We start from the raw sequence: 55,087 nt of genomic DNA on the forward strand, positions 1-55,087 counted from the left end.
CCGCGGCCGCCGACGAGGCGGCGCGGGCGACCCCCGCTGCCGCCCCGGCCACCCCGGTGCGCGCGGTCGATCCCGGCGCCATCCCCGCCGGCACCGCGCTGGTTCAGATCGGCGCTTTCGACACGCAGGCCGATGCGGAATCCGAATGGGCCCGTCTTACCGGCAGGTTCGGGTCGCTGTTCGATGGCAAGGGCCGGGTGATCCAGACCGCCGAAAGCAACGGCCGCACCTTCGTGCGCCTGCGCGTCGCCGGCTTTGAAAGCAAGGACGAGGCGCGCCGGTTCTGCGCCGCATTGGTCGCCAAGAACGCCGCCTGCATTGCCGCGACGGCGAAATGACCGAACCGACGACGGGCAGGGTCGCCGCCGGCAGGACCGGGGCGGCGATCTTCGGGCTGGAAGGCGTCGATCTGACCCCGGCCGAACGGGATTTCTTTCGCGACGCCGATCCCTTGGGCTTCATCCTGTTCGCCCGCAACGTTCAGGACCCCGCTCAACTGACCCGGCTGACCGGCAAGCTGCGCGATGCGGTCGGCCGTGACGCGATGATCCTGGTCGATCAGGAAGGCGGCCGGGTGCAACGCCTGCGCGCGCCCCATTGGACCGAATGGATGCCGCCCCTTGATCAGGCGCCCTTGGGCGCGCGCGCGATGCGGCTGCGCTATCGCCTGATCGGGGCCGAACTGCGCGAGGTCGGCATCGACGCCGATTGCGCCCCGACGCTGGACATCGCCCAGCCCGAAACTCATCCCTTCCTGCGCAACCGCTGTCTGGGCGAGGATGTGGAAACCGTGATCGAGCTTGGCCGCGCCGCCGCCGACGGGCTTCTGGAGGCGGGCGTTCTGCCGGTCATCAAGCACATGCCGGGCCATGGCCGCGCGGTTGCCGACAGCCATCACGATCTGCCCGCCGTCCCGGACGGGCTGGCCGAGCTTGAGGCGCGGGATTTCGCGCCGTTCCGCGCGCTGGCCGATCTGCCCATGGCGATGACCGGCCATATCCTGTTCACCGCGCTGGACACCCGGCCGGCGACGATTTCGCCGACGCTGATCGGGATCATCCGCGAGGCCATCGGCTTTGACGGCCTGCTGATGACCGACGACATTTCGATGAAGGCGCTCAGCGGGACCGAGGCCGAGCGATCGGCCGCCGCCATCGCCGCCGGTTGCGACGTGGTGCTGAGCTGCCACGGCGTCATGACCGACATGACCGCCGTCGCCGCCGCCTCGGGCACGCTGACCGAGGCCGCTGCCCGGCGGGCGAACCGCGCGCTGGCCCTGCGCGGCGCAGCGGTGCCGGATGGGGCCGAGATCGCCCGGATTCGGGCCGAGTTCGCGGGGCTGGTCGGCGCCGCCTGACCGTTCCGGCGACAGGTCCGGCGACTGGGCTGTTGACTCGTGCCGTGGCAGGGTGACACTGGTCCCGCCACGCTTCTTTCTCAGGATCCCGGACGTGACCGACAGGCCGCAAAAACCGACCTCCGCCCCGCCCAGGCTGCGCCTTGTGGGCGAGGCTGAGAACGCCGGGCAGCAGCTTGATCTGCCGATCGCAGAGGCGCCCGGCGCCGATGTCGCCGAGCGCGTCGCCTCGGAGGCGCTGATCGTCGATGTCGAGGGGTTCGAGGGGCCGCTTGATCTTTTGCTGACGCTGTCGCGGACCCAGAAAGTCGATCTGATGAAGGTCTCGGTCCTGCAACTGGCCGAACAATATCTGGCCTTCGTCGAAACCGCGCGGCGCCTGCGGATCGAGCTTGCGGCCGATTATCTGGTCATGGCGGCGTGGCTCGCGTTCCTGAAATCGCGCCTGCTGCTGCCGCCCGACCCCGAGGCCGAGGGTCCTTCGGCCGAGGATCTGGCCGCGCATCTGGCCTTTCAGCTTGAACGGCTGAACGCCATGCGCGAAGCGGGCGCCCGGCTGATGGCGCGCGACCGGCTGGGGCGCGACCGGTTTCAGCGCGGCATGCCCGAACAGCTCGTCACGCATCGAAAGATCCGCTGGCAGGCCGGTCTGATCGACCTGATGCGGGCCTATGCGCGGCTGCGCACGAAGGATGAGTTCCGCCCCTATGCCTTTGACCGCCATGACGTTTTCACCATGGAGCAGGCGCTTGACCGGCTGCGCCGCCTGATCGGTTTTGCCCCCGACTGGACCGATCTGGCCGAGTTCCTGCCCGAGGGCTGGGACGGCCGGCCGGAACGCCGCCGCTCGGCCACCGCCGCCACATTCGCCGCGACGCTGGAGCTTGCGCGTCAGGGGCAGGTGGAGCTGCGCCAGTCCGAAACCTTCGCCCCGATCTCGATCCGCCGCAGGACCCCGTGAGCACCGACAGCACATTGCCCGAACAGGATCCGCCGGAAACCGGCGCGGCCGATGCCACGACCGAAACCGGCGCGACCGGAAGCGGCGCGGATGATGCCGCCGATCCGATGCGCTTTCCGCCGCCGCCGATCGAGGAACAGGAACGTATGGTCGAGGCGGTCCTGTTCGCCTCGGCCCGGCCGCTGTCGCTGCGCGATCTGGCCGAACGGCTGCCCCGGGGCTGTGACCCGGCCGAGGCCGTGGCCAGCCTGCGCCGCCGCTATGAGGGGCGGGGCGTTCAGCTTATGCGGGTTGGCGAGGCCTGGGCGATCCGCACCGCGCCGGATCTGGGTTTTCTGATGCAGAACGAGACGCTGGAAGAACGCCGCCTGTCCCGCGCCGCCATCGAGACCCTGGCCATCATCGCCTATCATCAGCCCGTCACCCGCGCTGAGATCGAGGAAATTCGCGGCGTCGCGGTCAGCCGGGGCACGCTCGACCAGCTTCTGGAAATGGAATGGGTCCGTCCCGGCCGCCGCAGGATGACGCCGGGGCGCCCGGTGACGTTCGTCGTGACCGAGGGGTTTCTGGACCATTTCGGTCTGGAAAGCGCCCGCGATCTGCCCGGGCTTTCCGATCTGCGCGCGGCGGGGCTGCTGGAATCGCGGCCGCCCGGTCAGGACGGCATGCCGGACCTTGTTGCGCGCGGCGGCAATGAGCATATGGATGACGATGACGAACCGGCAGGCAGAATCGACGATTTCGATGACGACCTGTTCGAAGATGACCCGCAGGGCCAGCCCGGTTCGGATTGAGGTGACGGGATGAATTTCAATCAGCTTATAAACATGTTCTTCCGGCAGTTGGCGAACCGTCTGATGCGGCGCGGCATCGACAGCGGTATCAACATGATGGCCGGCGGCAAATCGAAACAGCAGCGCACGCCGGGGCAGGCGCAGCGCCGCATGACGCCCGAAGAGGCCAAGCAGGCCCGCGATATACGCGCCGCCACCAAACGCGCCCGTCAGGCCGCCCGGATCACCCGGCGCATCGGCCGCTGACGATCGGGGGCCACTGACGATCGGGGGCCGCTGATGATCAGGGCCGATGAAGATCAGGGCCGGGGCGCGCAGCCGCGTCAGTCGTTGAAATGCTTGGACAGTTTCAACCCCTGTCCCTGATAATTCGATTTCAGATCGGCGCCATACAGCCGGTCGGGGCGCGCCGCCATCCGCTCATACACCAGACGCCCGACGCTTTGGCCATGCTCCAGCGCAAAGGGCGCCTCGTGGCAGCGCACCTCCAGCACCCCGCGTGAGCCGGTGCCATTGGCCGCGCCATGACCGAACCCGGGGTCGAAAAATCCCGCGTAATGCACCCGGAACTCACCCACCATCGCCAGATAGGGCGACATCTCGGCGGCGTAATCGGGGGGGATGATGACCGCCTCGCGGCTGACGAGGATGTAGAAGGCGCCGGGGTCAAGGATCAGCCGGCGGTCCGGCGCGGAAAGCCGGTCCCAGAACTCGGCCGCCGGATAGCTGCCGATCCGGTCAAGGTCGATCACGCCGGTATGTTTCTTGGCGCGATAGCCGACCAGGCCGCCTGCCGATTGATCGCCCCCCGACCGATCGGCCGCCGACCGATCGCCCGCCGACCCGCCGCGGGCCGACAGATCGACCGAGAAACCAAGCCCGCCGTCGATCAACGCCGGCCCATCGACCAGCGGATCCTTGCCGTGCAACGCCGAAAGCGCCGCATCGTCCAGAACCGCCTGCCCCTGTCGCAGCCGCAACTGGTTAAGCCGCATGCCCGGCCGCACGAGGACCGAGAAGGAACGCGGGCAGATCTCGGCATAAAGCGGGCCTTCATAGCCGTCGGGAAGGCGGTCGAACTCGGTCCCGTCATCGGCGATCAGCCGGGTCAGCAGGTCCAGCCGCCCGGTCGAGCTTTTGGCGTTCGCGGCCGCCACCACCCCCTTGGGCAGGCGCAACCGCTCCATCAGTGGGACCAGATAGACGCAGCCCTTTTCCAGCACCGCCCCGTCGCGCAGATCCATGCTGTGCATGGCGAAATCGTCCAGACGATCCGCGACCCGCTTGCCCTGTCCCGACAGGAACGAGGCGCGCAGCCGCACCGCCTTTGTCCCCAGCCGCAGATCGAGGCTTGCGGGTTGAACCTGCCCGGCGCCGATCGGGGTGTCGGCGGCAATCGCGCCGTCGGCGATCAGGCGGTTGATCTGATGGTCGGGCAGGACACCATTCATTGCGGGACCTTCGTCAGCCGGGGGGAGGGACGGGATGGCGGAAAATGCGAACGCCCATCCCGGCCAGCGGAATGGGCGTTTCGTAAATGGTCGGGCTGGTGAGATTCGAACTCACGACCTTCCGCCCCCCAGACGGACGCGCTAACCAGACTGCGCCACAGCCCGACGCGGGCCATATAGGGCGAAGTCACCGGCCGGGGCAAGGGGGCGCGACGAAGAATTTGCCGCCGGGCGCAAGGGTTACTCGGCGCGCCGGAATGCTGCGTCCGGGGCAGGCGATCAGCCCGCAATCGTGACAAGCCGGTCGTGCAAAGCGCGCGCCTGATCGGGGACGGGCCGGGTCGGCGGCCAGTGGCGCAGCGCGTCGGAAAGATCGCCAAGCCGGATGATCCATGCGGTTTCCACAGGCGCCGTGGCCGGGCGCGGCTCGGGGGGCACGCCCGTGTCCGGTTCGGCCGCCTGTGCCGCAAGTTCGGGGAAAAGCGGCAGCGATGGCGGCGCGGCCGGGGCGGGGCGGGTCCGGCTGCGCGCACGGCGTGCGGCGACGCTTGCCTTGGGCGACGCGCTGTCCCCGGGTTCGGCGGCGGTGTCGGTGACGGCCGCAGCGGCAGGCGGCGAGCGGGCAGGCGGCGGGGGGGCAGGCGGCGGGGCGGCGGCGGTCGTCGTCCCGGCGCGATCGGGTGCGGGCGCGGCTGCGGGGGGCGCTTCGGCCGCATCGGCGTCAAGCCCAAGATGGGCGGCGCCCTTGATGCGCAACCCGGCGCCGCGATCCAGTTTCAACTGCCGCTTGACGCCGCGAATGGCCATGCCCTCGATCCGCATGGCCACGAACAATCCAGCGATCAGGGTCACGTCCTCGGGGCGGTAATAGCGCCGTCCGTCGCCACGCTTTACCGGCGACAGGTTGGGGAATTGCCGTTCCCAATAGCGCAGCACATGCGGCGCCACACCGATGATTTCGGATACTTCGCCGATCGACCGGAATGCGCCCGGGGCCTTGCCCTGCGATTGCTGATCGGTCCCGGCCATCCGCCCCTCAGCCTTCGTTGCCGGCCGCGACGCGGTCGCGCATCAGATGCGAGGGCCGGAAGGACAGGACCCGCCGCGGCGTGATCGGCACTTCCTCGCCGGTTTTCGGATTGCGGCCGATGCGTTCGCTTTTGTTGCGGACCGAAAACGTGCCGAAGGACGAAATCTTGACGGTTTCACCGGCAACCAGAGCGTCCGAAATGTGACTGAGCACCGATTCGACCAATTGCGCGGATTCGTGTCGGGACAGACCCACCTCACGGAAGACGGCCTCGGCCAGATCCATGCGGGTCAGGGTTCGATCGCTCATGCGGGTACCTCTCGACTGCGCGCAAGATTGCGGCAATTCCAACGGTGAGTCAACGATCCGGCGCCCGGAATTGTTCCCGGTTCTTGTGGATATCTGTTCAAAAATCGTGGGTTAAGCGATGGGCCCTTTAGCTGCCCGGGCGATTTGAAATGCCGCCCTTGGATGCCTAAATCTTACGGTGAACAGATGGGAATGGACGCGGCATGGCAGGCGGTTGGGCGCAGGACGGCGCGGTGAACGAGCAGATCGAGGCATCGGTCAATGATGAACTGGCCCGGCTGCGGCAAAGCAGGCCGCGCGGCGAAAGCCTGGCCGAATGCGAGGAATGCGGCGAGCCGATCCCCCAGGGCCGGCGCGAGGCGGTGCCCGGCGTGCGGCTGTGCGTTGCCTGCCAGCAGGGCAACGAGGCCACCTTCCGCGCAAGGGGCGGGATAAACCGGCGCGGCAGCAAGGACAGCCAGCTTAAATAACCGCCGGCGCGATCCGTGGCCCGGGTGGGAATGCGAAAAGGTGCCTTACCAGCGCAGGACGACGCTGCCCCATGACAGACCGCCGCCGATCGCCTCGGTCACGATCACATCGCCTTCGGTCAGCCTGCCTTCGGCTGCCGCGGTCGATAGCGCCAGCGGGATCGAGGCGGCTGAGGTATTGCCGTGATCGGCGACGGTCAGCACGACCTTCTCCATCGGCAGGCCCATCTTCTGGGCGGTGGCGCTGATGATGCGCAGATTGGCCTGATGCGGCACCAGCCAGTCGACCTGATCGGCGGTCAGGCCGGCGCGCTCCAGCGCGCGATGCGCGGTTTCGGCCAGTTTTTCGACGGCGTGACGAAACACCAGATTGCCCTGCATGCGCAGATATCCGGCGGTCCCCGTGGTTGACACGCCGCCGTCCACATACAGCAGATCGCGATAGGTGCCGTCGCTGTTCAGATCCGAGGACAGGATGCCGCGATCCGCAGAACTGCCCTGACCCTCGGCCGCCTCAAGCACCAGCGCGCCCGCGCCGTCGCCGAACAGCACGCAGGTTCCCCGGTCGGTCCAATCCATGATCCGGCTGAACGTCTCGGCCCCGATGACCAGCACACGCTTGGCCTGACCGGCACGGATCATCGCGTCGGCATTGGCCAGCGCGTAGACAAAACCGGCGCAGACCGCCTGCACGTCAAAGGCAAAGCCGTGTTTCATGCCCAGCCCGGCCTGCACCATGGTGGCGACGGCGGGAAAGGTCAGGTCGGGGGTCGAGGTGGCGACGATGATCGTGTCGATCTGATCGGCCGCGATGCCGGCGTTCTCCAGCGCGGCGCGGGCCGCGCGAATCGCCAGATCCGAAGTGGTCTGGCCCTCGGCGGCGAAATGGCGCCGTTCGATCCCGGTCCGGGTGCGGATCCATTCGTCGGTGGTGTCCACCTTGGATTCGAACCAACTGTTCGGAATGACGCGCTCGGGCAGATAATGTCCGGTGCCGCGGACCACCGCCCGGGTTGTGGGTCGGTCGGTCATCGTGACGGCTCTGCGGGGTTTGCGCCGTCGGAATCGGCGTCTTTGGACTCGGTGCCTGACGTATCGGCGCCGGGCGTATCGCTGCCGGCCGTGTCGGCGCCCGTCGTGTTGGTGTCGGCCGTGTCGCTACCCGCCGTGTCGGGGCCCTCCGTGCCGGTATCGGCGGGCGCGCCCTCGGTCCCGGTGTCGTCATCGCCGGGCGGGATGCTTTGGGCGACGCGCTGCGCCAGCCGCGCGTTGAAGCCCGAGCGCGCCAGTTGATAGGCAAGCTCGATCGCGGCGGCGATGCCGGTCGCATCGGCGGCGCCATGCGATTTCACGACCGTCCCGTTCAGCCCCAGAAACACACCGCCATTCACCCGGCGCGGGTCGATGCGTTGTTGCAGCCGTTTCAGCGAGGTCAGCGCCAGCAGGCTGGCGACGCGCGACAGGATCGAATTGGCAAAGGCGTCCTTCAGGAAATCGCCGATCAGCTTCGCCGTGCCTTCCCCGGTCTTGAGCGCGACGTTCCCGGTAAAGCCGTCGGTCACAATCACGTCCACGCGGTTCGAGGGCAGGTCGCCGCCTTCGACGAAACCGACATAGGTGAATCCGCCGGGGCCGGCGGCCGCGGGGATCAGCTCGTTGGCCTGTTTGAGCTCGGTTCGGCCCTTATGCTCCTCGGTCCCGACGTTCAGCAGCCCGACGCGCGGCGTCTTTACGCCCAGCCCGTTGCGGGCATAGCTCGCGCCCATCAGCGCATATTGGACCAGATCGACGGCATCGGCGCGCACATCCGCGCCCACGTCCAGCATCAGGTTGAAGCCCTGCGCATTGCGCGACGGCCACAGGCAGGCGATGGCCGGCCGGTTCACGCCGGGCAGCTTGCGCAGCCGGATCATCGACAGCGCCATCAGCGCGCCGGTATTGCCGCAGGATACCGCCACCGTCGCCTCGCCCTCGCGGACGGATTCGATCGCCGACCACATCGAGGTGCCGGCGCCGTGGCGCACCACCTGGCTGGGCTTGTCCTCCATCGTGACGACGCCATCGGCATTGCGGATGTCGCAACGCCCGGCAAGGCCACGCCGGCGCGAGATCAGCTTGGAAAGCTGGGCTTCGGGTCCGTGGACGATGAAACGCGCATCGGGCAGACGGCCGGCGGCCTCGGCAAGGCCCGCGACAACGGCCACGGGCCCGCGATCACCGCCCATGGCATCGACCGAAATGACCACCGGACCCGATTGGGTGCCGTGGCCTTGATCGTCGCTATGGGTGGCGGCGGGCATCTGACGGGACGGGCGTCGGGCGATTACGCCGCGTCGTCGTCCAGATCGACTTCGTTGGTCTGGGCCACGACTTCACGGTCGGCATAGTGACCGCAGGACGGGCAGACGTGATGCGGGCGCTTGAGTTCGCCGCAGTTGGGGCATTCGTTCGGATTGCCGGCAACCAGCGCATCATGCGCGCGGCGCATGTTACGGCGGGACCGGGTAACGCGATTCTGGGGGACGGCCATGTCACAACCTCAAATCAAATGGCGGGCGTGATCTGCCCGGGAGTTCATATTCATAGAACGGTCGCAATACGGTACATCGGTGATGCCCGCAAGCCTTGCAGTGCCGACCGTTCGGAAGAAGGCGGGAAAATATCCATAAACGCGGACCGTGCAAGCGGAAACTGCCGGGGACCGTGATGACTTTGCGGCAATCATGACGCTTGCGCCACGGATCACCGCCAAAACCCCGGGATTTGACCGTTTGTGACGGCTGCGGGACATGGACAGCGCGGCGTCCGGCCCGTTAGCTGAACCCGCCCGTACAGCAACCGAATCAGCGCGCCATGACCGACAGCCCCCCGGACGCCGAGCTTCTGTCCATCAGCTACGAGATGTTTCTGGCCTTCATCGGCTTTGGGGTGCTGGCCGCGACCATCGCGCCCCGGGTCTCGGCATGGCTGCCGGTCCGGGTGCCGTTGTCGCTGCCCATCGCCTGCCTGTTCGGCGGCATGCTGATCGGATCGGCCTTTCCGGGCCTGCCGCAGATCGACCCGATCGCGAACGGCGGTCTGGTCCAGCGCGTCACCGAAATGGCGGTGATCCTGTCGCTGACCGGCTGCGCGCTGAAGCTTGACCGCGTGGTCGGCTGGCACGAATGGCGCTCGACCTGGCGGCTGCTCGGGATCGCGATGCCGCTTTGCATCGCGGTGCTGGCGATCACGGCGCAGGCGGTTCTGGGCCTGTCGGCGGCGGCGGCGCTGTTGCTGGCGGCGGCGCTGGCGCCGACCGATCCGGTTCTGGCGGGCAGCGTGCAGGTCGGTCCGCCGGGCGAAGAGACCGAGTCCGAGGCCCGGTTCGCCCTGACCTCCGAGGCCGGGCTGAACGACGGTCTGGCCTTTCCCTTCGTGTTTCTGGCGATGATGACGGTCGAGACCCCATTCGGTGGGGTTGCGGGTTGGTACTGGCTATGGGTCGATGTGATCTGGAAGATCGGTGCCGGCCTCGGCACGGGCTGGCTGATCGGCTGGGTGCTGGCCCGGCTGGTGTTCCGCACCGCCAAACATCGCGGCGCCGATGCGTTTCTGGCGGTCGGGATGACGCTGTTCACCTATGGCGTGGCGGAAACCATCTATGCCTATGGCTTCATCGCGGTCTTCGTCGCCGGTCTGGTCTTTCGCCGCTATGAACGCAATCACAGCGTCCACCGCGAGTTGCATCATTTCGTCGAACAGGTCGAGTTGCTGTTTCTGGTGGCGGTGATCTTCGTGCTCGGCATTGCGCTGGCCCAGGGGCTGCTGGCGCCGGCCGGTTGGGTCGGGCTGGGGGTGGCGCTCATGTTCCTGTTCGTGATCCGCCCGGTCGCGGGCTGGATTGCGCTGACCGGCGCCGGTCTGGCGACCCGCGACCGCGCCGCCATCGCGGTTCTGGGCATACGCGGGGTCGGCACCTTCTTCTATCTGTCCTATGCGATGTCTCACGCGCCTTTCCCGATGGCCGAGGGGCGCGAGGTCTGGGCGGTGGCAGCGCTGGCGGTCACGCTTTCGGTGGTTCTGCACGGGCTGACCGCACCGGGGATCATGCGCCGGGCAAACGATACCTGACCGGGCCGGTTACACGCCCCCCGCACACCGAATCCGCCAACCGCCGCCGCCCGCGACGACCGCACCGCATGCGCCCCGGACCGTTCCCGCAAGAGGCGGGCGGGGCCGGGCGGGATATCAGTGCGGTTTGCGGGCCAGCAGGTCGGCCAGCCCGGCGAAAGGCTTCTGGCGTTCCTCGTCCCCGGCGCCGGGATCGTCGCCCAAGGCCGCTTCGGCCGCATCGGCACCCGCCGCGCGCGGCCACGGCGGCAGCGCCAATGCCAGCGCCTCGACCATGACCTCGCCCACGTCGATGAACTGGCCCAACGGCTCGATCTCGTCATCGGGCATCTCGACCTCATCGCCCTCGGGCTGGACGGCGTGGGGGGAATAGACCCGGCGCAGATCTTCGCTCAGATCGGTCGTCACCGGGTCGAGCGTGACCACGCAGGGCTGGACCACCCGCGCCTTAAGCCGTCCGGTCAGCGCCCATGCCTGCCCGCCCTCGGCGGTGATCCTGCCGGTGAAACGCAGCTCTGGCAGATCCAACAGGTCCAGATCCGCCGCGATCGCCCGCCGCGCGGCCGCGTCGGGTTTCAGGTCGATCTCGGTCGGCGCGCGGGGGTTCAGATGCGCGACGCGCAGGCGATGGGAATAGCGGGGGGCGGCTGTCATGGGTTACGGCCTTTCGCAAAGCTGTTGGGGCGGTTCATTCCGGCAATGTAGGCATAATTTCCGCCAAACCTATTCTTTGGCACGCAAAAACTTGAGTGATGCGCCCGAGTTTGCTAAGCGGTGTTGGCTGCGTCAACTCGGCCGACCCATGGACGCGCGGCAACCCCGATATTCTTGGGGCAGGGCGGCATGCAGGGGACTGATCATCAATGAAGACCGCGACCCGGCTGTTGCTGTGTTTGGTTATGGGCCTGGCGCTGATCGCCTGTGCGCCGACCTATCAAAACCATGGCTATATTCCGCCCGACATGGATCTGGCGCAGGTGACGGTCGGTCGGACCAACCAATACGAACTGGACAGCCTGATCGGGCGGCCTTCCTCGCAGGGGGTGCTGACCGGCTCGGCATGGTATTATGTCGGCAGCCGCTGGCGCTTCTATGGGCCCTATCACCCCGAGGAGATCAACCGTCAGGTCGTCGCGATCAGCTTTGATCCGAATGGCGTCGTGTCGAATGTCGAACGCTTCGGGCTGGAACGCGGCCGGGTGGTGGTTCTGTCGCGCCGGGTCACCGACGGCGGCGTCCAGCAGCTTAGCCTGATTCGCCAGCTTCTGGGTAATATCGGCCGCGTCAGGGCCGGCGATCTGATCGAGTGATCGCGAATCACGCCCGTTTTCGCGGGGCGCGCGCGCGTCGTTAGCGGGATCGGCGGCCGGTGCGGTTGTCCCGGGATGGGCGCGGCTTTTCATAGGTTGAGGCGGCCGCGCCGGCCCGAACCGGCCGGGATATGCGGGACGCGCTTGACTGGTCTGATCGCTGCGGTGGGCGCCGCTGTCGTCGCGGATCCGGTCATGTGAACGGCGCGGGCTTCGTCTATCCTGCTGACGGCGTGCAAAAAACCGCATGCCGCATTGGCTTTCGCCAAGACCTGCCCGGACCCGGCGCCGCGATGGAAAGGTTCCGTTACCCGCGCGGGCAGGTCGCGCCGAGCAGGTCGGCCCGGTCGTTCGGGATTGCCGGATAGCGGTCGCGGGGCAGGGGACGCGCGGTTTTATCCGGCCGCGCCGTCATCAACTCGTCGATAATATGTAGTGTCACTGTCACAAGATCGGATCAATATAGCGGCTGGAAAGCCAGTGCCGTCGGGCCGGCAAAGCTGATAGAGTGAACAGGATCGGGGCGCGCCATGGTTTCACTTTCCAAAGGCCACTACACCGCCCGCTTTGCCGACGGGCCGCATGATATACGCCGCGCGCAGGCGCTGCGCTGGTTGTGCTTTTACGGCAATCGCGGTCTGGACAGCGACGCCGACCCGGCCGCAGAACCCGATGCCGAAACCGGGCAGAAGTTGGATCAGGACCGGTTCGACGCGATCTGCACCCATGTGCTGGTCGAGGATCAGCGCGACGGCGAACTGGTCTGCTGTTTCCGGTTTCTGTCGCTCAGCGGCGGCCACGATATCGGGCGGACCTATTCGGCGCAGTATTACAACCTGAAACGGCTTGAGGGGTTCAAGGGCCCGATGGTCGAGATGGGGCGGTTCTGCATCCACCCCGACCGGCAGGATCCGAACATCCTGCGGCTGGCATGGGCGGCGCTGACCCGGCTGGTCGATGAAACCCAGGTCCGGCTGCTCATCGGATGCTCGAGCTTCATGGGGGCCGAGCCCGCGACCCATGCCGCCGCACTCGCCATGCTGCGCGACCGTCACCTTGCGCCGAAGCGTTGGCTGCCGCGGGTGAAGGCGCCGAAAGTGTTCCGTTTCGCGCGCATGTTGCGCCGCGACCTCTCGGACCCCCGGCGCGGCATGCGCGAGATGCCGCCCCTTCTGCGCAGCTATCTGCTGATGGGCGGCTGGGTCAGCGATCATGCCGTGGTCGACGACCGGCTGAACACCATGCATGTCTTTACCGCCGTCGAGATCGGGGCCATTCCGCAGGGTCGGGTGCGGGTGTTGCGCGCGGTTGCCGGGTAACACCCCCGCGGTTCCGCCGCGCGATGGCTTGACGCGCGGGGGCCGGGCCGGGCAATCAGGGCGGATGATCGACCTGCGCCCCGTGGTTAACGTTATCGGAAAACTGACCATCGCGATGGGCGCGACGATGGTCATTCCGATGGCGGTCGATTTCACGTCGGGCGATCCGCATTGGACGGTGTTTCTGGAATGCGCCATGCTGACCGTGGTGATCGGCGCGCTGGTGACCGTCGCCACCCGCTGCCCGAACCCGTCGCTGGACATTCGCCAGACATTTCTGCTGACCAGCGGGGTCTGGCTGGTCCTGCCGGTGATCGGGGCGCTGCCGCTGATGTGGGGGGCGCCGGGGGCGAATTTCACCGATGCCTATTTCGAGGCGATGTCGGGCCTGACCACCACCGGCACCACCGCCTTGCCCAATCTTGATGCCTTGCCCGCCGGCGCCAACCTGTGGCGGACGCTGCTGCAATGGCAGGGGGGCCTGGGGATCGTCGTGGTCGCCATGGTCTTTCTGCCGGTCATGCGGGTCGGCGGGATGCAGTTCTTCCGCTCCGAGGGGTTCGACACGCAGGGCAAGGTGCTGCCGCGCGCGCTGGACATCGCCGCCGAAATGACCTGGTTCTATGTCGGGATGACGGCTGCCTGCACCTTCGCGCTGATGTTCGTCGGCATGTCGCCCTATGAGGCGCTGGCGCATGCGCTTTCCGCCTGCTCGACCGGCGGGTTTTCCACCCGCGATGCCAGCTACGGCGCGTTTCTGGGCGCGCCCGAATGGATCACCACCTTCTTCAGCATCATGGCCGCGCTGCCGTTCATCCGGTTCATCCAGCTTGTCCGGGGCGACTATACGCCGCTGTGGCGCGACCGGCAGGTCTGGGCGTTTCTGCGCTGGATGAGCTATGCGGCCGGCATGATCATCATCTACCGGCTGTTCTCGAACGAAAATGTCGGGCTGTATGACATGATCCGCGAGACCGTGTTCAATGTCGTGACGATCTTCACCGGCACCGGATTCGCCAGCGCCGACGTGACCACCTGGGGGCAGTTCCCGATGGCGGTCCTGTTCGTGGCGGGGCTGATCGGCGGCTGCACGGGGTCGACGGCCTGCTCGGTCAAGATCTTCCGCTATCTGGTGCTGTTCGAGGCCGTGCGCACCCAGATCCGCCGCATGCACAGCCCGCACCGGGTCTATCCGCTGCAATTCGACGGCCGCGCGATCAGCGATGACGTGACCCGCTCGGTCATGGCGTTCTTCACGCTGTTCATGCTGACCTTCGGGCTGCTGATCGTGGCGCTGTCGCTGACCGGGCTGCACCCGCGCACGGCGCTGACCGGGGCTTGGACGGCGATCGCCAATATCGGGCCGGTCTGGGGCCCCGAGATCACCGCGAACGGCAGCATCGCCGAGTTCCCGGTGACCGCCAAATGGCTGATGACGCTTGGCATGTATCTGGGCCGGCTGGAGCTGATCTCGGTCTTCGTGCTGCTGATCCCGCGTTTCTGGCGCAGTTGAGACGGCGGCGAAGCGCCACTCAATGCGAGCGGGGAGCGCCCGGGGGTCCGGCTTATTGCGGCGGGACCGGGGTGGTGATTGCCAAGTGGCTGATGACGCTTGGCATGTATCCGGGCCGGTTGGAGCTGATCTCGGTCTTCGTGCTGCTGATCCCGCGTTTCTGGCGCAGTTGAGACGGCGGCGAAGCGCCCCCGCGTCCATGCGAGCGGGGGTGCCCGGGGGTCCGGCTTATTGTGGCGGGGCCGGGGTGGTGGCCGCCGGGGCCGGGGCCGCTGGGACCGGGGCCGCTGGAGCCGGGGTTGCGGCCGGTGCGGTGTTTGCGGCGTCGGGGGAGGGCGCGCCGATGGCGGCGGCTTCGGCCGTTGGCGCGCGGGGCGGGGCGACCCGTTCCAGACTGGCCGCGATTTCCTGCCACAGCTTGCGGTGCCGGTCGGCCTGATCGGCCGGCGAGATCAACACGAAGCCTTGGATCACCTGACCGGTCAGCCGCGCCTCGGCATGGCTGGTCTGGCGGTCGTTCGCGCCGTCCAGCGTGAAATTGCTGCGGTTGATATCGCGCGGGCCGTCTCCGGCGACGAAGCCATAGGCGTGGATCAACCCGGCAAGCCGCCGCAGATCGTCCGCGCCGCCGGTCTGGGACAGCAGGATCAGCGCGGTGCCCGAGCCATCGCGCGGCTCATATATCACCATCGGGCCGTCGGCGCCCCTGCGCGACACCAGCCCGGCCGGCAGATCGAAGCTGAGCCCGGCATCGGCGTCGGTGGTGGGGGTAAGCTGCATCTCCTTCCGCCACGCCTGCCAGCGGTCGACGAGATCCCGCATCGCGGCGTTCTGGTCGGCCTTGTCGCGGCCCTCGGCCTTCAATTCCGCCTCGATCGCCTTGCGCGTGCCGGGGCCGGCATCACCGTCCAAAGGTCCGGTATAGCTGCCGGACCAGCGCAGCGCGCGTTGCAGAAGCAGCGTTTCCGGCATTTCGGCGGGGGCTTCCGGGGCAAGCGAGGCTGCCGCATTCTCTGAGGTCAGCGGCTCCAGCGTCGGCAAGGCGGGAACGGCCGAGGTCGGCGCAGCGCCGGCGGTCGTGCCGGACGCAGGCTGTCCGGTCGCCGGCGCGTTGACGGTCGGCGTCGCCGCTGCACTGGTGGGTGGCGTTGTATCAGGCGCACCCGCCGAGGGTTCCGTCGCCGCCGGCGATGCTCCGGGTTCGGTCACGGGCGGTGTGGGTCCCGGTTCCGTTCCCGCCGTTGCCGACCCTTCCGGCATGTCCGGTGCGTTGGTGGGGAGCGTCGCACCGGACGAACCCGCCGAGGGTTCTGCCGTTGATGGCGCTGCGGGTTCGGTCACGGGCGGTGTGGGTCCCGCTTCCGTTCCCGCCGTTGCCGACCCTTCCGGTATGTCCGGTGCGTTGGTCGCGGGCGTCGCACCGGACGAACCCGCCGAGGGTTCCGCCGCCGATGGTGCAGCGGGTTCGGTCGCAGGCGTTGAGGGCGTCGGTTCCGTTCCCGCCGTGGCCGGTGTCCCGGTCACCAGCGGCTCAAGCGTCGGCAGCGGTGGCGGAACCACGGCGGCCGTGTCGCCCTGCGGCGCGGGAGTCGCCGGCTGTGCGTCGGCGGTCGCGGTCGGCCCGGCACCGGCCGCCGTATCGGGTATTGACGAAGGCGCCGGCGATCCGGCACCGGGTGTCGCGGGTGTCGGTGCGGGGCTCAACGGCGCTTCGGGCGTCGCCGGCGCGGGTGTCGCATCGGTGCCGGAAGCCGCCGGGGTGTTCGGCGCCGGCGTGTCTCCCGCCGCGTCCCCGCCCGGCGGGGCTGTCGTCTCGCCCGCGACGGGTTGCGGGTTGCGGACGCGGCTGTCGGTCCCGGCGCCGGCCAGAAAACTGTCGGCGGGGATGCTGCCCGCCGCGCGCAGTTGATCCAGCCGCGCCTGCGCCGTCGCCGGGTCAAGCGGGCCAAGCGCGATCCCGACCCAGCCCTGCGGCAGCGGATAAGTCACCACATCGGGGAACCTCGCCTTCCAGTCGGCGGCCGAGGCGTCGGCCTGAGCCTGACCGCGCTTGGCCTCGATCCGGATATAGGTGCCCCCGGGCGCGGCCTCTTGCGCCGACAGGTGCCCCGCCGGGACCCAAGCGCCCATGACCCCCACCAGCATCCATGTCCTGATCTTGCCCGCCATAACCCGCTCCCCGCTTTTGCCGCGGCCGTCATCGCCGCGATCGTTGCCTGCCCGCCGTTCAATCGCCGTCCTATCGCCGTCCCGCCACCCCGCGCCCGATGTTGCGCGCCAATTGACCACCGTCCGGCATCTGCCTAGAAGGCGGCACGGGTCGACTGGCCGGCCTGCCAGACTTTCATAATCCAAAGGACGCCCGAATGAACAGCCCGACGACGCGCCCGCGCTGCTTTCAAGAGGTTATCCTGCGCCTGCAGGATTACTGGGCGGCGCAGGGCTGCGCGATCCTGCAACCCTATGACATGGAGGTCGGCGCCGGCACCTTTCACCCGGCCACGACCCTGCGTGCACTGGGCGCGCGGCCATGGACGGCGGCCTATGTCCAGCCCTCGCGCCGGCCGACGGACGGGCGTTATGGCGAGAACCCCAACCGCCTTCAGCACTATTATCAATATCAGGTCATCATCAAACCCAGCCCGCCCAACCTGCAAGAGCTGTATCTGGGCAGCCTGAAGGCGATCGGCCTTGACCCGATGGTCCACGATGTCCGCTTTGTCGAGGATGACTGGGAATCCCCCACCCTTGGCGCATGGGGTCTGGGCTGGGAGGTCTGGTGCGACGGGATGGAGGTCAGCCAGTTCACCTATTTCCAGCAGGTCGGCGGCCATGACTGCCGCCCCGTCTCGGGCGAGCTGACCTATGGGCTGGAACGGCTGGCCATGTATGTGCTGGGGGTCGAGCACGTGATGGACATGCCGTTCAACGATCCCGACGCGCCGATCCCGCTGAGCTACGGCGACATCTTCCGCCAGACCGAACGCGAATATTCGCGCTGGAACTTTGAACAGGCGGATACCGCGACGCTGTTCCAGCACTTCAAGGACGCCGAGGACGAATGCGCCCGCATCCTTGCCGCGCCCGAAACCGATGCCGCCGGGCGCCGCATCCCGATGGCGCATCCGGCCTATGATCAGGCGATCAAGGCCAGCCACATCTTCAACCTTCTGGATGCGCGCGGGGTGATTTCGGTGACCGAGCGTCAGGCCTATATCGGCCGGGTGCGGGCGCTGGCCAAGGCCTGCGCCGACCTGTTCCTGACCACCGACGCGGCCGGGGGGCGGGCGGCGTGAACGCCTCCGGCCCCCTAACCCGGACCGGCCAGCCCGGGCAGGATCACCTTCAGCCCTCCGGCGATCATCTGCACGGCCATGGCGGCGACGATCATGCCCATCAGCCGGGTCATGATGACGCGCAGGGTTTGCGACATGTGCCGGCCGATGGTCGCGGCGAAATACAGCACCACGGCCAGCCCGGCCAGAACCAGACCGAAGGCGGCAACGACCGCGGCCTTTCCCGCCATGTCGCGCGCCTGCCCCATATAGATGATGATCGCCGTGATCGTCCCCGGCCCCACCACCATCGGGAAGGCCAGCGGATAGAAGCTGACATCGGCGCGGGGCGGCTCGGGCGTCATGCTGGCCTGCGCCTTGGCCGGGCCTTCATGGGCGGGGCTGCCGCTGCCGCTCAGCATGCCCGTGGCGATGGTCATCAGCACAAGGCCGCCCGCGACGCGGAAATCATCCACGCTGATGCCGAAGAATTTCAGGATCGCGGCGCCGCTGATCGCCACCACAAGGCACAGGATGGCGCTGAACAGCGCCACCCGCACCCCGGCATGGCGCTGTTCGGCCGGCGGCATGCCATGGGTCACGGCCAGAAACAGCGGCAGGACCACGAAGGGGTTCATGATCGCGAATGCCGCGCCCAGAGTGGTGATGAAAAAAGCGAAATCCACGCGTGGTTCCAAATCTGCCCGAATCCAGCCGCCAAGGTGACAGCATGAACGGAAAATGGCCAGTCTTAGCGATTCTCGTCTCGGCGGTCGCCGTCGGGGCCGGGGTCTGGTACACGCAGGAATACGGCTATTACGCGCGGCTCGATCCCTCGGCGGCGCAACCGACCGTGGTCGTCGACGGCAAGCCCGTGCCGCTGGGCGCGACCGATCTTGAAGCCATCGACGCCAACAGCTCGCCCATTCGCTGGCGGGCCTGCTTTCGGCTGGCCGAGCCGCTGCCGGCCGGCGCCGAACCTTTCCCCAACGCCGAGCCGCTGGTCGGGCCGCGCTGGTTCTCGTGCTTCGATGCCGGCCAGATCGACCGTGATCTCGCCTCGGGCGCCGCCACCGCCTATCTTGGCCAGTCCGATATCCGGCCCGGCGCGGACCGGGTGATCGCCGTCTATCCCGACGGCCGCGCCTATGGCTGGCACCAACTGAACGAAGCCGCCGAAGAAAAAAGGACCATCGAGTGATGCCCGACCTGCTGATCGAACTTTTTTCCGAGGAAATCCCCGCCCGCATGCAGGCCCGCGCGCGCGAGGATCTGAAGAAACTGGTCACCGACGGTCTGGTCGAGGCCGGGCTGACCTATGCCGGCGCCGGCGCCTTTTCGACGCCGCGCCGCCTGACCCTGACCGTCGAGGGGCTGACCGACCACAGCCCGACCACGCGCGAGGAACGCAAAGGCCCGCGCACCGACGCGCCCGAGGCCGCGCTTGAGGGTTTTTTGCGCGCGACCGGGCTGACCCGGGACCAGCTTGAGAAGCGCGACGACAAGAAGGGGCAGGTCTGGTTCGCCACGCTGGAAAAGCCCGGGCGCCCCGCCGCCCGGATCGTGGCCGAGGTGTTGGAAAACGTGATCCGCACCTTCCCCTGGCCGAAATCCATGCGCTGGGGGTCGGGCAACCTGCGCTGGGTGCGGCCCTTGCATTCGATCATCTGCCTGCTTTCGGACGAATCCGGCAGCAATGTGGTGCCCTTGGCCATCGACGGCATCACCGCCGGCGACACCACGCGCGGCCACCGCTTCATGGCTCCCGATGCCTTTGCGGTGATGGGTTTTGAGGATTACGTCGCCAAACTGCGCCGCGCCCGGGTGATGCTGAGCACCGATGAGCGTGAAGCCGAAATCCGCCAGCACGCCGACAACCTCGCCTTCGCGCGCGGCTGGGAGATCGTGAGCGATGACGGGCTATTGACCGAGGTCGCGGGCCTTGTCGAATGGCCGGTGCCGCTGATGGGGGTGATCGAGGACCGGTTTCTGGTCCTGCCGCCCGAGGTGCTGCAGACCTCGATGAAGGAACACCAGAAGTTCTTTTCCGCCCGGAACCCGAAAACCGGCCGGATCGAGGGGTTTGTGACCGTCGCCAATATCGAGACCCCGGACGACGGCGCGACGATCCTTGCCGGCAACCAGCGCGTGCTGGCGGCGCGGCTGTCGGACGCGGCCTTCTTCTATGAAAACGACCTGCGCGAGGCCAAGGCCGGGATGGGCGCATGGGCCGAGGGGCTGACGCATGTGACCTTCCACAACAAGCTCGGATCGCAGGCCGACCGCATCGCCCGCATCGCGGCGCTGGCCCGCGAGATCGCGCCCCTGGTCAGCGCCGACCCGGATCAGGCCGAGGAGGCCGCGAAGCTGGCGAAGCTCGACCTGCGTTCCGCGATGGTCGGCGAGTTCCCCGAATTGCAGGGCACGATGGGGCGGTATTACGCGCTGGCGGCGGGAAAACCCGAAGCCGTGGCCGACGCCGCCCGCGATCATTACGCGCCGCTTGGACCCTCGGACGCAGTGCCGACCGCGCCGGTTTCGGTCGCCGTGGCGCTGGCCGACAAGATCGACACGCTGACCGGATTCTGGGCGATCGACGATAAACCCACCGGGTCGAAGGATCCCTTCGCGCTGCGCCGGGCGGCGTTGGGGGTTATTCGGTTGGTGTTGGGCAACCGGATTCGCCTGTCGGTCGATTCCCTGAATGATGTGCAGACCCTGCGGCACCAGATTGGCGCCGATCCTGCACAGCCCGATCTGCTGCGCCAGATTCTCGACACGGCGGCTTCGGCCGGGATGTCCGGCGCGTCGACCCGCGCGCTGGTCGACACCGCGCGTGCAGACGCCCCGGCATGGTTGCCGCTGATTGCCGAACATGATCCAGCTGTCAGCGACGATCTGCGGGGCTTCCTGCATGACCGCCTCAAGGTCTATCTGCGCGATCAAGGGGTTCGGCATGACATTATAGACGCGGTGCTGGAGCAACCGGGGAACTGCGACCTCGTCCTTGTCGTCAACCGCGCCACCGCATTGAACGACATGCTGAAAACCGAGGACGGCATCAACCTCACGCAGGGTCTTAAGCGCGCCGGGAACATCCTCGCGCAGGCCGAGGAAAAGGACGGCGTCGAATACTCCTTCGGCGCGGACCCGAAATTCGCTGAAACCGACGAGGAACGCGCGCTGTTCGCAGCCCTCGACACCGCCGAACCGGCGATCCGCAAGGCCATCGCGGCCGAGGATTTCCCCGCCGCCATGACCGCCATCGCAGCACTTCGTGCCCCCATCGATGCGTTTTTCGAGGCGGTGCAGGTCAACACCGACAAGCAGATCCTGCGCCGCAACCGGCTGAATCTGCTGTCCCGCATCCGCGAGGCCGGGCGGCAGATCGCCGATTTCACCCGGATCGAGGGTTGACATGGCGGAAAAGGGCCGGACAAGCGAATCTTTCGCACTTGCAGCATAAACCGCGGCGTGGCTATGGTGCGCAATATGTCGCACGCTGTCGCCCCGAACGCCTTCGTTGAAATAACCCCTTCGGCCGAGGTCGAGGTGGACCGTCATGGCTGGCGCGCCAAATGCCTTCAGCGGCTGGTGCGCATGGGGCTGGCGGTGCCGCGATCCTTTGCGGTGCCTTCGTCGGCGGTCCGCGCGCTCGCGGCCGGGCAGACCATCGGCGACGGTGCCTTTTCCCGCGTCCTCAGCGAAGGGCAGGGGCTGGTCGGCGTCCGCCCCTCGGCCCCCGATCCCGAATGGGGCGGCCCGAAATCGGTTCTGAACGTCGGCATCAACGACGCCAAGCACAAGGCGCTGATCGACACCCGTGGTCAGGCGGCGGCCGATGCAATCTATCTCGGTTTCGTGCAGACCTATGCCGTTCACGTGGCGCGGCTGGACCCCGACATGTTTTCCGATTCGGGGCCCGGCGCGCTGGAACGTGCCTTGCGGGCCTACCGCGCCGAAACCGATGAGGATTTTCCCCAGGATCCGGTCCGCCAGTTGACCGAGGTCATGCGCTCGATGGCCCGCGCGTGGGAGGGCACGACCGCCCGGCTTTTGCGGCAGGCCAAGGGCGCGCCCGCCGATGCGGCGCTGGGGCTGGTCATTCAGGACATGGCGCTTGCGCTGGGGCCGGGGATAACCGGATCGGGCACGATCCAGTTCGTGGACAGCGAAACCGGCGCGCCGGCCATCACCGGCCGGTTCCGCGGCCAGATGCAGGGCAGCACCATGGGCGAGGGGGCCGAGACGCTGTATCTGATGCGCGACCCGCGCGGCCCCGCGCTTGAGGAAGTCGCGCCCGAAGCGTTTGCCGACTTGATCCGCTTCGGCGCCCTTGCCCGGCAGCGGCTGCGCGAGGAAATGCAGCTTGAATTCGTCATTTCCGACGGCGAGCTGTCGATCATCGACGCGACCCGGGTGGCGCGATCCTCGCGCGCAGGCGTGCGGATCGCGGTGTCGATGGCGCAGGACGGCATCATCCCGCAGGACGAGGCGGTTATGCGGGTCGAGCCCCGGGCGCTGTCGGATTTGCTGCATTATCAGGTCGACAGCCGCAAGCCGCGCGACATCATCGCGCGCGGGGTCAACGCAAGCCCGGGCGCGGCGACGGGGCGGATCGTCTTTACCGCCGCCGAGGCCCAAAGCGCGCAGGCCCGGGGCGAGGCCTGTGTGCTGGTGCGCCGCGAAACCGTGCCCGAGGATATTCGCGGCATGCATGCCTCGGTCGCGGTGCTGACCGAGCGCGGCGGCATGACCAGCCACGCGGCGGTGATCGCGCGCGGGCTTGGCCTGCCCTGCATCGTCGGCGCGGGCGGTATTCGCATCGACCTGCGCGAGGGGCGGCTGTCGGTTGGCGGCCGCGTGTTCCGGACCGGCGACGTGATCACCATCGACGGCACCCGCGGCGAGGTTCTGGCCGGCGAGGCCGCGATGCTGCAACCGGCGCTGGACGACAGTTTCAACACCCTGCTGAAATGGGCGGACGAGAACCGCGACATCGGTGTGCGCGCCAATGCCGACACCCCCGCGGACGCCCGCACGGCGCGGAATTTCGCCGCGCAGGGCATCGGGCTGTGCCGGACCGAGCATATGTTCTTTGACGAAGCGCGCCTCTCGGTCATGCGCGAGATGATCTTCGCCGACCGGTCCGAGGACCGGCGTTCGGCGCTGGACCGGCTTTTGCCCATGCAGCGCATGGATTTCGCGGAATTGTTCAGCATCATGGCCGGGCTGCCGGTCTGCATCCGGCTGTTCGACCCGCCGCTGCATGAATTCCTGCCCAGCGACCGCGAAGGTGCGCGGGCGCTTGCCGAAACGCTGGATCTGCCGCTGTCGGACGTGGTGCGCCGCATCGACGCGCTGTCCGAGTTCAACCCGATGCTGGGCATGCGCGGCGTCCGGCTGGGCATCACCATGCCCGAAATTTACGACATGCAGGCGCGGGCGATCTTCGAGGCGACGGTCGCCGTCGCCACCATGGGCGCGACCGTGGTGCCCGAGATCATGATCCCGCTGGTCAGCGCCCGGCGCGAGGTCGAACTGGTCAAGACCCGCATCGACGCCGTGGCGGCCGCGGTCCGCAACGAGACGCGCGCCGATTTCGCCTATCGCCTGGGCGTCATGGTGGAAACCCCGCGCGCTGCCTTGCGGGCCGGGGACATCGCCGAGCATTCCGCGTTTTTGTCTTTCGGCACCAACGACTTGACCCAGATGACCTATGGGTTGTCACGCGATGACGCGGGACGTTTCATGAACACCTATGTCGGGCAGGGGGTCTATTCCGAGGACCCGTTCCATATTCTGGATCAGGAAGGCGTGGGCGAGCTGTTGCAGATCGGCTGCCAGCGGGCGCGCGCGCATCAGCCGGGCATCACGATTTCAGTCTGCGGCGAGCATGGCGGCAACCCCGAATCGATCGCCTTCTGCCGCGCGGCCGGGGTCGATTACGTGTCCTGTTCGCCCTTCCGGGTGCCGGTCGCACGGCTGACGGCGGCGCAGTTGGCAATCAGCGAACGCCACGAATCATAGGCGCAATGCGCACACGCTAAACGTGCATAGGGCTGAATCCCGCCAGATTCACCCCGCCCGCTCGGCAAAAATCCGCCAAAATCAATCGGGTTCCATCGTTTTCGGCCCGGAATCGGATTCATCCGGTAGACCGGCCGGTACGGATTTGCCTAACCGTCGCTCAGACCGTCGGTGAAGCCAGAAAAAAACTCGCCGGCACAGGACCTAACAAGGTTCAGGAAACGTAAAACAGGAACGACGATGCCCAAGCTTAATCGCAGGCTGGGGTGGCTGCTTGTGTGTGTTACGCTAGCCCTGCCCGCCGGTACGGCATATGCCGAAGCGAATATCAATCACCTCAGCCCCGAAGAACTGGCTGCCAAGACCACCGCTACCACTTCGCCCGTTGGTGCCGCACGCGGCGCCATCACCTTCCAGGAACGTCTGATCCAGTCGCAGGAGCGTACCGCCGCCCGGATGGCCCCGACGAACCCGCGCACGCCGATCCGCGTCGGCGGCCCCCAGCAAGTCGGCGGGGCACAGCAAGCGGCCGCGGCCGTCGCCTATACGGAAGCCGATTTCAAGTGCCTGTCCGAGGCGCTTTATTTCGAAGCCCGGGGCGAGGGCGCGAAAGGTCAGGCAGCGGTGGCCGAAGTTATCCTGAACCGCGTCGACAGCCCGGCATTTCCCAAAAGCGTTTGCGGCGTGGTCAACCAGCCCGGCCAGTTCAGCTATAAGGGTGCGGGTCTGAAGCGGGTGCGCGAAAACGGCGCCTTCGCCCGCGTGTCGAAAGTCGCCCGTGCCGCGCTTTCGGGCGCGCCGCGCAGCCTGACCGGCGGTGCCACCTATTTCCATACCCCGGCGGTCCGTCCGGCATGGTCGAGCCGGTTCACCCGGACCGCCCGTATCGGCAGCCATATCTTCTATCGTCGCGGCAACGCCAGCCGGGTCGCGTCCAATTAATACCAAACCGGGCCGGAACCGGCCTGAGTTTCGCGGGACAGCGAATGACATGGCCTCTGGCGGGAATACGCCGGGGGCCTTGTTATGTCGGGGGCGGGGGTCGGAATGGTCGTTTTGCAGATGCGGCGACCGGCCTGCGCGGATAATCTGCCGCCATGAGTGAACCGCTTTCCGAACCCGCCCTTCCGCCCGACCGAATCCATCTGCGCGACCATGTCGTCACCGCCGAGATCGGCGCGTTTCAGACCGAGCGCGGCGTCGGCCAGCGGCTGCGTTTCGACATTCTGGTCGAGCTGGCGCAGGGCGTGCAGGATGTGGGCGACGATGTGGACCGCATCCTGTCCTACGACCGGCTGGTCGAGGCGGTCGCGACCGCCCTTGCGGATGAGCGGCTGAACCTGGTCGAGACGCTGGCCGAACGTATCGCCGCCCAGATCCTTGCCCATCCGCAGGCCGCCTGCGTCACCGTCACGGTGGAAAAGCTCGACCGGGCGCCGGGCGCGCTGGGGGTGACCATCACCCGCCGAACGCCTCGGGTGCAGGCGGTCGCGGCCGGCCAGCCCCAACCGGTGGTGCTGGTGATCGGGCGCGGGAATGGCGGGCGGGGGAATGGCGGGCCCGGGAATGGTGGGGCGGGGGCCGGCGGTCCGGTGATCGTCGTGCCCGCCGCCGCCACCGCCGGGCCGTTTGTTACCGATCCGGGCGCGGCCCGGCGAATCGCGCTGATCGCGCTGGATCAGGCGGCTTGGGCGCTGGCGGCGGATATTCCCGGCGCGCTGGTGGCCGACAGCCGCACGGAACTCGACTGGGCGGTGACCGAGGGGCGGACGGCGGTCTGGGCGCCCGCGCGCATGACCGCCGACACCGATGTCCCGGCCGACCCGGCCGAGCTGGCGTTTTGGCTGGCCGCGCGGATGAACGCCGCGCGGGTCGAGTTCGCGCTGGCCTCGGGCGATGATCCGCCGCCGCCGCCCGCCGGCTTCGCCATTCCCGTGACGCGCCGCAAGGTCTAGCCGATGCGCTATCACCGCCCGATTCCCTGCGCGCCCGGACCGGACAGCCTGCCCATCGCCGGGGGCTGGGCGCATTTCGACCGGGTCGAGGTCCTGCGCCGCGATCACCCGCCCGAGACCCTTCCGCTTGCCCGCATCGCGCCCGAGGTGCTGGCGCGGCTGTCCTCGGCGCGGGCGGCGCTGTGCGGCCTGACCATGGGCGGCCTGACGATGGACCGGCCGCGGATCATGGGGATATTGAACGTCACCCCCGACAGTTTTTCGGATGGCGGGCTGTTCACCGACCCTTTGGGTGCGGTGAATCACGCCCGGCGCATGGTGACCGAGGGCGCCGAGATCCTCGACATCGGCGGCGAATCGACCCGGCCCGGTGCGGCCGTGGTCGGTATCGAGGATGAAATCGCCCGGACCGCCCCGATCATCGCCGCGATCCGCGATCTGGCGCCAGTGTCGATCGACACCCGCAAGGCACGGGTGGCCGGTGCCGCCGTGGCGGCCGGCGCAGCGATGATCAACGACGTCTCGGGGCTGGCGTTCGATCCGCTGATGGCGACCGAGGTGGCTCGGGCCGGCGTTCCGGTCTGCGTCATGCATGCGCAGGGCACCCCTGATGTGATGCAGCAGGATCCGCGCTACGGCGATGTTCTGCTGGATGTTTTCGATGCCCTTGCCGCGATGATCGGGGTCGCGCGGGCGGCCGGCGTCCCGCAAGAACGGATCGTGGTCGACCCGGGCATCGGCTTTGGCAAGACGCAGGCGCATAATCTGGCGCTGCTGCGGCGGATCGGGCTGTTTCACGATCTGGGTTGCCCGATCCTTCTGGGCGTCTCGCGCAAGCGGTTCATCGGGACCATAGGCGGCGCGGCGGATGCGGCCGCGCGCGGGCCGGGGACGCTGGCGGTGACACTTGCAGCGGTGGCGCAGGGGGTGCAGATTCACCGCGTTCACGATGTCGGGATGATCGCGCAGGGTTTGCGGCTTTGGCAGGCGCTGGGTGATAAGGCAGGGTGACGGGCGAAAGAACAATAATCAACAAGGGGCAGCGGAATGGTCAGGAAGTTTTTTGGAACCGACGGTATCAGGGGCCGGGCGAACAGTTTCCCGATGACCGCCGAAATGGCGCTGAAGCTGGGCGCGGCGGCGGGCCGCTATTTCCGGCGGGACGGCAAGAACGGCCACCGGGTCGTGATGGGCAAGGACACCCGGCAGTCGGGCTATATGCTGGAAAACGCGCTGACCGCCGGACTGACCAGCACCGGCATGAACGTGCTTTTGCTGGGCCCGGTCCCGACGCCTGCGGTCGGCTATCTGACCCGGTCCATGCGGGCGGACCTGGGGATCATGATCTCGGCCAGCCACAACCCGGCCGATGACAATGGCATCAAGTTCTTCGGCCCCGACGGCTTCAAGCTGTCCGACGACGCCGAAGCGGAAATCGAGGCCATTCTTGAAAACGATTTCCAGCTTGCCCAGCCGCAGAACATCGGCCGCGCGCGCCGTATCGACGACGGCCGCCACCGCTATATGGAATATGCCAAGACCACCTTCCCGCAGGGGCTGCGGCTGGACGGGCTGAAGGTGGTGATCGACTGCGCGAACGGCGCCGCCTATCGCGCCGCCCCCGATGTGCTGTGGGAGCTGGGCGCCGAGGTCATCGCGCTTGGGGTGAACCCGAACGGCCAGAATATCAACCTCGGGGTCGGCTCGACCCACCCGGAGGCCGCCCAGCGGGCGGTGGTGGAAAACGGCGCCGATATCGGGATCACGCTGGACGGCGATGCCGACCGGGTGATGATCATCGACGAAAAGGGCCGGCTGGCGGATGGCGACCAGCTTATGGCGCTGTTGGCCGGACGCTGGGCCGATGCGGGCCGGCTGCGCGGCGGCGCGCTGGTGGCCACGGTGATGTCGAACCTCGGGCTCGAGCGGTTCCTGACCGGCCGCGGTCTGCGGCTGGAGCGGACCGCCGTGGGAGACCGCTATGTGGTCGAACGGATGCGGGGCGCGGGCTTCAATCTGGGCGGTGAGCAGTCGGGCCATATCGTCATGACCGATTACGCGACCACCGGCGACGGGCTGATCGCCGGGCTGCAATTTCTGGCCGCGATGGCCGAAAGCCGTGAGCCCGCGAGCAGTCTGGTCGAACAGTTCGAGCCGGTGCCGCAGATGCTGAAGAACGTCCGCTATGCCGCCGGCGCCGACCCGCTGTCACGCCCGGCCGTCCGCGCGGTCATCGCCGATGCGGAAACCCGTCTGGCCGGCACCGGCCGGGTGTTGATCCGCAAATCGGGCACCGAGCCGCTGATCCGGGTCATGGCCGAGGCCGAGGACGAGGTGCTGTTGAAAGACGTCGTCAGCGGCATCGTCGCGGCGGTGGAATCGGCGGCCTGACCGGCAAGGCGCGGACGTTCTCCGGTGATTACCCTCCGGGGCTCTGCCCCGGACCCCGGGATATTTGCGCAAGAAAGACGATCTCAGGCGGTCGGATCGAAGTCGTAAAGCCAGTTGAAACGGGCCTCCAGCGCGCCGGGGATGGTGTTCATCAGGCGCAGGCCCGCGTGGCCGATCATCCGGGTGAGGCCCGACAGGTGATAGGCGCGTGCATTGCCGTTCGCGGCGCGGACGATGCGGCGGGTGCGGGGCAATCGCCGGGCCTGATAACGGGCAAGGGCGGTGTTCTGGTCGGGGTCCCGGTCCAGACAATCCGCCAGCACCCACGCGTCTTCGATGGCCATGACCGCGCCCTGGGCAAGGAACGGCAGGGTCGGATGGACCGCATCGCCCAGAAGCGCCAGTCCGGGGCCGTACCACGCGGCGGCGACAGGGTGGCGGAACAGCCCCCAGAGCCCGCATTCCCCGACCTGCGACAGCCAGCCGGGCACCGGCGCGGCAAAGCCGGCGAAGGCGCGGCGCAGGTGATCGGGGTCGTCGCGGTGCGACCAGCCCTCGGCGGTCCAGTCATCGCGTTCCTCGACCGCCACGATGTTGCGCAGACCGCCGGCAAGCGGATAGCTGACCAGATGCCGCCCCCTGCCCATGAAGACCTGCGCCAGTGGCGGCGCCCCGTCCGGGTCGGGGATGAGCGCGCGCCACGCCGTCTGTCCGGTGAAACGGGGGGCGGAGGCTTGGCCGATCGCGTCGCGGGTGACCGCGCGCAGCCCGTCCGCGCCGATGATCAGATCAGCCCCGCGCGTGGTGCCATCGGCAAGGTCCAGCCGGGGCGGGGTCGCGGCGGTGAGTTTGGTGACCGTGACGCCGGTCTCGACCCGCGCGCCGGCGGCCGTCGCGGCCGCGCCCAGTATCTCGATCAGCCGGGCACGGTGGATCATGCGAAACGGCTGGTCGGGGCGGCGGCGCGGAAAATCCAGCCGCGCGACCCTGCGGCCGGACTCACCGTTCCACAGCTCCACCCCCCGGCTTGGCAGCGATATCGCGTCAAGCGCCTCGGACAGTCCCAGCGCGGCCAGAACCCTGCCGCCGTTCGGGCTGATCTGCAGGCCGGCGCCGACCTCGGTCAGGTCGGGGGCGCGTTCCAGCACGGTGACGCGCGCGCCGCGCCGGGCCAGCGCCAGCGCCGCGGTCAGCCCGCCGATACCCGCGCCGACGATGATGATGTGCTTGTCCATGGGCAACCTATGACAGGGCGCGCGCCGGCCGGCTAGCTGCGGACCAAAACGATCACGCCGACGATGATCAGCGCCATTCCGGCAAGTTCGCGGCGCGCGATATGCTGGCGGAAGATGCGGCGGCTGACGATCTGGGCGAAGATGACCTCGACCAGCGCGAGCGTGCGCACATTCGCCGCCGAGGTCAGCGCGAAGCCGAGAAACCAGAATTGCGAGGCGAGCGCACCCATGAAGCCCGCCGGCAGCGACGCGCGCCATTCCCTGAAGCCGCCGATCAGCGCCTGCCGGCGAAAGACCAGCAGCCAGCCGCCCAGCATCAGCGTCTGCATGGCCAGCGCCCAGACCAGCGTCGTGGTGGCGCGGATCAACTGATCGCCGCCGTCGAGCCCAAGGATCGCGCCGCGGAACCCGACCGCCGATGCGCCGAAAAGCGCCCCCGCCGCAATGCCCGCCAGCGCCGGGCGGCTGTCCGAAAGCATGCTGGCCAGCCCGTCGCGGGCCGAGATCAGCACCACGCCCAGCGTCGCGATCAGGATCGCCGCTGTCTGCATCATGCTCAGGTGATCGCCCAGAGCGATGACGCCGAAGATCGCCACCATCACCGGCTCGGTCTTGATCCACGCGGTGGCGACAGCGAAGGAACGCCGGCTCATCGCCCACAGCATCAGCGCCGTGGCCGCGATCTGGGCGGTCGCCCCGATGATCGTGAAACCAAGCGCGCCGGCGCCCATCCGCGGCACCGGCTGGCCGGTGACCAGAACCACCGCCAGCAGGAAGATCACCGCGAAGGGCAGGCCAAAGACGAAGCGGACCTGGGTTGCGCCAAGCGTGCCGATGCTGCGGGTCAGCCCGGCCTGCATGGCGTTGCGCGCCGTCTGGGCTGCGGCCGCGATCAGCGTCGGCACGACCCAGATCATGGTTCGCGGAGGGTCCGGATCATCAGTGCGACATGTTCGGGATCAGCATCGGGGGTGATGCCATGGCCCAGATTGAAGATATGCGGGCCACGGCTGAAGGCCCGCGCGATGCGGCGGGTTTCATCGACAAGCGCCTGCCCGCCGGTGACCATATGCCCGGGCGCGAGGTTTCCCTGCACGCAGCCCCCGGTCTGCACATGCGCGGCCGCCCAATCGGCATCGACCGAATTGTCCAGCGCCACGCAATCGGCGCCGGTCGCGGCGTGAAATCCGGCGTAACGCGGACCAGCCTCGCGCGGGAAGGCGATGACCGGCACGCCGGGGTGGCGGGCTTTCAGCGCCGCGATGATCCGGGCGACCGGCGCCAGCGCGAATGCGTCGAAATCCGCGCCTTTCAGGCTGCCCGCCCAGCTGTCGAACAGCTTCACCACCTCGGCGCCGGCGTCGATCTGGGCCGACAGATATTCGATCGTCGCGGCCTCGATGCGGCCAATCAGCGCGGCGAACCCGGCGCGATCCTCGGCGATCATGCGATGGGCGGGGGCCTGATCGGGGGTGCCGCGCCCGGCGACCATATAGGTGGCAACCGTCCACGGCGCGCCGGCAAAGCCGATCAGCGTGGTCGCGGGCGGCAGCTCGCGGGTCAGGATGCGCAGGGTCTGATAGACCGGGCCCAACGTGTCATGGATGGCCTCGGCCGGGCGCAGCGCCGCCACGCCGCCGATTTCGGCAACCGGCGACAACCGCGGCCCTTCGCCGGCAACGAACCACAGATCAAGCCCAAGAGCCTGCGGAATCAACAGGATATCGGCGAACAGGATGGCCGCGTCAAAGCCATAGCGGCGGATCGGTTGCAGCGTGACCTCGGCCGCGAGATCGGGGGTGTAGCAGAGGCTGAGAAAATCGCCGGCCTTGGCCCGGGTCGCGCGATATTCGGGCAGGTAGCGCCCGGCCTGCCGCATCATCCAGACCGGCGGCACCGGCAGGGTTTCCCCCTTAAGCGCGCGCAGGATGTTTTTTTCAGTCATGTCGTCACCTTTCGCCCCCAATCACCGCGCCGCAGGTCGGTTGTCAAGCAGGGCGGTTGTCAAGCAGGGCGGCCGGGTCTAACAGGCGGACATGGCACAGGAACTGATACGCATAGGTACCCGGGGTTCGGCTTTGGCGCTGGCGCAGGCGCATGAGACCCGCGACCGGCTGATGGCTGCGCATGGCTTGCCGGCCGAGGCTTTCGAGATCGTGGTGATCAGCACCACCGGCGACCGGGTCACCGACCGCGCGCTGAAGGACATCGGCGGCAAGGGGCTGTTCACCCGCGAGATCGAGGACGCGCTGCTGGACGGAGGCATCGACATCGCGGTGCATTCCATGAAGGACATGCCGGTCCTGCAACCCGATCCGCTGGTCATAGACTGTTTCCTGCCGCGCGAGGATGTGCGCGACGCCTTTGTCAGCCCGGCTTACGCGGCACTGTCCGAACTGCCCGCCGGCGCGGTGGTCGGCACCTCCAGCCTGCGGCGGCGGGCGCAACTGATCTGGCGGCGGCCGGATCTTCGGGTGGTGGAATTTCGCGGCAATGTGCAGACCCGGCTGCGCAAGCTTGATGACGGCGTTGCGGCGGCCACGTTTCTGGCCATGGCGGGGTTGCGGCGTCTGGGCCGGCTTGACGTGGCGCGCAGCGCGATCCCGCCCGAGGAAATGCTGCCCGCCGTGGCACAGGGCTGCATCGGGGTCGAGCGGCGCCGGGACGATGCCCGCATCGCCGGGCTGCTGGCGGCGATCAACGACGCGCCGACCGCAACCCGCATCCGGGCCGAGCGCGCCTATCTGGCGGCACTCGACGGGTCCTGCCAGACGCCGATTGCCGGGCTGGCCGAGCTGACCGATTTCGGCCTGCGGATCCGGGGCGAGATCCTGCGCCCCGACGGATCGGCGGTCCTGACCGGAGAGCGCAACGGCCCCGCCGATCAGGCCGAAACGCTTGGCCGCGACCTTGCCGATGAGCTTTTGACCCTCGCCCCCGCCGATTTCTTCACGTGGCGGGGCTGAGGTAAGCCCCCACGGGATCGGTCACGGGCGCAGGATCAGGCCGCCCTCACGCTCCAGAAAAGCCACGACCTCGGCGATGCCGGCCCCCTGCCGCATCTGCGCCATGACAAAAGGGCGATCGCCCCGCGCGGCGGCGGCATCGGTCCGCAACCGGTCCAGATCGACCCCGACATGGGGGGCGAGGTCGGTCTTGTTCACCACCAGCAGATCGGATCGCGCCAGCCCAGGGCCACGCTTGCGCGGAATGTCCTGACCGGCGGCCGTGTCGATGACATAGATGGTCAGATCGGCAAGCTCGGGCGAGAAGGTGGCGGCCAGATTGTCGCCGCCCGATTCGATCAGGATCAGGTCGAGGTCGGGATGCGCGGTCCGAAGATCGGCGACGGCGGCAAGGTTGATGCTGGCGTCCTCGCGGATGGCGGTATGCGGGCAGCCGCCGGTTTCGACCCCGCGAATGCGGTCCTGCGGCAGGACCTGCGCGCGCATCAGCGCCTCGGCATCCTCGCGGGTGTAGATGTCGTTGGTGATCACCGCCATCGACAGCCGCCCGGCCAGGGCGCGGCAAAGCTGTTCGGTCAGGGTGGTCTTGCCGGCGCCGACGGGGCCGCCGATGCCGACGCGAAGGGGGCCGTTGCTCATGTCAGGAATATCCTTGGCTGAAGGGTTTCGTGCTGCATCGCCGCCAGTTCGGCGGCGAATGTGCTGCTGTGCGGATCGTCAAGGCCGCTGTCGGCGGCGCGCGCGGCAAGCTCCGCGATCAGCGGATGCAGCCCCGCCAGCGCCGCCTGCGCCTGTGCCTGCCCAAGCGGCAGAAACCGCGTCGCGGCGCCGATCAGGTTGGCGGCGAAGCCATGCAGGTAATGGCCGATGACCTGTGCCGGGGGCAGGTTCAGCGGCCGCGCGGCCTCGGCCAGCGCGACGGGCAGGGGGCGGGGCGGAAGGTCGCGGCCGGTGATCGCGGAAACCGTCGCGGCGAAGGCCCGGCCCTGATCGCGGGTCTCGATCCAGCGTTCGGACGACCCGCTGAGCGCCAGGGCATGCTCCGAAAGCGCCCCCAGATCATCGCCACGCAGCCCGCAGGCCAGAAGCACCGCGTCGTTCCAGCCCGAACCATGCGCCAGAATATCGCCGACCCATGCCGCCGCCTGCGCGGCATCGGTCACCGCGCCCCCGGCCATCGCCTGTTCCAGCCCGTGCGAATAGGCGAAGCCGCCGGTCGGAAAGGCGGGCGACAACCATTGGATCAGGCTCAGCGCCTCAGCGGTGGACATGAAATCCGGCCTTGCCGCCCGGACCGCTGGCGGGGCCGTGATCATGGCCCATGGTGCGCCCGTGACCATAGGCACCGCCTTCCGGCGCGAAGGGCGCCATGGTCGGCGTGACCTGTGCGCCAAGACCGCGCAGCATCGCCTCGAGCACATGATCGGCGCGGATCAGCAGATGGTCGTCGGCGATCTGGCACGGGGTATGGCGGTTGCCGATATGCCATGCCAGCCGCGCAAGCGCCGGGCCGGTCACCCGCAGGCATGGCTCCATCGCCGCGACAACCGCGATGCGGCGGCCATCGTCCAGCAAAAGCGCATCGCCGGGATCAAGACTGACGGTTTCGGGAAGATCGGCCAGAAACGCGGCGCCGCTGGCCATGGTCAGCCGTTTGCGCCGCAGAAACCGGGCCTCGTAATCAAGCGTCACCCGATCATCTGTCCCGCCGTCCAGCGGGCCGCGGATCACCTCGGTGGCGCGGGGCAGGGCGGGCGCGATCATACCGCACCCCCCGGGCTGCGCATCAGGCGTTCATGTGGTCGCGGTAGACATGGCGGGTGATGTCCTGCCGGGTCAGGCCACGCGCGGCCAGTTGCTTGTCGGACAAACGGTTGAAGGCCCGGATTTCCTGCATGCGCCGGACGGCGTCGGCATAGGATTTCGCGATGGCGATGATCACCGACCCCGCACGGGCCGGAACGGCGATGATCCGCGAAAAAAGCCCGTTCGGCCGGATCGCGTGATCGTAAGAACTGAAATCTGACATTGGCATCCCCTTTCGATGCAGGTTTGCTTTCTTGAAAGGGGAGATAGGCAGGCGAATACGGCATTACCACCGGCTTTCGCCGCAACGCAGCGTTGCGCGGGGGTAAACCCTTGGCTTTGCGGGAATGCCCATGAAATTCAGGGTCTTGCGAAGCATCAGCCCATGCTGCGACAAAAGGCCGCCCGTCGTCGGACGACAGGGCGGCCAAGCTATGCGCGGCCAAGGCATGTAATGCGGCCAAGGCGTGCAACGGAAGGCGCCGCCCCTCGGCCGCGCATCCGCCGGATCCCGGGTCGGTCAGATAAGCCGGTCGCGGAAAACGTGCCGCACGATCGTCTCGCGGGTCAGGCCACGGGCGGCGAGCTGCGCGTCGCTGAGCTTCATCAGCGCCTCGATCTGCCGGGTGCGGGCGTGGATTTCGCCATAGGCGATCATCCATTGGCCGATCTTCGCAAAGAGTTTTTTGGTGCCGTCGCCGAGTGCTGCAACCAAGCCGCCACGGCGGCCACGGGTCGGGGTGGTGGTCGGATTGTACGTCATCGGAAACCTCATTCGTCCGTAAAGGTTTCCTCCCATGAGCATCAAGATAGCGGGTCATCGCGGTTCGGTCCACCGGGTTTTGCTGCAATGCAGCATTGCGTCTTGCGGGAAGCTGCCTGTTCATTGATCAGAAAAGAAAATACCGCTGCGCAAGCGGCAGCACGCTGGCCGGTTCGCAGGTCAGAAGCGTGCCGTTCGCGCGCACCTCGTAGGTTTCGGGGTCGACCTCGATTTCCGGCATGGTGTCGTTCAGAACCATGTCGGCCTTGCCGATGTCGCGGGTGCCGCGCACGGCCTGAACCGGCTTGCCAAGGCCAAGACGGTCACCCACCCCCGCCTCGGCCGCCGCCTGCGACAGAAACGCCACGCCCGAGGCGTGACGCGCCCGGCCCATCGTTCCCCACATCCGCCGCGCGTAGAACGGTTGCGCCGGGATCGAGCCGTTCGGGTCCCCCATCTGCGCCAGCGCGATCATGCCGCCGATCAGGACCATTTCGGGTTTGGCGCCGAAAAATGCCGGGTTCCACAGCACCAGATCGGCGCGTTTGCCGACCGCCACGCTGCCAAGTTCATGGCTGACACCGTGGGCGATGGCCGGGTTGATGGTGTATTTCGCCACATAGCGCCGCGCGCGCAGATTGTCGTTCTGCCCGCTTTCACCCTCCAGCCGGCCGCGCTGGACCCGCATCTTGTGCGCCGTCTGCCATGTCCGGGTGATGACCTCGCCCACCCGGCCCATGGCCTGACTGTCCGAGGAGATGATGCTGAACGCGCCCATGTCGTGCAGGATATCCTCGGCCGCGATGGTCTCGCGCCGGATACGGCTTTCGGCGAAGGCCACGTCCTCGGGCACGCGGGGGTCGAGGTGATGGCAGACCATCAGCATGTCCAGATGTTCCTCGACCGTGTTGGCGGTGAACGGCCGCGTCGGGTTGGTCGAGGACGGGATCACGTTCGGATGCCCGCAGACCCGGATGATGTCGGGCGCATGACCGCCGCCCGCACCTTCGGTGTGAAAGGCGTGGATCGTGCGGCCGCCGATTGCCGCAAGGGTGTTTTCGACAAAGCCGCTTTCATTCAGCGTGTCGGTGTGGATCGTGACCTGCACATCCATCGCATCCGCCACCCGCAGCGCGCAGTCGATGGCGGCGGGGGTGGTGCCCCAATCCTCGTGGAGCTTCAGCGTGGCGGCACCGGCCCGGACCATTTCCTCAAGCGGCGCGGGCAGGCTGGCATTGCCCTTGGCCGAAAGGATCAGGTTCAGCGGCAGTTCATCCGCCGCCATCAGCATCCGCCCGATGTGCCACGGGCCGGGGGTGCAGGTCGTGGCGAGCGTCCCATGCGCGGGCCCGGTGCCACCCCCGAGCCATGTGGTGATGCCGGATGCCAGCGCGTCCTCGGCCTGTTGCGGACAGATCAGGTGAATATGTGCGTCCATCCCGCCAGCGGTCAGAATCCGGCCTTCGCCCGCGATGATCTCGGTCCCCGGGCCGATGGCCATGGTCACGGCGGGCTGCGTGTCGGGGTTGCCGGCCTTGCCGATACCGGCGATCCGGCCGTCGCGCAGGCCCACGTCGGCCTTGTAGATGCCGCTGTGGTCAAGGATCAGCGCATTGGTGATGACCGTATCCATCGCGCCCTCGGCCCGGCTTTGCTGCGACTGTCCCATGCCGTCGCGGATCACCTTGCCACCGCCGAATTTCACCTCTTCGCCATAGGTAGTCAGGTCGCGCTCAACCTCGATGATCAGGTCGGTGTCGCCCAGCCGCAGCCGGTCGCCGGTGGTCGGGCCGTACATGGCGGCATAGTCGGCGCGGGCAATGGTCACGGGCATCGAAAGGCTCCTTCAGGCCTTGAACTGATCGTCCACCGACACCTGAAGCGCGGTGGCCAGCGCATTGGTCTGGCTGGCCATGCCGATCACGGCCAGCAGTTCGGCATGCTGGTCGGGTGTCATGCCCTTGGCGCGCGCGGCTGCGGTATGGGAATGCACGCAATAGCCGCAGCCATTGGCGGTCGAGACCGCGATATAGATCAGCTCTTTCACCAAAGGATCCAGCGCGCCGGGGGCCATGACCGCGTTCAGCCGCTCCCACGTGGCCCGCAACAGCGCCGGATCATGCGCGAGCGCGCGCCAGAAGTTATTGACGTAATCGGTCTGGCGGCGGGTGCGGATGTCGTCAAAGACCGCGCGGCTGTCGGAGGGCGCGGTCCGGTCATCCATAAGCGGCAGCGTGGCCATCAGATCACCGCCAGAATGCGGGCCGGGCCGCCGGTGCCGCGCGCATGCTTTGGCGCGCCCGCGAAAAGCGTCGCGCCCTTGGCCGGCAACTGGTCCAGATTGGCCAGACATTCGATCCCGAAGCGGCCGCCCGGAAGCCACGAATTATGCACCGCGAAATCCGCCGAGTTTCCGGGGTCGAGCGACAGGCTGTCGACCCCGATCGCGCCCGCGCCCAGCTCGGCCAGCCGGTCGGTCGCCGCCTTGGAAAAGCCCGGAAAGGCGAAATTGTCGTCGGGCGTGTTGCGAAACGCGGGCGTTCCGACCTTCGCCGCCCAGCCCGCGTTCATCGCCACGCAGGCACCCTTCGGAATCTCGCCGTTGGCCGAGATCCACGCGTCCAGATCCTCGGGTTCGACCATCGCATTGGCATCCTCGGCTGCCTTCGACTTGATGTCGACGATGCAGAGCGGGCAGATCAGCCCCGCCGGATCCAGCTCGGCCACCGATTTGCCGTCCTTGGAGAAATGCAGCGGCGCATCGATATGGGTGCCGGAATGCTCGAATATCGTCAGCTTCCAAAGCTGATAGCCGGACTGGTCGAAATTCACGTTCTCTTCGTAAAGAATGCCGGGCTGGCCGTCGAAGGTGGGGAATTTCTCGTCGAGCACATGGGTCAGATCGACGACCTTGCCCGTGGCCTGGGCAAGCGCCGGACGCGCCGAAACCGCGCCCATGGCCAGCGCGGCCGCCCCCGAGGCGGCGGCGCCGGTGAACAGGCTGCGCCGGCTCAGCATGGTCCGTTTGACGTTTTCGATCACACAGGCATTGCACATGGTCTTGTCCTTTCCTCTGCCACCGGGACGGTCCCGGAATCAGGGCAATGCTCCCATGACCCGGCCCTGAAAGCCAAAGATTTTCCGTTGACCGGCAAAGGGGATCAGCCGAACCTCGCGGGTCTGGCCGGGTTCGAACCGCACGGCGGTGCCGGACGGGATGTCCAGCCGATTGCCGCGCGCCCTGTCCCGGTCAAAGGCCAGCCCGGCGTTGGTTTCGGCAAAATGGTAATGGCTGCCGACCTGTATGGGTCGGTCGCCGGTATTCGCGACCATCAGCGTGATCGCGGCACGGTCGGCATTCAGCGTGATCTTGCCCGCCGCCGGCATGATCTCGCCCGGGATCATGCGGCGGCCGTCGGGTTTGGGCGGGATTGAAGGGGCATCGGAAACCTTTCAGCGGATCGGATGATGGACGGTGACCAGCTTGGTGCCGTCCGGGAATGTGGCTTCGACCTGGATCTGGTCGATCATTTCGGGGATGCCGGGCATGCATTGGCGGGCGGTGACGACACCGGCGCCGGCCTCCATCAGATCGGCGACCGAACGGCCGTCGCGCGCGCCTTCGACCACGAAATCCGAGATCAGCGCCACCGCCTCGGGGTGGTTCAGCTTGACGCCGCGGGCAAGGCGCGCCCGGGCAACCATCGCGGCGACCGAAACCAGCAGCTTTTCTTTCTCACGCGGGGACAGGTTCATGGGTTTCCTCAGATTTGCCAGACGCGGGGCAGCGGGCCCGGGCGCAATATCGGTATCAGCCGCAGGATCTGGCGTCTGAGCGGCCAGCCATCCGCCGCCATCAGCCGCAGCATCAGCCGGCCGGGCAGGGCAGAGGCGGCCGAGATCACGCCCGCTTCGTCCAATGCGTCCCGCATGGCGGCGAGACGGTCCGGGGCATGTGGCGCGATCAGGACGACGGTCGCGAAGGCGCGCATGCCCTGCGGGATCAGCGCCGGCGCCCCGGCGGCGATCATCGGCCCATCCAGCATGAACGGGTCGGTCAGCACCGGCCGGCCGGCGCGGGTGATGCGGCGGCGGTCCCGAAAGAAAAGCGTGCCGATCGTCTCGCCCATCGCGGCCCGGCCAAGGGTGGTGCTTTCGACCCAGAGACATGTCGCGTTCGGGGCCAGGTCGATCTCGGTCTTGCGGTCAAGATGGGCGGCGTCGAACAGGATGGTTTCCTGCGGCAGCCAGTCCAGATGCGCGCCGGCGCCGACGCGGAAGGCGATGGTGGCATGCGCGGCGCCGTGGCGGCTGCGATAGGCGCGCTCGGCCGTCTGGGTGGTCGCGGTCGCGCGCGCCTGCGGGCCGAGTTCAAGGCTGAAGGCCAGACGGTCACCGCCGGTAAGGCCGCCGGCGGTATTCAGAAAAACCACCTCGAAGGCGCGGTCGCCATCCGCCGCGACGCTTTGGCCCTGCGGCAACATTGCCTTGGCCGCGCCGACCTGCCGCAGATGCGCCAGCCGCAAGCTGGCGCCGTCACGCCGGACCCGCACGGCGGCCTCGCCCCGGACGCGGGGCAATTGCAGGGTCGAGGCGGGCGGGTAATCAAGCATGGCCGGCGGACAGTGTCCCAGAGGTATCGCCGGACCGGATTACCGCCGAGACGCGCCTCCAGACAGCGGTGCAAGCGATATGCGATCGGTCGCGGCCGCCACTGGCGGGGCCGATGGCCAAAACACAGGCATTCGCCCGATTTTTGGGCATCGCCGGTTCCGTGGCGGCGGCGTTGTTCCGGGAAGGGTCGTACCGTTATATCCGGGGTGCGCCGAGCCGTGGCCGCCAAAACCCGTTTCAGTAGCTGCGGATAAGCCCGACCAGACGGCCCTGAACATTCACCTGATCGGCGGGAAGCACCCGGGTTTCATAGGCGGGGTTCGCGGCCTCGAGCGCGATCATCGAACCACGGCGCAGAAAGCGTTTCAGCGTCGCCTCATGCCCGTCGACCAGCGCCACGACGATATCGCCGTTATCGGCGCTGTTCTGTTCGCGGATCACCACCACATCGCCATCATTGATACCGGCGTCGATCATCGAGTCGCCCTGCACCTCAAGCGCGTAATGCGAGCCCGGGCCCGAAAGCATCGAGCCCGGCACGGCGACGTGGTGCGAGATGGTCGAGATCGCCTCGATCGGGACACCGGCGGCGATCCGGCCCATCAGCGGCACCTCGACCGCGGGCGAGTCGGTGACCGTCATGGCGGCGCGGGACAGCCGGGCCCGCGCAGCGCCACGGTCGGCCGGCAGGTCGCCCTGAATGACCTTTGGCGCAAAGCCGGGGTTCGCCGCCGGCGCGGTGCCGCGGGTCAGCGTTTCCGGCAGCCGGACGATTTCAAGCGCGCGGGCGCGATGCGGCAGGCGGCGGATGAATCCGCGTTCCTCAAGCGCCGTGACAAGCCGGTGGATGCCGGATTTGGAACGCAGGTCCAGCGCCAGCTTCATTTCGTCGAACGAAGGTGGCACCCCGTCCCGCGCCATTCGGACCTGTATGAACTCCAGCAGCTGAATCTGCTTTTTCGTCAGCATGATAGAGTTCCCCCAAGATGTCCTTGCCGTTTCATGTTCCAGCATTGTTCTAACCCTTCAAGCACCGTCCCGTCAATGATTTGCGCAGAAACGGGTGAATAAAGGGTAAACAAAAGCGGAATTCAGCGGCCGAGCGGAATAAACTCCACGATCTCGCCGGGTTTTCGCGCCGGGTCGCCGGCCGGTCGGATCAACAGCGCATCCGAGGCCGCCAGCACCGATTGCAGCGAGCTGTCCTGATCGTCGGCGGGCCGGATCAGCGGCAGGTCGGGGCCGGGGGCCAGCCGTGCGCGCAGATAATGCTGGCGATCGCCCTCGGGGGGCAATTCGGTGGCCAGCCTTGCCCGCAGCGGCTCATCGTCGCGACGCAGACCTTGCATCGCTCGGATCAGAGGTTGCATGAAGATCATGGCGCAAACCATTGCCGACACGGGATTTCCGGGCAGGCCGATCATGGCGGCCTTGGCCAGCCTGCCGGCCATCAGCGGCTTTCCGGGGCGCATCCGGATCTTGTAAAATTCCTGCCGCATCCCCAGCGCGGCGGCGACCGGTGCGACCAGATCATGGTCGCCGACCGAGGCGCCGCCGATCGTCACGATCAGATCGGAGCCTTCCGCGGCGGCAAGGCTTTCGCGCAGGCTTTCGGACGTGTCCCGCGCGATCGGCAGCCGCTGGGGCAGGCCACCCGCCTCGGCCACCAGCGCGGCGATGGCGAGATCGTTTGAGCTGATGATCTGGCCGGGACCCGGGGGCGTGCCCGGCGGCACAAGCTCATCCCCGCCGGCAAGGATCGCGACGCGGGGACGGCGGGCGACGGGCACCCGGTCGATGTTCATCGCCGCCAGCAGGCCGATATGACGCGCGGTCAGGAACGTGCCGGCCGTAACCGCATGACCAGCCGCAAAATCAATGCCCTGCGGGCGGATGTTCGATTTCTGAGAGGCGTCGTCATGGACCGTGATCAGATCGCCGTCGCGGCTGACCTGTTCCTGCATGACCACGCGATCGAAGCCGTCCGGCACCGGCGCGCCGGTGAAGATGCGGACCGCCTCACCCGCGCCGGCGGTGCCGGTCCAGCCGCGCCCGGCGGCGGCCTCGCCCACCACGCGCAGCGGCCCCCGGCCCAGATCGGCGGCGCGGATCGCATAACCGTCCATCGAGGCGCTGTCGAACGGCGGCTGGGTCAGGCGCGCCGCGACATCCCGCGCCAGCACCCGGCCGGCGGCCTGATCAAGCGGGACCTCTTCGGCCTGTGGCGGCGGGGCGAGCGACAGGACGCGCGCAAGCGCCTCGGCGACCGAAATCATGGCGTGGCACCGGAGGCGTTATCGGGGGGATCGCCGGAGGCGGTATCGGGCGCGCTATAGTCGCCCGATTTGCCGCCGGATTTGCTGACCAGCGCGATGCCGGTGATCTCCATGGATTTTTCGGCCGCTTTCAGCATGTCATAGACGGTCAGCGCCGCGACGGATACGGCGGTCAGCGCCTCCATCTCGACCCCGGTCTGGCCGGTGGTGCGGGCGGTCGCGGTGATCCGGATGCCGGGCAGCGCCGGGTCCGGGGCCAGTTCCAGCGCGATTTTCGTCAGCGGCAGCGGATGGCACAGGGGGATCAGTTCCGCCGTGCGCTTGGCGGCCATGATTCCGGCCAGACGCGCCACGCCTAGCACATCGCCCTTGGCCGCGCCGCCGGTCGCAAGCGCGAGCGTCTCGGGCCGCATCACCACCGCGCCACGGGCGACGGCCGTGCGGGCGGTCACCGGCTTTTCCGACACATCGACCATATGGGCCTGACCGGCCGCGTCGAAATGGGTCAGCGTCATGCCGCGCGGCCCAGAATGGCGCGGGTCGCCTTGGCGACGTCGGCCTGCCGCATCAGGCTTTCGCCGATCAGAAAGCGCCGCACGCCGATCGCCCCCATCCGGTCCAGATCCCCGGCGGTGAACAGCCCGCTTTCGCAGACCACCTGACGATCGCCCGGCACCAGCGCCGAAAGCTGAACCGTTGTCTCAAGACTTACCTCGAACGTCCTGAGGTTGCGGTTGTTTATCCCGATCAACGGTGATTTCAGCCGCAACGCGCGATCCAGTTCGGTGCGGTCGTGCACCTCGATCAGCGCGTCCATGCCCCAGTGCAGCGCGGCATCCTCCAACTCGGCGGCAAGCGTGTCGTCGACCGAGGCCATGATGATCAGGATGCAATCGGCGCCCCAGGCGCGGGCCTCGGCGACCTGATAGGTGTCATAAAGAAAATCCTTGCGCAGCGCCGGCAGATCGCAGGCCGCACGGGCCGCCGTCAGAAATTCGGGGGCGCCCTGAAACGACGGCGCGTCGGTCAGGACCGACAGGCATGCCGCACCGCCGGCCTGATAGGCGCGGGCGAGTGCGGGGGGATCGAAATCGGGACGGATCAGACCCTTGGAGGGGCTGGCCTTCTTGATCTCGGCGATCAGCCCAAAGCCGGTTTCGCTGGCGCGGTCAAGCGCGCTGGCAAAACCGCGGACCGGGCTTGCGGCGCGGGCCGCAGCCTCGACCCCGGCCAGCGGGCGGGCGGCGCGGGCGGCGGCGATCTCGTCAAGTTTATAGGCCTTGATGCGTTCCAGAATATCCGCCATCGCCTTATTCCTGTCGCCTTATTCCTTGGGGGCCGGCGTGGTGCCGGCATTGGCTTTGGCCAGCGCGTCCAGCTTGGCCAGCGCGGCACCGGAATCGACGCTGGCGGCGGCACGTTCGGCCCCCTCGCGCAGGTCGGCGGCGACGCCCGCGATCAACAGCGCGGCGGCGGCGTTCAGCAACACCGCATCGCGATAGCCGCCGGTCTGGCCGGCCAGAACGGCGCGCAGGGCCGCCGCGTTCTGGGCGGGCTCACCGCCGATGATGGTCTCGAACGGGTGATCGGAAAGACCGGCGTCCGAGGGCGCGATCTCGGTTTCGGTGACGGCGCCGTCCTTCAGGATCGCAACCCGGCTTGCGCCGCAGATCGACAGCTCATCAGTGCCGTCGCAACCATGGACCAGCCATGCGGCATCGGACCCGAGCGCAAGCAGAACCTCGGCCATGGGGCGGTTCCAGCGCGGATCAAAGGTGCCGGTCAACTGGCGGGTAACGCCGGCCGGGTTGGTCAGCGGGCCCAGCAGGTTGAAAATCGTGCGGGTGCCAAGCTCGGTCCGGGCGGGGCCGACGTGCCGCATCGCCGGGTGGTGCAGGGGCGCCATCATGAAGGCGATGCCGGTCCGGTCAAGCGAGGCCTGCGCGGCGGCCGGCCCGCCCATGATCTCGACCCCGGCAAGGGTCAGCGCATCGGCCGAGCCGGATTTCGACGACAGGTTGCGATTGCCGTGCTTGGCGACCGGAACCCCGGCGCCGGCGACCACAAAAGCCGTCGCGGTCGAGATGTTCAGCGTGCCCTTGCCGTCGCCGCCGGTGCCGACGATGTCGATGGCGCCCGCCGGGGCGGTGATGCGGTTCATCCGGGCGCGCATCGCACGGGCGGCGGCGGCGATCTCGGCCACCGTTTCGCCCCGGACCCGCATGGCCATCAGCAGACCGCCCATCTGGGCGGGCGTGGCATTGCCGTCGAACAGCGCGGAAAACGCGGCCTCGGCCTCGGCATCGGTCAGTGAACGCTCGGCGGCGATGCCGATCAGCGGGCGGATTTCACTCATGCCGCGCGGCTCCGCACGCCGGGTTGCGGCGGCGCGTTCGAGGTGCGGCGCAGGAAATTCTCGATCATCGCGTGACCATGTTCCGAGGCGATGGATTCGGGGTGGAACTGCACCCCCTCGATGGGCAGGCTGGTGTGGGTCAGGCCCATGATCGTTCCGTCGGGGCTGCGGGCGGTGATCCGCAGCGACGACGGCAGCGTGGCTTCCTCGACGGTCAGCGAGTGATAGCGGGTGGCGCGCAGGGGCGAGGGCAGGTCGGCGAAAACGCCCGACCCGTCGTGGCTGATCTCGGCCACCTTGCCATGCACGATCTCGGGGGCGCGGACGATCGTGCCGCCGAAAGCCTCGCCGATCGCCTGATGGCCAAGGCAGACGCCGAACAGCGGCACGCCGCGTTCGGCCGCGGCCCGGATCAGCGGAATGCAGATGCCGGCCTGCGCCGGATAGCAGGGCCCGGGCGAAACGACGATCCCGGCCGCACCCATAGCCAGCGCCTCATCCACGCTGAGCGCGTCGTTGCGGCGCACGATGACATCGGCACCGGCCTCGCCCAGATAATGGACCAGATTCCATGTGAAGCTGTCATAGTTGTCGATAAGCAGGATCATGTCGGTACCGGAAGTCAGGGGGTGAACCGGGGAAAAGCTGTCGTTATAGATGGAGGAAAGCGCCAGTCGGGGCAAGCCCGCGGCCACAGAAAAGCGAGCGCAGAGCATGGTCGGTCACAGCGGGAACATCAGGGCGGGCGGCGGTTTCGGGACCGGGCTGCTGCATGGGGTTCTGCTGTGCGGGGTGGCGTTGGCGGCATTGTCACTGGCATTGCCGCAGCCGCAGCGGGTGACGGGGACGCCGGTATCGACCGGGGTGGCGGATGCGGCCGGAGGCCCGCGGGCGCCGGATGCGGCAAGGGCGCCGGCGAATCCGAACGTCGATACCGAAACACCCGGCTCATCCGCGCCTGCCGCCCCTGCGGAACCTGCCGCCGACAGCGCCGCACCGTCCGTCGCGCCGGATTCGGCAAGGGCGCCGGCGAATCCAAGCGGCGTCACCGAAACACCCGGCTCTGGCACGGCCGTAACCTCGCCGGAACCTGCCGCCGACAGCGCCGCACCGGCCGTCGCGGACGCACCCGATGCCCCGCCTGATGCTGCGAAACCGCCGGGGCGGTCGGCCGATGCGCCCGCAACCCCGCTGTCCGGTGAAACAGCCGTCGCGCCAACCGCCGATGTGGCGCCGCCGCAGGGCGCCCCGGTCCGCGTGGAGATCCCGCGCGGGTCCGAGTTCGCCCGCGACGGCGTCGACACCGGCCCGCTGCTGCCCGCACCGATGGATGCGTCAAAGCCGCGTCCCGGGTCGATGGAATCGCCGGTCGTGATCCCGCCGGTGACCGAGCAGGCGCCGGCCGCCGCCACCTCCAGCACCGCGCGTCCGCAAACGCGGATCGAGGCGCCGGATCCTGCGGCCGGGATCGCCGATCCCGGCGAGGGGGCCGATCTGCCGCTGGCCGAGGCCGCGATTCCCGTGCCGCCCCCCGGTCAGGTGCGCACCCCGGGGCTGGACCGGCTGCCCGAAATCGGCTCGCCCTCGATCATCCCGCAGATTCCGCCGCAACCCGCGCCGCAGACGGCATCGCCCCCGACCGGGTCGCAACCGGCTGCGGCCGATCCCGCCGGGGGAAGCGCGCCGGGGCAGGTCCCGGCACTGGATCGTCTGCCCGAGATCGGCACACCCTCGGTCACGCCGGGGGGGGCCGAAACCGCGCCGCCCGTGCAGGCGTCCGAAAGCGCGCCGGTGCCGACCGGGGCGGCCGACCGCGCCACCGCGTCCGACACGCCAGCCGCGCCAGCAGCCGAAGCGCCCGCCCGCGAGGAGCCGGTGCGCGAGAACCCCAGCCGCCCCGGCCGCTTGCCGGTGCCGGGCCTGCCGTTGCCGGCGACGGACCTGCGTCAACCGCCGGATCTGAGCGACATACGGCCGTAGCCGCAGGCGCACCCCCGGTCGAAACGGCGCCTGACGGGCGGGGCTGACGGACGGGATTGACGGACGGCGCTGGCGGATTGGCGGGGCGGCGGTCAGCCATTGCTGCCGCCCCGGCCGCTTACCGGTGCCGGGCCTGCCGTTGCCGGCGACGGACCTGCGTCAACCGCCGGATCTGAGCGACATACGGCCGTAGCCGCAGGCGCACCCCCGGTCGAAACGGCGCCTGACGGGCGGGGCTGGCGAAAGGGGCTGCGAGATTGGCGCGGCGACGGTCACCATCGCTGCTGCGTCAGCCGCCGGATCTGAGCGACATACGGCCTTAAGCCGTAGGTGCACCACCGGTCGAAACGGCGCCTGACGGGCGGGACGGACGGGGCTGGCGGATTGGCGGGGCGGCGGTCAGCCGTTGCTGCCGCGCACGAACCGGACCGCATCCACGGCGGCGCGGTGCAGCGCAAGCGCCTTGTTGACGGTTTCCTGAAACTCGGCTTGCGGGTCGCTGTCGAACACCACGCCACCGCCGGCCTGAATGTAAAGCTGGCCGTCCTTGATCACGCCGGTGCGCAGCGCGATGCACATGTCCATCTCGCCATTGGCGGCGAAATAGCCGACCGCGCCGCCATAGACGCCGCGCTTTTCCGGCTCCAGCTCGTCGATGATCTCCATCGCGCGGACCTTGGGCGCGCCCGAGACGGTGCCGGCGGGCAGGCCGGCCAGCAGCGCGGACAGCGCATCCTCGTCCTCGCGCAACTCACCCACCACGTTCGAGACGATATGCATGACGTGGCTGTAGCGCTCAATCACGAATTTCTCGGTCGGGTGGACGGTGCCGACGCGCGCGACCCGTCCGACGTCGTTGCGGCCCAGATCCAGCAGCATCAGATGCTCGGCCAGTTCCTTGGGGTCGGCCAGCAGTTCGGCCTCGTAGGCGCGATCTTCATCCGGGGTGGCGCCGCGCGGCCGGGTGCCGGCGATGGGGCGGATCGTCACCTCGTTGTCGCGCAGCCGGACCAGAATTTCGGGGCTGGCGCCGACGATCTGGAAATCGCCGTGGTTCAGAAAGAACATGAAAGGCGACGGGTTGGTGCGGCGCAGGCTGCGGTAAAGCGCAAACGGCGGCAGCGGAAAGTCGATCGACCAGCGCTGGCTGGGAACGACCTGAAAGATGTCGCCGGCGCGGATATAATCCTTGGCCTTCGACACCGCGTCCAGATAGCCCTGATGGGTGAAATTCGATTTTGGCTCGCCCACCACGGCGGCTTCGGAGGTGGTCAAGGCGCGCGGCTCGGCCGGTTGGCGGTCAAGGCTGCGCAATGCCTCCATCACCCGCTCGGCGGCCTGGGCATAGGCGGCGCGGGCGGGTACGCCCGGATCGTGAAAGGCGGGCGCGCAAAGCGTCACCTCGCCCTTTACGCCGTCCAGAACCGCCACCACCGAGGGACGCATCAGCAGCGCATCGGGCAGGCCGATGGGGTCGGGGTTCACATCCGGCAGACGCTCGACCAGCCGGATCATGTCATAGCCGAGAAAGCCGAACAGCCCCGCCGCGACGGGCGGGATGCCTTCGGGCATGTCGATGCGGCTTTCGGCGATCAGCGCCCGCAAGCTTTCCAGCGCCGGACGGTCATCATCGGCAAAGCGGGTATCGAACCGCGCCTGACGGTTGATGCGGGCCTTGTCGCCGCGGCATTCCCAGATCAGATCCGGGCGCATGCCGACCACCGAATAGCGGCCCCGCACCTCGCCCCCGGTCACGCTTTCCAGCACGAACGAGTTCGGCGCCGCCTCGGCCAGTTTCAGCATCAGGCTGACCGGCGTGTCCAGATCCGCGGCCAGCCGTATCGTCACAAGCTGGTTGCGGCCGGCGGCCCAGCCGGCCGAGAAGGTTTCAAAATCGGGCGACAGATCCATTATTGAATACGCAATTGCAGCGCCTGCACGGCGGCGGGGTCAAGCACGGCGCCGGCCTTGGCCATGGCCGCGCGGGTATAAAGCTGGAACACGTCCAGCGCGATCAGCCGGGACTGGTTTTCGGTCAGGTTCTTGGCCATGTCCTGAAGCTCGGGGCTGCTGAGATCGGCCGGAGTAATGGCATCCAGCCGGATCAGAAACACCCGGTTCTCGGTGTCGAGGGTTTCGATCTTGCCCGGCTCGGTCAATTCGAACGCCTTGGTGATCAGCCCGAAGGGCTGGCCCTCGACCACGCCGTCCCGTTCGATGCCTTTTTCGGACGTCCATTCGGGTTGCAGCGCGGCTGCGGCCGTGGTCGTCGGTGCCGGTTCGGGGACCGGCGCGGGGGTGGTTCCGGGCGTCGGCGGCGTGTTTGCGGCCGGCGGCTGCTGCTGGGCATTTGCCGTCGCCGTCGGCGTGCGGACCGCGCCGGGGGGCGTCGGCATGCTTTGCGCCACGTCCTGCACCCCGTATTCATCGGCAAGCGCCAGCAGGCGGCGGCGCACCTCGTTCGCGCGCCAGTCGGCCGCGACCTTCTCGGCCACCTCGGCGTAGGGGATCAGCGCCGGCGGGTCGATGCCGTCCAGACGGATCGCAAAGATGCCGCCATCGCTGAGTTCGGCGATCTGGGGAAAGTCCTGTTCGGTGACCTTGGCGGCGGCCTCGCGGAACTCGGGATAGCCGGCGATGCTGCCCTGTTCGGGCTGTTCATCCGCCGCCCAGGCGATGGTCCCGACCTCCATGTCGGTGGTTTTCGCGATGTCTTCCAGCGATTCGCCGCTGGCCAGCCGATCCTCGATATCCGAGGACATGTCGGCGATGACCCGGCGGGCGCGATCGGCCGAAGCCTCGGCCGCAAGATCGGGGCGCGCCTCTTCGAAGCTGATGTTCTTCGGTTCCAGAATCGCGTTCATCGAAAACAGCGCCGGACCCAGATTGCTGTCGAGCGGGCCGACGACGCCCGGCTGCTGCAAGGCAAAGACGGCCTTTCCGGCGGGGCCCAGATCGGCCTCGCTGACCTCGCCCAGATCCAGATCGGGCAGGGTCAGGCCGCGCTCGTTGGCCAGTGTTTCCATCGTTGCCTCGCCGCTGTCGATGCGCGCCTTGGCGGCCTCGGCCTCGGCCAGTGTCGGATAGACCAGCCGCTCGACCATGCGGCGCTCGGGCTGCTGGTATTCGTCGATATTGGCCTCATAGGCCTGACGCAACGCCGCGTCGTCCAGCGCGACCTCGGGCAGCATCTCGGGGTTCAGCCACAGATAGGTGATGCGCCGCCGCTCGGGCGAGGTGAAGCGGTCGGCATTCGCCTTGTGCCATGATTCCAGCGCCGCCTGATCGGGCAGGTCGACCGGTGCGGCCAGATCGGCCTCGGTCAGTTCGGACCACGAAAAATCGCGGCTTTCGCGCAGATAGGCCACGCCCTGTTTCGCCATCGAAGCGGGCGCGCGGACGCCGGTGATCACCGCCTGCTGCACAAGCTGGCGGGCGCCGTCGTCGCGCAGGGTTTCGATGAATTCGCCGTTGTTCAGGCCCTCGCGGCCCAGAAAATCGTCGTAGAGCGCCCGGTCGAACTTGCCGTCGGGGCCCTGAAAACGCGGGATCGCGGCCATCTGGCGGGCGATGGTCGCATCGCCGATCGAGACGCCCAGATTATCGGCGGCGTTCTGAAGCGTGGCGCCGGTCAGCAATTGCTGTTCGACCTGCGTGGTGATGCCAAGCGCGCGGGCCTGTTCCATGGTGACGTTCTGGCCGGTCTGCGCGCTTATGGTGCTTAACTGGTTGCGCATCGCGCGCACATATTCGTCGGGGGTGATCTTGGCCGATCCGACACGGCCCAGTTCCGAGGATCCGCCGCCGCTGAAATTCTCGATCCCGAAGCCGCCAAGCCCCAGCAGCAGAAAGCCCATCAGGACCCAGACCACGGTCGATGTGCCTTTTTTGCGCAAACTGCCAGCCATGGACGGCCCTTTCCGGTATTTTTTCCTGTTCTGCCCGCATGTCTTTAGGGCCTGCCCCGCCCATGGGCAAGCCGCCCTTTCAGGGGCGCCAGTCGCGCAGCCGCCGGATCAGCGCGGCGATACCGGCACGGTCGACATTCGCGAATGCGATCCGGACGTGCCGGGGGCCGGCGGGATCACCCTCGGGCATGAACATGGTGCCGGGCAGCAGAAGCACGCCGGCCTCGGCCACCAGACGTTGCGCCAATGCGGGCGAGGCGACCGGATAAGGGTGCTCGGCCCAGGCGAAATAGGCGCCGCAACCCTTCAGCTTCCAGCCGTCGAGACCGTTCAACCCCTCGGCGATCGCGGCTTTCCGGTCAAGAATCTCGCGCCGTTCGCCCGCCAGCCATTCGCGCAGGTTGCGCATGCCCCAAAGCGCTGCGATCTGGCCAAGCTGGTTGGTCGAGATGGCGATGGTGTCCAAAAACTTCTCAACCTCGACCAGCCGTTCGGGGCTGGCGATCATGGCGCCGACACGGTGTCCGGTCAGCCGGTAGGCCTTGGAAAAGGAATAAAGCTGGATCAGCGTGTCGCCCCAATCGGGGTCGGTCAGAAGATCGTGAGGCGCGCCGCTGCGGCTGTCGAAGTCGCGATAGGTCTCGTCCATGACCAGCGCGATGCCGCGCGATTTGCACAGATCGTAAAACGCCCGCACCACCCCGGCGGGATATTCCGCCCCCGAGGGATTGTTGGGCGTGACCAGCACGATGGCGCGGGTCCGGTCGGTGATCAGCGCCGCTGCCTGTGCGGGCTCGGGCACCATATCGTCGCCGCAGGGCAGGGGGACGGTGTCGACCCCCGCCATATCCAGCCACATCTTGTGATTGAAATACCACGGCACCGGCAAAAGCACCTGATCCCCGTCCGCCGCCAGCGTCGAAAGTGCTGCGCAGAATGCCTGATTGCAGCCCTGGGTGATGGCCACATGGTCGGGCGTGACCCGGCCGCCATAGCTTTGCGACCATTCCGCCGCGACCTCGGCCCGCAGATCGGCGTTTCCGAGCACCGGGCCATAGAGATGCGCGGAAGGGTCGCGGATCGCGGCGTCGGCGATCGCCTCGCGCAGGGGGGCGGGCGGCGGGCTGACCGGAGCGGCCTGGCTTACGTTGATCAGCGGCCGGTCGACCGGAAAGACCACACCCTCCAGCCAGCGCCGCGCCTCCATCACCGGGGGGCGGAAGGTGCCGGCGACGGCCGGGTTCAGAGGCGAGGGCGGCTGTGCAGAGGTGTCGGTCATCGGCAATGTCCTTACGCGGGTTCCTGTGGCGGCAGGTTGCGCCATTCACGCCAGATAAGCCAAACCACGACGACGTCAAAGGCGGTGAACGCCAGAAGCATCGGCGAATGCGTCTGCATCCAGTGCTGGGTCTGCCAGACGATAAAGCCGGCCATCACCACGATGCCGGCCGGATAGGCCCAGCTATAGCCCCGAAACAGCGCCAGCACGACGGCAAGTTTCAGCACCCCGTGCCCGATCAGATACCAGGCCCAGAAATGCTGGGTCTCGATCGAGAAATTCTGTGCGTGGCGCAGCAGGAAGGCCGAAATCCGGTCGCTGGGATCCTCGGACAGTTCGGCATGCGTGACCCACCGCGCCCAGTTCAGGATTGTGCCCGGCGCCGGCAGCATAAGCCCGATGCCGGATATGGTCTCGGCCAGCGCGAACAGGCCCTTCAGCAGCAGCGACACCTCGAAGGCGCGATGGATCAGCTTGCGATTGTCGCGTGGCGTGGATGCGTCCGCCGTTCCGGGGCGGTCGCCGCCGCCGTTGCCATCACGGGGACGGGCCAATCAATCCGACCCGCGATAGGGTTCGACATATTGCAGCGCCATGTCCCACGGAAAGAAGATCCAGGTATCCTGACTGACCTCGGTGACATAGGTCTGCACCATCGGCTTGCCCTTGGGTTTGGCGTAGACGGTGGCGAAATGCGCCTTTGGGTAGAGCTTGCGGACCAGCTCCAGCGTGCGGCCGCTGTCGACCAGATCGTCGACGACCAGAATGCCCTCGCCATCGCCCATCATCTGCTTGTCGGGCGATTTCAGCACCTGCAACTCACCCTGTTCGCCCTTGCGATAGGATTTGACGCTGATCGTGTCGACGGTGCGGATGTCGAGCTCGCGCGAGACGATCATGGCGGGCACCATGCCGCCGCGGGTGATCGCGACGACGGCGCGCCATTCGCCGCCATCCGGGCCCTGACCGTCCAGCCGCCACGCCAGCGCGCGGGCATCGCGGTGCAACTGGTCCCAACTGACGTGAAAGCCCTTTTCGTGGGGAAGTCTTTCGGCCACGGCGGCCCCTCCTTGGTTCTTGTTCAGCGTTTCTTGTTCTGCCGGTCAGTGCCGGATGATCAGTGACAACCCCAGCGCGGCCATAAGACCAGACGCGACCCGGTCGATCCACAGTTTCGCGGCGGCATAGCGGGCGCGCATGAACGGCAGCGACATGACCAGCACCACGCTTGCATAAAGCGAAAGCTCGGTGGCAAGCGCCACGCCATAGATCGCGGCCTGCGCGCCATGGCCCAGTTGACCGGGGAAAATAGACAGGATCACAGCCGAATAGAACAGCGCCGGCTTGGGGTTCGACAGGTTCAGCGCGATCCCGCCCCAAAAGCTGCGCCGACCCGAAGCCGCGTCGGGCATCGGTTCGGGCGCATCGCGCCACAGGCGCCAGGCGAACCACAGCAGATACAGCCCCCCCAATACCTTCAGCGCGATGAAAATCGCCGGAACCAGCGAAAACAGCACCGTCAGCCCCAGAAGCGCGAACAGACACCACAGCGACGCGCCGACCGCCAGACCAAGACCGTAGGGCAGCGCAGCCTCGCGCCCGCGCGCAAACGCGGTCTGGGTCGCGGCGATGATGGCCGGCCCGGGCGCGAGGATGGCCATCGCCAGCGTCAGGATGAACAGCCCGGCCTGATCCAGCGTCATCATTCGTCCTTTTTGGAACCGCGCCCGGTCACCACGTCGATATCGGGCGCGTCGACGGCCTTCATGCCGACGACATGATAACCCGCGTCGACGTGATGCGTCTCGCCGGTGACGCCGCTGCCCAGATCGGACAGCAGGTAAAGCGCCGATTTGCCGACATCGGTCTGGGTCACGTTCCGGCGCAGGGGCGAATTAAGCTCGTTCCATTTCATGATATAGCGGAAATCGCCGATGCCGCTGGCGGCAAGGGTCTTGATCGGGCCGGCGCTGATCGCGTTGACGCGGATTCCATCCTTGCCCAGATCCTCGGCCATGTAGCGCACGCTCGCCTCGAGCGCGGCCTTGGCGACACCCATGACGTTGTAATGCGGCATCACGCGCTCGGCCCCGTAATAGGTCAGGGTCAGCAGGCTGCCGCCATTCGGCATCATCGCCGCCGCCCGCCGCGCGATGGCGGTGAAGGAATAGACCGAGATGTCCATCGTCATCACGAAATTCCTGTGCGAGGTGTCGACATAGCGGCCGCGCAGCTCGTCCTTGTCCGAGAATCCGATCGCGTGGACCACGAAATCAAGGCTGTCCCACGATTGTGACAAGGTGTCGAACAGCGCGTCCATCGACGCCTCGTCGCCGACGTCGCATTCCGCCAGAAGGGTTGAACCAAGCTGTGCCGCCAAGGGCTCGACCCGCTTCCGTAGTGCTTCGCCCTGATAGGAAAAAGCCAGCTCGGCGCCCTGATCGGCCAGCGCCCGGGCGATCCCCCACGCGATTGACTTGTCATTCGCCAGACCCATGATCAGGCCCCGCTTGCCCGCCATCAATCCCTGAATTTTGGTCACAGCTTCGCTTGACATCACGACCCCTCACACGGCTTTGTTATACCCAGAGGCTTAGGCCAAAGCCGCGGGTGCATCAAGACAGGCAGGAGCCGGCAGTTGACCGATCGGACAGGAATATTTGTGGGTGACGATCCGTTCGTCATCGCCCGGCGCTGGCTTGCCGAGGCGGCCGGGACCGAGCCGAACGACGCCAATGCGATGGCGCTGGCCACGGTGGACGCGGCCGGGCTGCCGGATGTGCGCATGGTGCTGTTGAAGGACATCGAGGACGACGCCTTCGTCTTTTATACCAATTACGGCTCGGCCAAGGCCGCCGAAATCGACGCCACCGGCGTTGCGGCCTTTGTGCTGCACTGGAAATCGCTGCGCCGGCAGATCAGGGTGCGCGGCGATGTCACCCGCGAGGATGGCCCGCAGGCCGACGCCTATTTCGCCAGCCGCAGCCTGCAAAGCCGGATCGGGGCATGGGCCTCGCGGCAAAGTCAGCCGCTGGAGTCGCGCACCGGCCTTTTGCTGGAAGTGACCCGCCAGGCCGCCCGGCACGGGCTTAATCCCGCCCGGCCGCCGTTCTGGGGCGGCTACCGGATCCGGCCCCGGGAAATCGAGTTCTGGGCCGACGGCGATTTTCGGCTGCACGACCGCTTCCGCTGGGTCAGGTCCGAGAAAAAAGTTAATGAAAGCTGGACGATAACCCGCCTGAATCCATAAGCTTACGTGGCGTCAATTAGACAAAAACTTGCCTTTTAGTACAATTTTTAGCCGGTTAGCCTAGCACGAAGTTGACGTTTAGGGAAACGCAGTCAATAAACAGGTCAGTTTTGTTTATCCATGTGGAGCCGGTCGTGTTGGCCTCCGACACTACAATGGCAACCGGTCTTATCGACGACGATTCTGACCTTAGGCAGAAAATGAAAAGAAATAAGAAGCTGTGATGTCCGAATCTGACAACGGATCACGTAAAATTTCCGGCCTGATCAAGTGGTTCGATTCCAAGAAGGGGTTCGGTTTCATCGTGGATCACGCCGGGGGAAGCGACGTACTCCTTCATGCCAACGTGTTGCGGAGCTTTGGTCAAAGCTCGGTCGCC

The 55,087-nt window shown here is 67.7% G+C and carries 57 protein-coding genes, 1 tRNA gene and 1 pseudogene (1 of these 59 cut by a window edge); 22 read left to right on the plus strand and 37 right to left on the minus strand.

The window, feature by feature from the left end:
- The 5 genes from ACFSCT_RS01215 to ACFSCT_RS01235 form a co-directional block, all read left to right on the plus strand.
- The coding region (locus ACFSCT_RS01215) for an SPOR domain-containing protein (protein ID WP_379139486.1) at nt 1-338 on the plus strand (338 nt) is incomplete at its 5' end.
- Entirely contained in the window at nt 335-1,357 is a 1,023-nt protein-coding gene (locus ACFSCT_RS01220; RefSeq protein WP_379139487.1) for a glycoside hydrolase family 3 N-terminal domain-containing protein, read from the plus strand. The genes ACFSCT_RS01215 and ACFSCT_RS01220, both read left to right, overlap by 4 nt.
- Nucleotides 1,358-1,538: 181 nt before the next feature.
- On the plus strand, nt 1,539-2,318 hold the full coding sequence (locus ACFSCT_RS01225; protein ID WP_379139575.1) for a segregation and condensation protein A: 780 nt from the start codon (nt 1,539-1,541) through the stop codon (nt 2,316-2,318).
- Between the two features lie 107 nt (nt 2,319-2,425).
- Nucleotides 2,426-3,112, plus strand: a complete 687-nt coding sequence (scpB, locus tag ACFSCT_RS01230; RefSeq protein WP_379139577.1) for an SMC-Scp complex subunit ScpB — start codon at nt 2,426-2,428, stop codon at nt 3,110-3,112.
- 9 nt (nt 3,113-3,121) lie between these two features.
- The gene (locus tag ACFSCT_RS01235) at nt 3,122-3,358 is read left to right on the plus strand and encodes a hypothetical protein (protein WP_379139488.1); all 237 of its coding nucleotides are present in this window, start codon (nt 3,122-3,124) and stop codon (nt 3,356-3,358) included.
- A 77-nt stretch (nt 3,359-3,435) separates the two neighbouring features.
- Here the strand turns inward: ACFSCT_RS01235 and ACFSCT_RS01240 are convergent, their stop codons facing one another.
- The 4 genes from ACFSCT_RS01240 to ihfA form a co-directional block, all read right to left on the minus strand.
- Nucleotides 3,436-4,563: a 2'-deoxycytidine 5'-triphosphate deaminase gene (locus ACFSCT_RS01240; RefSeq protein WP_379139489.1), complete on the minus strand. Its 1,128-nt coding sequence runs from the start codon at nt 4,561-4,563 to the stop codon at nt 3,436-3,438.
- Nucleotides 4,564-4,650: 87 nt separating this feature from the next.
- Nucleotides 4,651-4,728 (minus strand) — tRNA-Pro (locus ACFSCT_RS01245).
- Nucleotides 4,729-4,842: 114 nt separating this feature from the next.
- Nucleotides 4,843-5,592 (minus strand): MerR family transcriptional regulator, encoded by a 750-nt coding sequence (locus ACFSCT_RS01250; RefSeq protein ID WP_379139490.1) that lies wholly within the window; start codon nt 5,590-5,592, stop codon nt 4,843-4,845.
- 7 nt (nt 5,593-5,599) lie between these two features.
- Nucleotides 5,600-5,902 (minus strand): integration host factor subunit alpha, encoded by a 303-nt coding sequence (gene ihfA, locus ACFSCT_RS01255; protein WP_379139491.1) that lies wholly within the window; start codon nt 5,900-5,902, stop codon nt 5,600-5,602.
- 203 nt (nt 5,903-6,105) lie between these two features.
- Between ihfA and ACFSCT_RS01260 the strand changes: the two genes are divergently transcribed.
- Entirely contained in the window at nt 6,106-6,372 is a 267-nt protein-coding gene (locus ACFSCT_RS01260; RefSeq protein ID WP_379139492.1) for a DksA/TraR family C4-type zinc finger protein, read from the plus strand.
- Nucleotides 6,373-6,417: 45 nt separating this feature from the next.
- Here the strand turns inward: ACFSCT_RS01260 and ACFSCT_RS01265 are convergent, their stop codons facing one another.
- The 3 genes and pseudogenes from ACFSCT_RS01265 to rpmF all read right to left on the minus strand — a co-directional run bounded on the left by ACFSCT_RS01265 (nt 6,418) and on the right by rpmF (nt 8,902).
- Nucleotides 6,418-7,404, minus strand: coding sequence for a beta-ketoacyl-ACP synthase III (locus ACFSCT_RS01265; protein WP_379139493.1), 987 nt, complete (start codon nt 7,402-7,404; stop codon nt 6,418-6,420).
- A gap of 161 nt (nt 7,405-7,565) precedes the next feature.
- Nucleotides 7,566-8,672, minus strand: a pseudogene (gene plsX / locus ACFSCT_RS01270) (phosphate acyltransferase PlsX); the annotation flags it as partial.
- A 23-nt stretch (nt 8,673-8,695) separates the two neighbouring features.
- Entirely contained in the window at nt 8,696-8,902 is a 207-nt protein-coding gene (rpmF, locus tag ACFSCT_RS01275) for a 50S ribosomal protein L32 (protein WP_379139494.1), read from the minus strand.
- Nucleotides 8,903-9,225: 323 nt separating this feature from the next.
- On the opposite strand from rpmF, the gene ACFSCT_RS01280 reads away from it, so the two are divergent.
- Nucleotides 9,226-10,482 carry a cation:proton antiporter gene (locus tag ACFSCT_RS01280; RefSeq protein WP_379139495.1) on the plus strand — a complete coding sequence of 419 codons (1,257 nt, stop codon included), beginning with the start codon at nt 9,226-9,228 and terminating at the stop codon, nt 10,480-10,482.
- 117 nt (nt 10,483-10,599) lie between these two features.
- Here ACFSCT_RS01280 and ACFSCT_RS01285 read toward each other — a convergent pair whose 3' ends face one another.
- Complete coding sequence (locus tag ACFSCT_RS01285) at nt 10,600-11,136, minus strand: YceD family protein (RefSeq protein WP_379139496.1); 537 nt, start codon at nt 11,134-11,136, stop codon at nt 10,600-10,602.
- Between the two features lie 209 nt (nt 11,137-11,345).
- Between ACFSCT_RS01285 and ACFSCT_RS01290 the strand changes: the two genes are divergently transcribed.
- From ACFSCT_RS01290 to ACFSCT_RS01300, 3 genes are all read left to right on the plus strand, one after another.
- Nucleotides 11,346-11,792, plus strand: a complete 447-nt coding sequence (locus ACFSCT_RS01290; RefSeq protein ID WP_379139497.1) for an outer membrane protein assembly factor BamE — start codon at nt 11,346-11,348, stop codon at nt 11,790-11,792.
- Between the two features lie 530 nt (nt 11,793-12,322).
- Nucleotides 12,323-13,111 carry a GNAT family N-acetyltransferase gene (locus ACFSCT_RS01295; protein WP_379139498.1) on the plus strand — a complete coding sequence of 263 codons (789 nt, stop codon included), beginning with the start codon at nt 12,323-12,325 and terminating at the stop codon, nt 13,109-13,111.
- A gap of 64 nt (nt 13,112-13,175) precedes the next feature.
- Nucleotides 13,176-14,624: a TrkH family potassium uptake protein gene (locus tag ACFSCT_RS01300; protein ID WP_379139499.1), complete on the plus strand. Its 1,449-nt coding sequence runs from the start codon at nt 13,176-13,178 to the stop codon at nt 14,622-14,624.
- Nucleotides 14,625-14,852: 228 nt separating this feature from the next.
- On the opposite strand, the gene ACFSCT_RS01305 is transcribed toward ACFSCT_RS01300, so the two are convergent.
- Nucleotides 14,853-16,793, minus strand: a complete 1,941-nt coding sequence (locus ACFSCT_RS01305; RefSeq protein WP_379139500.1) for a hypothetical protein — start codon at nt 16,791-16,793, stop codon at nt 14,853-14,855.
- A 197-nt stretch (nt 16,794-16,990) separates the two neighbouring features.
- Between ACFSCT_RS01305 and ACFSCT_RS01310 the strand changes: the two genes are divergently transcribed.
- On the plus strand, nt 16,991-17,920 hold the full coding sequence (locus tag ACFSCT_RS01310; RefSeq protein WP_379139501.1) for a glycine--tRNA ligase subunit alpha: 930 nt from the start codon (nt 16,991-16,993) through the stop codon (nt 17,918-17,920).
- Between the two features lie 14 nt (nt 17,921-17,934).
- Here the strand turns inward: ACFSCT_RS01310 and ACFSCT_RS01315 are convergent, their stop codons facing one another.
- A complete protein-coding gene (locus ACFSCT_RS01315; RefSeq protein WP_379139502.1) occupies nt 17,935-18,585 on the minus strand; it encodes a MarC family protein in 651 nt (216 codons plus the stop codon).
- Nucleotides 18,586-18,629: 44 nt separating this feature from the next.
- Here ACFSCT_RS01315 and ACFSCT_RS01320 point away from each other — a divergent pair, with 44 nt between their 5' ends.
- The 7 genes from ACFSCT_RS01320 to glmM all read left to right on the plus strand — a co-directional run bounded on the left by ACFSCT_RS01320 (nt 18,630) and on the right by glmM (nt 28,275).
- The gene (locus ACFSCT_RS01320; RefSeq protein ID WP_379139503.1) at nt 18,630-19,100 is read left to right on the plus strand and encodes a DUF6446 family protein; all 471 of its coding nucleotides are present in this window, start codon (nt 18,630-18,632) and stop codon (nt 19,098-19,100) included.
- Nucleotides 19,100-21,316, plus strand: coding sequence for a glycine--tRNA ligase subunit beta (gene glyS / locus ACFSCT_RS01325; RefSeq protein ID WP_379139504.1), 2,217 nt, complete (start codon nt 19,100-19,102; stop codon nt 21,314-21,316). Before ACFSCT_RS01320 ends, glyS begins: the two co-directional genes overlap by 1 nt.
- Nucleotides 21,317-21,391: 75 nt before the next feature.
- Nucleotides 21,392-23,929, plus strand: coding sequence for a putative PEP-binding protein (locus ACFSCT_RS01330; protein ID WP_379139505.1), 2,538 nt, complete (start codon nt 21,392-21,394; stop codon nt 23,927-23,929).
- Nucleotides 23,930-24,169: 240 nt separating this feature from the next.
- Nucleotides 24,170-24,871 carry a cell wall hydrolase gene (locus tag ACFSCT_RS01335; protein WP_379139506.1) on the plus strand — a complete coding sequence of 234 codons (702 nt, stop codon included), beginning with the start codon at nt 24,170-24,172 and terminating at the stop codon, nt 24,869-24,871.
- Between the two features lie 155 nt (nt 24,872-25,026).
- Nucleotides 25,027-25,884, plus strand: a complete 858-nt coding sequence (locus ACFSCT_RS01340) for a dihydroneopterin aldolase (RefSeq protein WP_379139507.1) — start codon at nt 25,027-25,029, stop codon at nt 25,882-25,884.
- Nucleotides 25,885-25,887: 3 nt separating this feature from the next.
- Nucleotides 25,888-26,895 (plus strand): dihydropteroate synthase, encoded by a 1,008-nt coding sequence (folP, locus tag ACFSCT_RS01345; RefSeq protein WP_379139508.1) that lies wholly within the window; start codon nt 25,888-25,890, stop codon nt 26,893-26,895.
- A gap of 36 nt (nt 26,896-26,931) precedes the next feature.
- Nucleotides 26,932-28,275: a phosphoglucosamine mutase gene (gene glmM, locus ACFSCT_RS01350; protein WP_379139509.1), complete on the plus strand. Its 1,344-nt coding sequence runs from the start codon at nt 26,932-26,934 to the stop codon at nt 28,273-28,275.
- An 83-nt stretch (nt 28,276-28,358) separates the two neighbouring features.
- Here the strand turns inward: glmM and ACFSCT_RS01355 are convergent, their stop codons facing one another.
- The 3 genes from ACFSCT_RS01355 to hemE are packed head-to-tail and all read right to left on the minus strand — an operon-like array spanning nt 28,359 to nt 31,455.
- Nucleotides 28,359-29,510 (minus strand): FAD-dependent oxidoreductase, encoded by a 1,152-nt coding sequence (locus tag ACFSCT_RS01355; RefSeq protein WP_379139510.1) that lies wholly within the window; start codon nt 29,508-29,510, stop codon nt 28,359-28,361.
- Between the two features lie 32 nt (nt 29,511-29,542).
- On the minus strand, nt 29,543-30,427 hold the full coding sequence (locus ACFSCT_RS01360; RefSeq protein ID WP_379139511.1) for an EamA family transporter: 885 nt from the start codon (nt 30,425-30,427) through the stop codon (nt 29,543-29,545).
- On the minus strand, nt 30,424-31,455 hold the full coding sequence (hemE, locus tag ACFSCT_RS01365) for a uroporphyrinogen decarboxylase (RefSeq protein ID WP_379139512.1): 1,032 nt from the start codon (nt 31,453-31,455) through the stop codon (nt 30,424-30,426). The genes ACFSCT_RS01360 and hemE overlap by 4 nt, the downstream gene beginning before the upstream one ends.
- A 91-nt stretch (nt 31,456-31,546) precedes the next feature.
- On the opposite strand from hemE, the gene hemC reads away from it, so the two are divergent.
- On the plus strand, nt 31,547-32,476 hold the full coding sequence (gene hemC, locus ACFSCT_RS01370) for a hydroxymethylbilane synthase (RefSeq protein WP_379139513.1): 930 nt from the start codon (nt 31,547-31,549) through the stop codon (nt 32,474-32,476).
- 21 nt (nt 32,477-32,497) lie between these two features.
- Here the strand turns inward: hemC and ureG are convergent, their stop codons facing one another.
- The 17 genes from ureG to ACFSCT_RS01455 form a co-directional block, all read right to left on the minus strand.
- Nucleotides 32,498-33,115, minus strand: a complete 618-nt coding sequence (gene ureG / locus ACFSCT_RS01375) for an urease accessory protein UreG (protein WP_379139514.1) — start codon at nt 33,113-33,115, stop codon at nt 32,498-32,500.
- Nucleotides 33,112-33,747 carry an urease accessory protein UreF gene (locus ACFSCT_RS01380; protein WP_379139515.1) on the minus strand — a complete coding sequence of 212 codons (636 nt, stop codon included), beginning with the start codon at nt 33,745-33,747 and terminating at the stop codon, nt 33,112-33,114. Before ACFSCT_RS01380 ends, ureG begins: the two co-directional genes overlap by 4 nt.
- Entirely contained in the window at nt 33,734-34,240 is a 507-nt protein-coding gene (locus ACFSCT_RS01385) for an urease accessory protein UreE (protein ID WP_379139516.1), read from the minus strand. Before ACFSCT_RS01385 ends, ACFSCT_RS01380 begins: the two co-directional genes overlap by 14 nt.
- 22 nt (nt 34,241-34,262) lie before the next feature.
- A complete protein-coding gene (locus tag ACFSCT_RS01390; protein ID WP_379139517.1) occupies nt 34,263-34,505 on the minus strand; it encodes a DUF1127 domain-containing protein in 243 nt (80 codons plus the stop codon).
- Nucleotides 34,506-34,802: 297 nt separating this feature from the next.
- Nucleotides 34,803-35,045, minus strand: coding sequence for a hypothetical protein (locus ACFSCT_RS01395; protein ID WP_379139518.1), 243 nt, complete (start codon nt 35,043-35,045; stop codon nt 34,803-34,805).
- Nucleotides 35,046-35,172: 127 nt separating this feature from the next.
- On the minus strand, nt 35,173-36,879 hold the full coding sequence (ureC, locus tag ACFSCT_RS01400; protein ID WP_379139519.1) for an urease subunit alpha: 1,707 nt from the start codon (nt 36,877-36,879) through the stop codon (nt 35,173-35,175).
- Nucleotides 36,880-36,891: 12 nt separating this feature from the next.
- On the minus strand, nt 36,892-37,287 hold the full coding sequence (locus ACFSCT_RS01405) for a carboxymuconolactone decarboxylase family protein (RefSeq protein ID WP_379139520.1): 396 nt from the start codon (nt 37,285-37,287) through the stop codon (nt 36,892-36,894).
- Nucleotides 37,287-38,102, minus strand: a complete 816-nt coding sequence (locus tag ACFSCT_RS01410; RefSeq protein WP_379139521.1) for a cyclase family protein — start codon at nt 38,100-38,102, stop codon at nt 37,287-37,289. Before ACFSCT_RS01410 ends, ACFSCT_RS01405 begins: the two co-directional genes overlap by 1 nt.
- Before the next feature lie 39 nt (nt 38,103-38,141).
- Entirely contained in the window at nt 38,142-38,450 is a 309-nt protein-coding gene (locus ACFSCT_RS01415) for an urease subunit beta (RefSeq protein ID WP_379139522.1), read from the minus strand.
- Nucleotides 38,451-38,498: 48 nt separating this feature from the next.
- A complete protein-coding gene (locus ACFSCT_RS01420) occupies nt 38,499-38,801 on the minus strand; it encodes an urease subunit gamma (RefSeq protein ID WP_379139523.1) in 303 nt (100 codons plus the stop codon).
- 8 nt (nt 38,802-38,809) lie between these two features.
- Nucleotides 38,810-39,658, minus strand: a complete 849-nt coding sequence (locus tag ACFSCT_RS01425; protein ID WP_379139524.1) for an urease accessory protein UreD — start codon at nt 39,656-39,658, stop codon at nt 38,810-38,812.
- Nucleotides 39,659-39,896: 238 nt separating this feature from the next.
- Nucleotides 39,897-40,628 (minus strand): transcriptional repressor LexA, encoded by a 732-nt coding sequence (lexA, locus tag ACFSCT_RS01430; protein WP_379139525.1) that lies wholly within the window; start codon nt 40,626-40,628, stop codon nt 39,897-39,899.
- Between the two features lie 122 nt (nt 40,629-40,750).
- The gene (locus tag ACFSCT_RS01435) at nt 40,751-41,935 is read right to left on the minus strand and encodes a molybdopterin molybdotransferase MoeA (RefSeq protein ID WP_379139526.1); all 1,185 of its coding nucleotides are present in this window, start codon (nt 41,933-41,935) and stop codon (nt 40,751-40,753) included.
- Nucleotides 41,932-42,450, minus strand: coding sequence for a cyclic pyranopterin monophosphate synthase MoaC (moaC, locus tag ACFSCT_RS01440; RefSeq protein WP_379139527.1), 519 nt, complete (start codon nt 42,448-42,450; stop codon nt 41,932-41,934). Before moaC ends, ACFSCT_RS01435 begins: the two co-directional genes overlap by 4 nt.
- Nucleotides 42,447-43,241 carry an indole-3-glycerol phosphate synthase TrpC gene (gene trpC, locus ACFSCT_RS01445; RefSeq protein ID WP_379139528.1) on the minus strand — a complete coding sequence of 265 codons (795 nt, stop codon included), beginning with the start codon at nt 43,239-43,241 and terminating at the stop codon, nt 42,447-42,449. The genes moaC and trpC overlap by 4 nt, the downstream gene beginning before the upstream one ends.
- 18 nt (nt 43,242-43,259) lie before the next feature.
- Nucleotides 43,260-44,291: an anthranilate phosphoribosyltransferase gene (trpD, locus tag ACFSCT_RS01450; RefSeq protein WP_379139529.1), complete on the minus strand. Its 1,032-nt coding sequence runs from the start codon at nt 44,289-44,291 to the stop codon at nt 43,260-43,262.
- Nucleotides 44,288-44,899, minus strand: coding sequence for an anthranilate synthase component II (locus tag ACFSCT_RS01455; RefSeq protein ID WP_379139530.1), 612 nt, complete (start codon nt 44,897-44,899; stop codon nt 44,288-44,290). Before ACFSCT_RS01455 ends, trpD begins: the two co-directional genes overlap by 4 nt.
- 106 nt (nt 44,900-45,005) lie before the next feature.
- Here ACFSCT_RS01455 and ACFSCT_RS01460 point away from each other — a divergent pair, with 106 nt between their 5' ends.
- Nucleotides 45,006-46,271 (plus strand): hypothetical protein, encoded by a 1,266-nt coding sequence (locus ACFSCT_RS01460; RefSeq protein WP_379139531.1) that lies wholly within the window; start codon nt 45,006-45,008, stop codon nt 46,269-46,271.
- Nucleotides 46,272-46,670: 399 nt separating this feature from the next.
- Here the strand turns inward: ACFSCT_RS01460 and trpE are convergent, their stop codons facing one another.
- The 7 genes from trpE to fabI form a co-directional block, all read right to left on the minus strand.
- Complete coding sequence (gene trpE, locus ACFSCT_RS01465) at nt 46,671-48,182, minus strand: anthranilate synthase component I (protein ID WP_379139532.1); 1,512 nt, start codon at nt 48,180-48,182, stop codon at nt 46,671-46,673.
- Complete coding sequence (locus ACFSCT_RS01470; RefSeq protein WP_379139533.1) at nt 48,182-50,179, minus strand: peptidylprolyl isomerase; 1,998 nt, start codon at nt 50,177-50,179, stop codon at nt 48,182-48,184. The genes trpE and ACFSCT_RS01470 overlap by 1 nt, the downstream gene beginning before the upstream one ends.
- Nucleotides 50,180-50,258: 79 nt before the next feature.
- A complete protein-coding gene (locus ACFSCT_RS01475) occupies nt 50,259-51,458 on the minus strand; it encodes an aminotransferase (protein WP_379139534.1) in 1,200 nt (399 codons plus the stop codon).
- Nucleotides 51,459-51,469: 11 nt separating this feature from the next.
- Nucleotides 51,470-52,012, minus strand: coding sequence for a DUF2127 domain-containing protein (locus ACFSCT_RS01480; protein WP_379139535.1), 543 nt, complete (start codon nt 52,010-52,012; stop codon nt 51,470-51,472).
- Nucleotides 52,013-52,516 carry a xanthine phosphoribosyltransferase gene (gene gpt, locus ACFSCT_RS01485; RefSeq protein ID WP_379139536.1) on the minus strand — a complete coding sequence of 168 codons (504 nt, stop codon included), beginning with the start codon at nt 52,514-52,516 and terminating at the stop codon, nt 52,013-52,015. It lies immediately after the preceding gene.
- 45 nt (nt 52,517-52,561) lie between these two features.
- A complete protein-coding gene (locus tag ACFSCT_RS01490) occupies nt 52,562-53,161 on the minus strand; it encodes a LysE family translocator (protein ID WP_379139537.1) in 600 nt (199 codons plus the stop codon).
- A complete protein-coding gene (gene fabI, locus ACFSCT_RS01495; RefSeq protein ID WP_379139538.1) occupies nt 53,161-54,015 on the minus strand; it encodes an enoyl-ACP reductase FabI in 855 nt (284 codons plus the stop codon). The genes ACFSCT_RS01490 and fabI overlap by 1 nt, the downstream gene beginning before the upstream one ends.
- Nucleotides 54,016-54,096: 81 nt before the next feature.
- Between fabI and pdxH the strand changes: the two genes are divergently transcribed.
- A complete protein-coding gene (gene pdxH / locus ACFSCT_RS01500; RefSeq protein ID WP_379139539.1) occupies nt 54,097-54,708 on the plus strand; it encodes a pyridoxamine 5'-phosphate oxidase in 612 nt (203 codons plus the stop codon).
- A gap of 223 nt (nt 54,709-54,931) precedes the next feature.
- Nucleotides 54,932-55,087 carry the start of a cold-shock protein gene (locus ACFSCT_RS01505; RefSeq protein ID WP_379139540.1) on the plus strand. It continues 576 nt past the right edge of the window, so 156 of the gene's 732 nt are visible here — the first part of the coding sequence; the start codon lies at nt 54,932-54,934; the stop codon falls past the right edge of the window.

Origin of the sequence: Paracoccus pacificus, assembly GCF_042680785.1 — a bacterium.
In the GTDB taxonomy this organism is placed as follows: domain Bacteria; phylum Pseudomonadota; class Alphaproteobacteria; order Rhodobacterales; family Rhodobacteraceae; genus Paracoccus; species Paracoccus pacificus.

Bases quoted from the DNA above. Each gene is read 5' to 3' on its own strand.
- ACFSCT_RS01220 (WP_379139487.1), top strand. From the start codon at position 335: ATGACCGAACCGACGACGGGCAGGGTCGCCGCCGGCAGGACCGGGGCG.
- scpB (WP_379139577.1), top strand. From the start codon at position 2,426: ATGCGCTTTCCGCCGCCGCCGATCGAGGAACAGGAACGTATGGTCGAG.
- ACFSCT_RS01235 (WP_379139488.1), top strand. From the start codon at position 3,122: ATGAATTTCAATCAGCTTATAAACATGTTCTTCCGGCAGTTGGCGAAC.
- ACFSCT_RS01240 (WP_379139489.1), bottom strand. From the start codon at position 4,563: ATGAATGGTGTCCTGCCCGACCATCAGATCAACCGCCTGATCGCCGAC.
- ACFSCT_RS01250 (WP_379139490.1), bottom strand. From the start codon at position 5,592: ATGGCCGGGACCGATCAGCAATCGCAGGGCAAGGCCCCGGGCGCATTC.
- ihfA (WP_379139491.1), bottom strand. From the start codon at position 5,902: ATGAGCGATCGAACCCTGACCCGCATGGATCTGGCCGAGGCCGTCTTC.
- ACFSCT_RS01260 (WP_379139492.1), top strand. From the start codon at position 6,106: ATGGCAGGCGGTTGGGCGCAGGACGGCGCGGTGAACGAGCAGATCGAG.
- ACFSCT_RS01265 (WP_379139493.1), bottom strand. From the start codon at position 7,404: ATGACCGACCGACCCACAACCCGGGCGGTGGTCCGCGGCACCGGACAT.
- rpmF (WP_379139494.1), bottom strand. From the start codon at position 8,902: ATGGCCGTCCCCCAGAATCGCGTTACCCGGTCCCGCCGTAACATGCGC.
- ACFSCT_RS01280 (WP_379139495.1), top strand. From the start codon at position 9,226: ATGACCGACAGCCCCCCGGACGCCGAGCTTCTGTCCATCAGCTACGAG.
- ACFSCT_RS01285 (WP_379139496.1), bottom strand. From the start codon at position 11,136: ATGACAGCCGCCCCCCGCTATTCCCATCGCCTGCGCGTCGCGCATCTG.
- ACFSCT_RS01290 (WP_379139497.1), top strand. From the start codon at position 11,346: ATGAAGACCGCGACCCGGCTGTTGCTGTGTTTGGTTATGGGCCTGGCG.
- ACFSCT_RS01295 (WP_379139498.1), top strand. From the start codon at position 12,323: ATGGTTTCACTTTCCAAAGGCCACTACACCGCCCGCTTTGCCGACGGG.
- ACFSCT_RS01300 (WP_379139499.1), top strand. From the start codon at position 13,176: ATGATCGACCTGCGCCCCGTGGTTAACGTTATCGGAAAACTGACCATC.
- ACFSCT_RS01305 (WP_379139500.1), bottom strand. From the start codon at position 16,793: ATGGCGGGCAAGATCAGGACATGGATGCTGGTGGGGGTCATGGGCGCT.
- ACFSCT_RS01310 (WP_379139501.1), top strand. From the start codon at position 16,991: ATGAACAGCCCGACGACGCGCCCGCGCTGCTTTCAAGAGGTTATCCTG.
- ACFSCT_RS01320 (WP_379139503.1), top strand. From the start codon at position 18,630: ATGAACGGAAAATGGCCAGTCTTAGCGATTCTCGTCTCGGCGGTCGCC.
- glyS (WP_379139504.1), top strand. From the start codon at position 19,100: ATGCCCGACCTGCTGATCGAACTTTTTTCCGAGGAAATCCCCGCCCGC.
- ACFSCT_RS01330 (WP_379139505.1), top strand. From the start codon at position 21,392: ATGTCGCACGCTGTCGCCCCGAACGCCTTCGTTGAAATAACCCCTTCG.
- ACFSCT_RS01335 (WP_379139506.1), top strand. From the start codon at position 24,170: ATGCCCAAGCTTAATCGCAGGCTGGGGTGGCTGCTTGTGTGTGTTACG.
- ACFSCT_RS01340 (WP_379139507.1), top strand. From the start codon at position 25,027: ATGAGTGAACCGCTTTCCGAACCCGCCCTTCCGCCCGACCGAATCCAT.
- folP (WP_379139508.1), top strand. From the start codon at position 25,888: ATGCGCTATCACCGCCCGATTCCCTGCGCGCCCGGACCGGACAGCCTG.
- glmM (WP_379139509.1), top strand. From the start codon at position 26,932: ATGGTCAGGAAGTTTTTTGGAACCGACGGTATCAGGGGCCGGGCGAAC.
- ACFSCT_RS01355 (WP_379139510.1), bottom strand. From the start codon at position 29,510: ATGGACAAGCACATCATCATCGTCGGCGCGGGTATCGGCGGGCTGACC.
- ACFSCT_RS01360 (WP_379139511.1), bottom strand. From the start codon at position 30,427: ATGATCTGGGTCGTGCCGACGCTGATCGCGGCCGCAGCCCAGACGGCG.
- hemE (WP_379139512.1), bottom strand. From the start codon at position 31,455: ATGACTGAAAAAAACATCCTGCGCGCGCTTAAGGGGGAAACCCTGCCG.
- hemC (WP_379139513.1), top strand. From the start codon at position 31,547: ATGGCACAGGAACTGATACGCATAGGTACCCGGGGTTCGGCTTTGGCG.
- ureG (WP_379139514.1), bottom strand. From the start codon at position 33,115: ATGAGCAACGGCCCCCTTCGCGTCGGCATCGGCGGCCCCGTCGGCGCC.
- ACFSCT_RS01380 (WP_379139515.1), bottom strand. From the start codon at position 33,747: ATGTCCACCGCTGAGGCGCTGAGCCTGATCCAATGGTTGTCGCCCGCC.
- ACFSCT_RS01385 (WP_379139516.1), bottom strand. From the start codon at position 34,240: ATGATCGCGCCCGCCCTGCCCCGCGCCACCGAGGTGATCCGCGGCCCG.
- ACFSCT_RS01390 (WP_379139517.1), bottom strand. From the start codon at position 34,505: ATGTCAGATTTCAGTTCTTACGATCACGCGATCCGGCCGAACGGGCTT.
- ACFSCT_RS01395 (WP_379139518.1), bottom strand. From the start codon at position 35,045: ATGACGTACAATCCGACCACCACCCCGACCCGTGGCCGCCGTGGCGGC.
- ureC (WP_379139519.1), bottom strand. From the start codon at position 36,879: ATGCCCGTGACCATTGCCCGCGCCGACTATGCCGCCATGTACGGCCCG.
- ACFSCT_RS01405 (WP_379139520.1), bottom strand. From the start codon at position 37,287: ATGGCCACGCTGCCGCTTATGGATGACCGGACCGCGCCCTCCGACAGC.
- ACFSCT_RS01410 (WP_379139521.1), bottom strand. From the start codon at position 38,102: ATGTGCAATGCCTGTGTGATCGAAAACGTCAAACGGACCATGCTGAGC.
- ACFSCT_RS01415 (WP_379139522.1), bottom strand. From the start codon at position 38,450: ATGATCCCGGGCGAGATCATGCCGGCGGCGGGCAAGATCACGCTGAAT.
- ACFSCT_RS01420 (WP_379139523.1), bottom strand. From the start codon at position 38,801: ATGAACCTGTCCCCGCGTGAGAAAGAAAAGCTGCTGGTTTCGGTCGCC.
- ACFSCT_RS01425 (WP_379139524.1), bottom strand. From the start codon at position 39,658: ATGCTTGATTACCCGCCCGCCTCGACCCTGCAATTGCCCCGCGTCCGG.
- lexA (WP_379139525.1), bottom strand. From the start codon at position 40,628: ATGCTGACGAAAAAGCAGATTCAGCTGCTGGAGTTCATACAGGTCCGA.
- ACFSCT_RS01435 (WP_379139526.1), bottom strand. From the start codon at position 41,935: ATGATTTCGGTCGCCGAGGCGCTTGCGCGCGTCCTGTCGCTCGCCCCG.
- moaC (WP_379139527.1), bottom strand. From the start codon at position 42,450: ATGACGCTGACCCATTTCGACGCGGCCGGTCAGGCCCATATGGTCGAT.
- trpC (WP_379139528.1), bottom strand. From the start codon at position 43,241: ATGGCGGATATTCTGGAACGCATCAAGGCCTATAAACTTGACGAGATC.
- trpD (WP_379139529.1), bottom strand. From the start codon at position 44,291: ATGAGTGAAATCCGCCCGCTGATCGGCATCGCCGCCGAGCGTTCACTG.
- ACFSCT_RS01455 (WP_379139530.1), bottom strand. From the start codon at position 44,899: ATGATCCTGCTTATCGACAACTATGACAGCTTCACATGGAATCTGGTC.
- ACFSCT_RS01460 (WP_379139531.1), top strand. From the start codon at position 45,006: ATGGTCGGTCACAGCGGGAACATCAGGGCGGGCGGCGGTTTCGGGACC.
- trpE (WP_379139532.1), bottom strand. From the start codon at position 48,182: ATGGATCTGTCGCCCGATTTTGAAACCTTCTCGGCCGGCTGGGCCGCC.
- ACFSCT_RS01470 (WP_379139533.1), bottom strand. From the start codon at position 50,179: ATGGCTGGCAGTTTGCGCAAAAAAGGCACATCGACCGTGGTCTGGGTC.
- ACFSCT_RS01475 (WP_379139534.1), bottom strand. From the start codon at position 51,458: ATGACCGACACCTCTGCACAGCCGCCCTCGCCTCTGAACCCGGCCGTC.
- ACFSCT_RS01490 (WP_379139537.1), bottom strand. From the start codon at position 53,161: ATGACGCTGGATCAGGCCGGGCTGTTCATCCTGACGCTGGCGATGGCC.
- fabI (WP_379139538.1), bottom strand. From the start codon at position 54,015: ATGTCAAGCGAAGCTGTGACCAAAATTCAGGGATTGATGGCGGGCAAG.